The 55,872-nt window shown below is 67.7% G+C and carries 60 protein-coding genes and 1 riboswitch (2 of these 61 only partly in view); of the genes, 21 read left to right on the forward strand and 39 right to left on the reverse strand.

The window, feature by feature from the left end; genetic code table 11:
- Both NI1_RS15180 and NI1_RS15185 read right to left on the reverse strand, forming a co-directional pair.
- Positions 1-99 carry the 5' portion of an acyl-CoA dehydrogenase family protein gene (locus tag NI1_RS15180; RefSeq protein ID WP_067820576.1) on the reverse strand. 969 nt of this gene lie to the left of the window's left edge, so only the first 99 of its 1,068 coding nucleotides appear in the window; the start codon lies at positions 97-99; its stop codon lies beyond the left edge, outside the window.
- Between the two features lie 26 nt (positions 100-125).
- Positions 126-2,279, reverse strand: coding sequence for an acyl-CoA dehydrogenase family protein (locus NI1_RS15185; protein ID WP_067820271.1), 2,154 nt, complete (start codon positions 2,277-2,279; stop codon positions 126-128).
- A 171-nt stretch (positions 2,280-2,450) separates the two neighbouring features.
- Here NI1_RS15185 and kstR point away from each other — a divergent pair, with 171 nt between their 5' ends.
- The 5 genes from kstR to NI1_RS15210 all read left to right on the forward strand — a co-directional run bounded on the left by kstR (position 2,451) and on the right by NI1_RS15210 (position 9,167).
- The gene (gene kstR / locus NI1_RS15190; protein WP_067820274.1) at positions 2,451-3,101 is read left to right on the forward strand and encodes a cholesterol catabolism transcriptional regulator KstR; all 651 of its coding nucleotides are present in this window, start codon (positions 2,451-2,453) and stop codon (positions 3,099-3,101) included.
- 282 nt (positions 3,102-3,383) lie between these two features.
- Positions 3,384-5,957 (forward strand): trehalose-phosphatase, encoded by a 2,574-nt coding sequence (gene otsB / locus NI1_RS15195; protein WP_067820277.1) that lies wholly within the window; start codon positions 3,384-3,386, stop codon positions 5,955-5,957.
- Positions 5,958-6,097: 140 nt separating this feature from the next.
- Positions 6,098-7,090 (forward strand): metal ABC transporter solute-binding protein, Zn/Mn family, encoded by a 993-nt coding sequence (locus NI1_RS15200; protein WP_084523228.1) that lies wholly within the window; start codon positions 6,098-6,100, stop codon positions 7,088-7,090.
- A 167-nt stretch (positions 7,091-7,257) separates the two neighbouring features.
- The gene (locus NI1_RS15205; RefSeq protein ID WP_245663229.1) at positions 7,258-8,292 is read left to right on the forward strand and encodes a metal ABC transporter ATP-binding protein; all 1,035 of its coding nucleotides are present in this window, start codon (positions 7,258-7,260) and stop codon (positions 8,290-8,292) included.
- On the forward strand, positions 8,289-9,167 hold the full coding sequence (locus NI1_RS15210) for a metal ABC transporter permease (RefSeq protein WP_067820282.1): 879 nt from the start codon (positions 8,289-8,291) through the stop codon (positions 9,165-9,167). The genes NI1_RS15205 and NI1_RS15210 overlap by 4 nt, the downstream gene beginning before the upstream one ends.
- A 111-nt stretch (positions 9,168-9,278) precedes the next feature.
- On the opposite strand, the gene NI1_RS15215 is transcribed toward NI1_RS15210, so the two are convergent.
- Positions 9,279-10,154, reverse strand: coding sequence for an HhH-GPD family protein (locus tag NI1_RS15215; protein WP_245663230.1), 876 nt, complete (start codon positions 10,152-10,154; stop codon positions 9,279-9,281).
- Between the two features lie 306 nt (positions 10,155-10,460).
- Here NI1_RS15215 and NI1_RS15220 point away from each other — a divergent pair, with 306 nt between their 5' ends.
- Positions 10,461-11,084 carry a carbonic anhydrase gene (locus NI1_RS15220; protein ID WP_067820284.1) on the forward strand — a complete coding sequence of 208 codons (624 nt, stop codon included), beginning with the start codon at positions 10,461-10,463 and terminating at the stop codon, positions 11,082-11,084.
- 259 nt (positions 11,085-11,343) lie between these two features.
- Positions 11,344-12,009, forward strand: coding sequence for a DUF4232 domain-containing protein (locus tag NI1_RS15225; RefSeq protein WP_067820287.1), 666 nt, complete (start codon positions 11,344-11,346; stop codon positions 12,007-12,009).
- A 101-nt stretch (positions 12,010-12,110) separates the two neighbouring features.
- On the opposite strand, the gene disA is transcribed toward NI1_RS15225, so the two are convergent.
- From disA to NI1_RS15240, 3 genes are all read right to left on the reverse strand, one after another.
- Positions 12,111-13,253 (reverse strand): DNA integrity scanning diadenylate cyclase DisA, encoded by a 1,143-nt coding sequence (gene disA / locus NI1_RS15230; protein ID WP_245663231.1) that lies wholly within the window; start codon positions 13,251-13,253, stop codon positions 12,111-12,113.
- Positions 13,254-13,310: 57 nt separating this feature from the next.
- A complete protein-coding gene (gene radA, locus NI1_RS15235; RefSeq protein ID WP_084523232.1) occupies positions 13,311-14,711 on the reverse strand; it encodes a DNA repair protein RadA in 1,401 nt (466 codons plus the stop codon).
- 337 nt (positions 14,712-15,048) lie between these two features.
- Positions 15,049-15,729, reverse strand: coding sequence for a copper chaperone PCu(A)C domain-containing protein (locus NI1_RS15240; protein ID WP_084523259.1), 681 nt, complete (start codon positions 15,727-15,729; stop codon positions 15,049-15,051).
- A gap of 404 nt (positions 15,730-16,133) precedes the next feature.
- Here NI1_RS15240 and carD point away from each other — a divergent pair, with 404 nt between their 5' ends.
- From carD to NI1_RS15270, 6 genes are all read left to right on the forward strand, one after another.
- Complete coding sequence (gene carD / locus NI1_RS15245; RefSeq protein WP_067820292.1) at positions 16,134-16,622, forward strand: RNA polymerase-binding transcription factor CarD; 489 nt, start codon at positions 16,134-16,136, stop codon at positions 16,620-16,622.
- A gap of 2 nt (positions 16,623-16,624) precedes the next feature.
- Positions 16,625-17,368, forward strand: a complete 744-nt coding sequence (gene ispD / locus NI1_RS15250) for a 2-C-methyl-D-erythritol 4-phosphate cytidylyltransferase (protein ID WP_084523233.1) — start codon at positions 16,625-16,627, stop codon at positions 17,366-17,368.
- 14 nt (positions 17,369-17,382) lie between these two features.
- Positions 17,383-17,850: a 2-C-methyl-D-erythritol 2,4-cyclodiphosphate synthase gene (gene ispF, locus NI1_RS15255; RefSeq protein ID WP_067820295.1), complete on the forward strand. Its 468-nt coding sequence runs from the start codon at positions 17,383-17,385 to the stop codon at positions 17,848-17,850.
- Between the two features lie 107 nt (positions 17,851-17,957).
- Positions 17,958-19,352, forward strand: a complete 1,395-nt coding sequence (gene cysS / locus NI1_RS15260) for a cysteine--tRNA ligase (protein WP_067820298.1) — start codon at positions 17,958-17,960, stop codon at positions 19,350-19,352.
- A 140-nt stretch (positions 19,353-19,492) separates the two neighbouring features.
- Positions 19,493-20,476: a 23S rRNA (guanosine(2251)-2'-O)-methyltransferase RlmB gene (gene rlmB, locus NI1_RS15265; RefSeq protein ID WP_067820301.1), complete on the forward strand. Its 984-nt coding sequence runs from the start codon at positions 19,493-19,495 to the stop codon at positions 20,474-20,476.
- Between the two features lie 98 nt (positions 20,477-20,574).
- On the forward strand, positions 20,575-20,853 hold the full coding sequence (locus tag NI1_RS15270; RefSeq protein WP_067820304.1) for a DUF4190 domain-containing protein: 279 nt from the start codon (positions 20,575-20,577) through the stop codon (positions 20,851-20,853).
- A 15-nt stretch (positions 20,854-20,868) separates the two neighbouring features.
- Here the strand turns inward: NI1_RS15270 and NI1_RS15275 are convergent, their stop codons facing one another.
- The 3 genes from NI1_RS15275 to NI1_RS15285 all read right to left on the reverse strand — a co-directional run bounded on the left by NI1_RS15275 (position 20,869) and on the right by NI1_RS15285 (position 23,834).
- Complete coding sequence (locus NI1_RS15275) at positions 20,869-21,678, reverse strand: enoyl-CoA hydratase/isomerase family protein (RefSeq protein ID WP_067820307.1); 810 nt, start codon at positions 21,676-21,678, stop codon at positions 20,869-20,871.
- 162 nt (positions 21,679-21,840) lie between these two features.
- A complete protein-coding gene (locus NI1_RS15280; RefSeq protein WP_067820311.1) occupies positions 21,841-23,013 on the reverse strand; it encodes an acyl-CoA dehydrogenase family protein in 1,173 nt (390 codons plus the stop codon).
- A 77-nt stretch (positions 23,014-23,090) separates the two neighbouring features.
- Positions 23,091-23,834, reverse strand: coding sequence for an alpha/beta fold hydrolase (locus NI1_RS15285; RefSeq protein WP_067820314.1), 744 nt, complete (start codon positions 23,832-23,834; stop codon positions 23,091-23,093).
- Between the two features lie 55 nt (positions 23,835-23,889).
- Here NI1_RS15285 and NI1_RS15290 point away from each other — a divergent pair, with 55 nt between their 5' ends.
- The 3 genes from NI1_RS15290 (at position 23,890) to NI1_RS15300 (ending at position 25,385) form a co-directional block, all read left to right on the forward strand.
- Positions 23,890-24,201, forward strand: coding sequence for an antibiotic biosynthesis monooxygenase family protein (locus tag NI1_RS15290; RefSeq protein ID WP_067820317.1), 312 nt, complete (start codon positions 23,890-23,892; stop codon positions 24,199-24,201).
- 18 nt (positions 24,202-24,219) lie between these two features.
- Positions 24,220-24,378, forward strand: a riboswitch (cobalamin riboswitch).
- A gap of 36 nt (positions 24,379-24,414) precedes the next feature.
- Positions 24,415-24,609: a CbtB domain-containing protein gene (locus NI1_RS15295; RefSeq protein ID WP_067820320.1), complete on the forward strand. Its 195-nt coding sequence runs from the start codon at positions 24,415-24,417 to the stop codon at positions 24,607-24,609.
- A complete protein-coding gene (locus tag NI1_RS15300; protein WP_067820323.1) occupies positions 24,600-25,385 on the forward strand; it encodes a CbtA family protein in 786 nt (261 codons plus the stop codon). Before NI1_RS15295 ends, NI1_RS15300 begins: the two co-directional genes overlap by 10 nt.
- 60 nt (positions 25,386-25,445) lie before the next feature.
- Here NI1_RS15300 and NI1_RS15305 read toward each other — a convergent pair whose 3' ends face one another.
- The 5 genes from NI1_RS15305 to NI1_RS15325 all read right to left on the reverse strand — a co-directional run bounded on the left by NI1_RS15305 (position 25,446) and on the right by NI1_RS15325 (position 28,051).
- Positions 25,446-25,889: an OsmC family peroxiredoxin gene (locus tag NI1_RS15305; protein ID WP_067820326.1), complete on the reverse strand. Its 444-nt coding sequence runs from the start codon at positions 25,887-25,889 to the stop codon at positions 25,446-25,448.
- Between the two features lie 76 nt (positions 25,890-25,965).
- Positions 25,966-26,463, reverse strand: coding sequence for a hypothetical protein (locus NI1_RS15310; RefSeq protein WP_157535126.1), 498 nt, complete (start codon positions 26,461-26,463; stop codon positions 25,966-25,968).
- 141 nt (positions 26,464-26,604) lie between these two features.
- Positions 26,605-27,051: an SRPBCC family protein gene (locus NI1_RS15315; RefSeq protein WP_067820332.1), complete on the reverse strand. Its 447-nt coding sequence runs from the start codon at positions 27,049-27,051 to the stop codon at positions 26,605-26,607.
- Between the two features lie 30 nt (positions 27,052-27,081).
- Positions 27,082-27,402 carry a DMT family transporter gene (locus NI1_RS15320; protein WP_067820334.1) on the reverse strand — a complete coding sequence of 107 codons (321 nt, stop codon included), beginning with the start codon at positions 27,400-27,402 and terminating at the stop codon, positions 27,082-27,084.
- Position 27,403: 1 nt separating this feature from the next.
- Positions 27,404-28,051 (reverse strand): FMN-dependent NADH-azoreductase, encoded by a 648-nt coding sequence (locus NI1_RS15325; protein WP_067820594.1) that lies wholly within the window; start codon positions 28,049-28,051, stop codon positions 27,404-27,406.
- A 104-nt stretch (positions 28,052-28,155) separates the two neighbouring features.
- On the opposite strand from NI1_RS15325, the gene NI1_RS15330 reads away from it, so the two are divergent.
- Positions 28,156-28,815, forward strand: a complete 660-nt coding sequence (locus NI1_RS15330) for a TetR/AcrR family transcriptional regulator (RefSeq protein WP_067820336.1) — start codon at positions 28,156-28,158, stop codon at positions 28,813-28,815.
- Here NI1_RS15330 and NI1_RS15335 read toward each other — a convergent pair.
- Complete coding sequence (locus tag NI1_RS15335; RefSeq protein WP_067820340.1) at positions 28,755-29,603, reverse strand: ABC transporter permease; 849 nt, start codon at positions 29,601-29,603, stop codon at positions 28,755-28,757. The two genes, NI1_RS15330 and NI1_RS15335, sit on opposite strands and share 61 nt — an antisense overlap.
- The gene (locus NI1_RS15340; protein ID WP_067820343.1) at positions 29,600-30,496 is read right to left on the reverse strand and encodes an ABC transporter ATP-binding protein; all 897 of its coding nucleotides are present in this window, start codon (positions 30,494-30,496) and stop codon (positions 29,600-29,602) included. Before NI1_RS15340 ends, NI1_RS15335 begins: the two co-directional genes overlap by 4 nt.
- Before the next feature lie 126 nt (positions 30,497-30,622).
- Between NI1_RS15340 and NI1_RS15345 the strand changes: the two genes are divergently transcribed.
- Positions 30,623-31,861 carry a sensor histidine kinase gene (locus NI1_RS15345; protein ID WP_067820346.1) on the forward strand — a complete coding sequence of 413 codons (1,239 nt, stop codon included), beginning with the start codon at positions 30,623-30,625 and terminating at the stop codon, positions 31,859-31,861.
- 29 nt (positions 31,862-31,890) lie between these two features.
- Positions 31,891-32,553, forward strand: coding sequence for a response regulator transcription factor (locus NI1_RS15350; protein ID WP_067820597.1), 663 nt, complete (start codon positions 31,891-31,893; stop codon positions 32,551-32,553).
- On the opposite strand, the gene NI1_RS15355 is transcribed toward NI1_RS15350, so the two are convergent.
- Entirely contained in the window at positions 32,554-33,213 is a 660-nt protein-coding gene (locus tag NI1_RS15355; RefSeq protein ID WP_157535127.1) for a vWA domain-containing protein, read from the reverse strand.
- A 190-nt stretch (positions 33,214-33,403) separates the two neighbouring features.
- Between NI1_RS15355 and NI1_RS15360 the strand changes: the two genes are divergently transcribed.
- Positions 33,404-34,198 carry an LLM class flavin-dependent oxidoreductase gene (locus tag NI1_RS15360; protein WP_067820348.1) on the forward strand — a complete coding sequence of 265 codons (795 nt, stop codon included), beginning with the start codon at positions 33,404-33,406 and terminating at the stop codon, positions 34,196-34,198.
- 1 nt (position 34,199) lies between these two features.
- On the opposite strand, the gene NI1_RS15365 is transcribed toward NI1_RS15360, so the two are convergent.
- The 21 genes from NI1_RS15365 to ftsH form a co-directional block, all read right to left on the reverse strand.
- Entirely contained in the window at positions 34,200-34,997 is a 798-nt protein-coding gene (locus tag NI1_RS15365; protein WP_067820352.1) for a phytanoyl-CoA dioxygenase family protein, read from the reverse strand.
- Between the two features lie 142 nt (positions 34,998-35,139).
- Positions 35,140-37,695, reverse strand: coding sequence for an ATP-dependent Clp protease ATP-binding subunit (locus NI1_RS15370; RefSeq protein WP_067820354.1), 2,556 nt, complete (start codon positions 37,693-37,695; stop codon positions 35,140-35,142).
- Positions 37,696-37,945: 250 nt separating this feature from the next.
- Complete coding sequence (locus NI1_RS15375) at positions 37,946-38,896, reverse strand: esterase/lipase family protein (protein WP_067820357.1); 951 nt, start codon at positions 38,894-38,896, stop codon at positions 37,946-37,948.
- A gap of 153 nt (positions 38,897-39,049) precedes the next feature.
- Complete coding sequence (locus NI1_RS15380) at positions 39,050-39,673, reverse strand: anthrone oxygenase family protein (protein ID WP_084523235.1); 624 nt, start codon at positions 39,671-39,673, stop codon at positions 39,050-39,052.
- A 122-nt stretch (positions 39,674-39,795) separates the two neighbouring features.
- Positions 39,796-40,419 carry an FHA domain-containing protein gene (locus tag NI1_RS15385; protein ID WP_067718746.1) on the reverse strand — a complete coding sequence of 208 codons (624 nt, stop codon included), beginning with the start codon at positions 40,417-40,419 and terminating at the stop codon, positions 39,796-39,798.
- A 198-nt stretch (positions 40,420-40,617) separates the two neighbouring features.
- The gene (locus NI1_RS15390; RefSeq protein WP_067718743.1) at positions 40,618-40,983 is read right to left on the reverse strand and encodes a histone-like nucleoid-structuring protein Lsr2; all 366 of its coding nucleotides are present in this window, start codon (positions 40,981-40,983) and stop codon (positions 40,618-40,620) included.
- Positions 40,984-41,100: 117 nt separating this feature from the next.
- Entirely contained in the window at positions 41,101-42,567 is a 1,467-nt protein-coding gene (gene lysS / locus NI1_RS15395) for a lysine--tRNA ligase (RefSeq protein WP_067820360.1), read from the reverse strand.
- Between the two features lie 202 nt (positions 42,568-42,769).
- The gene (locus tag NI1_RS15400) at positions 42,770-43,201 is read right to left on the reverse strand and encodes a rhodanese-like domain-containing protein (protein ID WP_174564494.1); all 432 of its coding nucleotides are present in this window, start codon (positions 43,199-43,201) and stop codon (positions 42,770-42,772) included.
- Positions 43,198-43,818, reverse strand: coding sequence for a cysteine dioxygenase (locus tag NI1_RS15405; RefSeq protein WP_067820363.1), 621 nt, complete (start codon positions 43,816-43,818; stop codon positions 43,198-43,200). Before NI1_RS15405 ends, NI1_RS15400 begins: the two co-directional genes overlap by 4 nt.
- 252 nt (positions 43,819-44,070) lie before the next feature.
- Entirely contained in the window at positions 44,071-44,865 is a 795-nt protein-coding gene (locus NI1_RS15410) for a type III pantothenate kinase (protein WP_067820366.1), read from the reverse strand.
- Between the two features lie 13 nt (positions 44,866-44,878).
- Complete coding sequence (panD, locus tag NI1_RS15415; RefSeq protein ID WP_067820369.1) at positions 44,879-45,298, reverse strand: aspartate 1-decarboxylase; 420 nt, start codon at positions 45,296-45,298, stop codon at positions 44,879-44,881.
- A 13-nt stretch (positions 45,299-45,311) separates the two neighbouring features.
- On the reverse strand, positions 45,312-46,238 hold the full coding sequence (panC, locus tag NI1_RS15420; protein ID WP_067820372.1) for a pantoate--beta-alanine ligase: 927 nt from the start codon (positions 46,236-46,238) through the stop codon (positions 45,312-45,314).
- On the reverse strand, positions 46,238-47,167 hold the full coding sequence (locus NI1_RS15425; protein WP_067820375.1) for a Rossmann-like and DUF2520 domain-containing protein: 930 nt from the start codon (positions 47,165-47,167) through the stop codon (positions 46,238-46,240). The genes panC and NI1_RS15425 overlap by 1 nt, the downstream gene beginning before the upstream one ends.
- A 236-nt stretch (positions 47,168-47,403) precedes the next feature.
- Complete coding sequence (locus tag NI1_RS15430) at positions 47,404-47,949, reverse strand: hypothetical protein (RefSeq protein ID WP_067820378.1); 546 nt, start codon at positions 47,947-47,949, stop codon at positions 47,404-47,406.
- Complete coding sequence (locus tag NI1_RS37935; protein ID WP_157535128.1) at positions 47,946-48,599, reverse strand: DUF6779 domain-containing protein; 654 nt, start codon at positions 48,597-48,599, stop codon at positions 47,946-47,948. The genes NI1_RS15430 and NI1_RS37935 overlap by 4 nt, the downstream gene beginning before the upstream one ends.
- A 69-nt stretch (positions 48,600-48,668) precedes the next feature.
- Positions 48,669-49,139 carry a DUF3180 domain-containing protein gene (locus tag NI1_RS15440; protein ID WP_245663232.1) on the reverse strand — a complete coding sequence of 157 codons (471 nt, stop codon included), beginning with the start codon at positions 49,137-49,139 and terminating at the stop codon, positions 48,669-48,671.
- 4 nt (positions 49,140-49,143) lie between these two features.
- Positions 49,144-49,677, reverse strand: a complete 534-nt coding sequence (gene folK, locus NI1_RS15445) for a 2-amino-4-hydroxy-6-hydroxymethyldihydropteridine diphosphokinase (RefSeq protein ID WP_067820383.1) — start codon at positions 49,675-49,677, stop codon at positions 49,144-49,146.
- Positions 49,674-50,048: a dihydroneopterin aldolase gene (gene folB / locus NI1_RS15450; protein WP_067820386.1), complete on the reverse strand. Its 375-nt coding sequence runs from the start codon at positions 50,046-50,048 to the stop codon at positions 49,674-49,676. Before folB ends, folK begins: the two co-directional genes overlap by 4 nt.
- On the reverse strand, positions 50,045-50,968 hold the full coding sequence (gene folP, locus NI1_RS15455; RefSeq protein ID WP_084523237.1) for a dihydropteroate synthase: 924 nt from the start codon (positions 50,966-50,968) through the stop codon (positions 50,045-50,047). Before folP ends, folB begins: the two co-directional genes overlap by 4 nt.
- A gap of 11 nt (positions 50,969-50,979) precedes the next feature.
- Positions 50,980-51,603: a GTP cyclohydrolase I FolE gene (folE, locus tag NI1_RS15460; RefSeq protein WP_067820392.1), complete on the reverse strand. Its 624-nt coding sequence runs from the start codon at positions 51,601-51,603 to the stop codon at positions 50,980-50,982.
- Between the two features lie 150 nt (positions 51,604-51,753).
- On the reverse strand, positions 51,754-54,099 hold the full coding sequence (gene ftsH / locus NI1_RS15465; RefSeq protein ID WP_067820395.1) for an ATP-dependent zinc metalloprotease FtsH: 2,346 nt from the start codon (positions 54,097-54,099) through the stop codon (positions 51,754-51,756).
- Positions 54,100-54,439: 340 nt separating this feature from the next.
- Here ftsH and NI1_RS15470 point away from each other — a divergent pair, with 340 nt between their 5' ends.
- A complete protein-coding gene (locus NI1_RS15470) occupies positions 54,440-55,333 on the forward strand; it encodes a hypothetical protein (RefSeq protein ID WP_245663233.1) in 894 nt (297 codons plus the stop codon).
- A 72-nt stretch (positions 55,334-55,405) separates the two neighbouring features.
- Here NI1_RS15470 and NI1_RS15475 read toward each other — a convergent pair whose 3' ends face one another.
- Positions 55,406-55,872, reverse strand: the 3' portion of a protein-coding gene (locus NI1_RS15475) for a DUF1266 domain-containing protein (protein ID WP_067820401.1). Its footprint extends 370 nt past the window's final position; only the last 467 of its 837 coding nucleotides appear in the window; the start codon falls outside the window, past its right edge — the gene reads right to left on this strand; it ends in the stop codon at positions 55,406-55,408.

A 55,872-nucleotide genomic window follows, 5' to 3' on the forward strand; every position in this document is an offset into this window, starting at 1 on the left:
GACCGGCCAGAGCTTGATATCGCGCGCGCTATCATGCTCCAGCAAACTTACGACAACCTCGGCGACAGCATCCTGGCTCTCGTCCCGCGTGAAGTCCAATTCCATACTCCCGGTTGAAGGGTGGGCTAGCCGTGCGACTCGCGAGGCAGCCCGAGGATCCGTTCACCGGCGACGGTCAACAGAATCTGCTCGGTCCCGCCAGCAATCGACAAACAGCGTGTGAGCAGGAATTCTTTCACCACATCGGTCTCTAGAGCACCCGCCGCACCGGACAATTCGACCGCAAATTCGGCGACCGCCTGGCGGTGTCTGACACCGACCAGTTTGCGGACACTGGACTGCGGTCCAGGATCTCCACCGGACAGCAGTTTCTGCGCGGCACGAGCTTCCAGCAAAGTTCCAGCAACCGATTCGGAGATGAGCCCTCCGAGTCGATCCGCCACCCGTTCGGCGCCGGGACCGGACTTCGGAGCGGCGGCGATCATCGCCTCCAGCTCGTCGCCGATTCCCTTGCCGCCCATGGCGACCCGCTCGGCCGAGAGCGTGGAACGGGCGATCTTCCACCCATTGCCCAGCTGACCGACCAAGCATTCGTCCGGGACGAAGACACCGTCCAGGAAGACCTCGTTGAAACGCGCCTCACCGGTGATCTCGACCAGCGGGCGGATATCGATCCCGGCGGACTTCATATCCACCAGGAAGTAGCTGATGCCCTTGTGCTTCGGGGCATCGCCGTCGGTGCGCGCCAGACAGATGCCCCAGGTCGCCTTGTCGGCGAGGGAGGTCCACACCTTCTGGCCCTGTAGCTTCCAGCCGCCCTCGACCCGCGTGGCGGTGGTGCGCAGCGCGGCCAGGTCCGAACCTGCACCCGGCTCGGAGAAGAGCTGACACCAGATGACCTCACCGGTCAGGGTGGGCAACGCGTAGCGCTCGATCTGCTCGGGCGAACCCCATTGCAGCAGGGTCGGAATCGCCCAGTTGGCGATGGCCAGCTCGGGCAGTTCGATGCCGGCCTTACGGACCTGATCGTCGAGGAAGGTGCGCAGGATCGGGCCCGCGCCCCGGCCGTACGGCTTGGGCCAGTGCGAGGCGAGCAGGCCGGATTCGGCCAGCGCGACCCGCTGCTGCTCCGGCGGCAGAGCGGCGATGGCGGCGAGGTCGGCGGCCAGCACCGCGGCTTCCCCGGCGTCCAAACCGACGGTGTCCCAATCGGCTTCGCCCTCGCCGTCGCCCAGATCCAGGCCCACGGTCCGGCGCTGGCCCGCGAGGGTCAGTTCCGCGACCCGGGCCCGCCAGCGCGCGCTACCGCCCAGCAGCTGCCGCATGGCGGTGGCCTTGCGCAGGTACAGGTGAGCGTCGTGCTCCCAGGTGAAACCGATTCCACCCAGGACCTGAATGCAGTCCTTGGCGGTCTCCACCGCGGCGTCCAGCGCGACCACCAGGGAAATGGCGGCGGCCAACGGAAGTTCGGCGCTGTCGGTGTCGACGGCGTGCGCGGCATCGGCGGCGACCGCGCGAATCTGTTCGGCCCGGCACAGCATCCATGCGCAAATGTGTTTCACCGCTTGGAATTCGCCGATCTTCTTGCCGAATTGCTCACGCACCTTGGCGTATTCGACGGCGGTCTCCAAGCACCAGCCGGCAATGCCGGCGGCCTCGGCGGCCACCAGCACGGCGGCCAGATCGAGCACGCGCTGCCGCGGCTGGAAGATCTTCTCCGGTGCGACAGCAACTTCCGAGCAGCTGACCTTGGCCAGCGGCGTGCTGCGATCGATGGCATCGAGCGGCTCGATGGTCAGACCGGTGGCGCCGGCATCGACCAGGCACCAGAGCGACCGGTCGCCATCGACGATGGGGACCAGCACCGCGGTTCCCGGCGCGGCGCCCAGCACCGAGTCCCACTCACCGGACAAGATCACACCGGATTCGCCGGTGGATATTGCGATTTCGCCCCCGAGCGCCACGCCGCACGGCGTATCCTCGTCGAGCATCTCCCCGGCAACGAGACCAGCCAATGCCGTCGAGAGCACGGGACCGCCGACCAGATCATGCGCCGCCTGCTCCACCAGGACAGCGAGATCCCCGACGGAACCACCAGCTCCGCCGTTCTCCTCCGGGACCGCGACCCGGAAAATTCCGAGTTCGGCCAGGCGCGACCAATATTCGCGCCAATATTCCGGTGCTCCGGTTCGCATTGTTGCAATTGGACGCACCGCCGCGGCCCATCCGCGCATCGACTCCTGAACGGCTTTATGCTCGTCAGTGGTGGCTATGGTCACACGCCATACCGCCTTTCCGGGGTGACTTCCGCTCCTAGAACATGTTCTAATGTTCAGGCCGGGCGGAAGTCAAGCGCCGTCAGGTCGCGGTACGAACTCGTAGCCAGCCGCCGCCACCGGACGACTGGGTGAGATGACCGAACGATTCGTGCAGGAAAGGACTTTCAACCGATGGCCAGTCCCTCCCGATCGCAAGCAGCAGCCGATCAGGTGGCCGCCGCGCGCACGGCGCCCGTGACCACGCTCAGCGAGGAGGACCTCAGCTCGGCCGCACAGCGCGACCGGCGCAAGCGCATCCTCGACGCCACCCTCGCGCTCGCCTCCAAGGGCGGCTACGACGCGGTGCAGATGCGGGCCGTCGCCGAACGCGCCGACGTGGCAGTCGGCACGCTCTACCGCTACTTCCCGTCCAAGGTGCACCTGCTGGTGTCGGCCCTGGCGCGCGAATTCGAGCAGTTCGAAGGTCGCCGCAAGCCCTTGGCCGGGGCCACCGCCCAGGAGCGCATGCACCTGCTGCTCACCCAGGTCACCCGGGCCATGCAGCGCGATCCCCTGCTCACCGAGGCCATGACGCGGGCCTTCATGTTCGCCGATGCCTCGGCCGCGGCGGAGGTAGACCGCGTCGGCAAGGTCATGGACCGCTTCTTCGCCCGCGCCCTCGCGGATGAGAACCCCACCGACCGCGAACTGGCCATCGCCCGAGTCATCTCCGACGTCTGGCTGTCGAATCTGGTTGCCTGGCTGACCCGCCGCGCCTCCGCCACCGACGTGACCGAGCGCCTGGAGCTCACGGTCGACCTCCTCATCGGAGGAAAGAAGTAAGAATCCCGGGGGCCACGCCCCCGGTCCCCCATAGCGTTCGCCCGGCGGGCGTTCGCCGGGTGTGACGAAGGTCCGCCCACTCCCGGAGAGTGGGCGGGCCTTTTCGTTGTTGCTACAACGTGACTGGTCAAGGGGGGTTCTCACCGGAGAACCGGACATACGGTGAACGGTGCGAAAGTGTCTTGTAAACGCTATGTATCACCACGCATACGACGGGGAAACCGGTACCCAGTAGCATCACTCGCGCCCTGAAAAATCTCCTCCGATCATTAGGTTGGATGCGTGAGCGCACAGGATTTGCCACTCGAACTTCGCCGTGCGTTGGCGGCCATCGCCCGCGTGCCACGGCTGCTGGTCGCTTCGGACTACGACGGGACGATCGCGCCCATCGTCTCCGACCCCGCGAAGGCCTATCCCCATAGGGAATCGGTGAGCGCCTTGCGCGCACTGGCTTCCCTCACCGGCACAACCGCCGCCGTCATCTCAGGGCGCGCCCTGCGAGATCTCGCGGCCCTGTCCCGGCTGCCCGTCGAGGTACAACTCATCGGCAGCCACGGTTCCGAGTTCGATGTGGGCTTCGTGCACGCCATCGACAACGACGCCAAACAGCTACTGCAAGAGGTCACCTCGACCCTGACCCAGATCGCTCAGGACAATCCGGGCGCCACGGTCGAGATCAAACCCGCCAGCGTGGCTCTCCATGTCCGTAACGCGAGCCCCGAAATCGGCCGCCGCGCACTGGTTCAGGTCCGGCAGGGCCCGGCCAGCTGGGTGGGCGTGCAGATCACCGAGGGCAAAGAGGTCATCGAACTCGCGGTGGTCGAGACCGACAAGGGCGCGGCCCTCGACATCGTCCGGCATCAGCAGGGCGCGTCCGCGGCGGTGTTCATCGGCGACGACGTGACCGACGAGAAGGCGTTCAAACGCCTGTCCGGCCCCGATGTGGGCATCAAGGTGGGTGACGGCGAGAGCCTCGCCAAGTACCACGTCGCCAGCACCGAGGAGGTGTCGAAGGCGCTGGCGTTCCTGCTCGAGGAACGCCGGACATGGTTGGCAGGTGCCAGCGCCCCCCGAATCGAGCGGCTGACCATGCTGGCCAGCCCCCGCTCCAAAGCCCTTGTCACACCGGACGGCACCATCACCTGGCTGTGCCATCCCGAACCGGATTCGGCGGCGGTCTTCGCGCACCTGCTCGGCGGATCGGGCGCGGGCCACTTCACGATTCAGCCCGAGCGTTCCGGCCTGCCGCTGTCGCAGCGGTACGTGGACGGCACCATGACCGTCGAAACCCGTTGGTCCAGTTTGCAGGTGGTGGACTACCTGCCGCACGATGTCGCGCTGGAGCGCACCGACCTGACCCGCGTCATCACCGGTGACGCCAAGGCGGTCATCACCTTCGCGCCGCGACCGGAATTCGGGCAGGTGCCGGTGCGGATCGTGCACGCGGCCGGCGGATTGAAGGTCCAGGGCACCAACGATCCGATCGTGCTGCGCTCCCCCGGCGTGGATTGGGAGATCCTCGACGACGGGAACCATCACACCGCGCGGGCCGTGGTCGATCCCTCGCAGGGACCGATCATCCTGGAAATGCGCTGCGGCACCTCCGATCTCGCCCCCGCCATGACGCCCGAGGCGGACCGGCGGCGGGAAGCCGAACGGTACTGGTCGGAGTGGGTCGGCACGCTGGAGCTGCCGCCGCTGAAGCCGGACCTCATGAAGCGGTCCGCGCTGACGCTGCGCGGTCTGGTGCACGCGCCCTCCGGTTCGATCCTGGCGGCGGCCACCACCTCGCTGCCCGAGGACATCGGCGGCGTGCGCAACTGGGACTACCGCTACTGCTGGCTGCGCGACGCCTCGCTGACCGCCTCCGCGCTGGTCTCGCTGGGCTCGGTGGGCGAGGCCGAGGAGCTGCTGGCCTGGGTGCACCGGGTGCTCGAGACGCTGCCCGGACCCGAACGGCTGCACCCGCTCTACACCCTCTACGGCGAAACCCTGCCGCCCGAGGCCGTCATCGACCAGCTGCCCGGCTATGCCGGATCGCGGCCGGTGCGCGTCGGCAACGCGGCGAACATGCAGGTGCAGCTGGACGTGTTCGGTCCCATCGTGGATCTCATCTCCCAGCTCGCGCACGCCCGTGAGCGCAAGGGCATCACCGATCCGGCCAAGGCGCTGCCCGACGCCGATTGGGAATTGGTGCACGCCATGGTCTCCGCGGTGCAGCGCCGCTGGCGCGAACCCGACCACGGCATCTGGGAGATCCGCGGCAATCCGCGGCATCACGTGTACTCCAAGGTGATGGGCTGGCTGACCATCGACCGCGCCCTCACCCTGGCCCGCCAGTTCGGCCGCCCCGCCGATCTGGATTGGGAAGCCTTGCGCGACACCATCGCCGACGAGGTGAAGGTGGAGGGCTGGAACGACGAGGTGCAGTCCTACACCGCGGCCTACGACGGCACCGACCTCGACGCAGCCACCCTGCACATCGGCCTGAGCGGTCTGATCGACCCCTCCGATCCCCGGTTCGCGGCCACCGTCGTCGCGACCGAAGCCGAATTGCGCAGCGGTTCCACCGTTTACCGGTACCACCACGACGACGGCCTGCCCGGCGGTGAAGGTGGATTCCACCTCTGCGCGGCCTGGTTGGTCGAGGCGTACCTGCTGATCGGCAAGCGTGAGGACGCGGAAGCGTTGTTCGCTCAGCTGGTCGATGTGGCGGGGCCGACCGGTCTGCTCTCCGAGGAGTACGACCCGGTCGCCGAACGGTCACTCGGCAACCACCCGCAGGCCTACAGCCATCTCGGCCTGCTGCGCTGCGCCCAGCTGCTGAGCCAGCCGGTCGCCGCGCTGACCACGTAGGTCCTATCGGACCAAAAGAAGGCCCCCGCGAACCGACGTTCGCGGGGGCCTTTCGTGTGCGTGGGGGGTTGCCCCACGTGTCCCCCACCACAACCGAGCGGTCGGATTACTGCCCTGCTGGACACTTGCGCTACATTTTAATGGCAATCGTTTTCGTTTTAGTTAAGCCGGTTTCAGGAGTTACCCGCGTGACCAAGAGATTTGCCCGAGGATTCGCGTTCTTCGCCGCAGGGCTCGCCACAGTGGCAACCCTGACCGCTTGCGGAGGCTCGAAGAACGATTCCGATCAGCCCACCATCGTCGCCTCCACCAATGTCTGGGGCGATATCGCCAAGACCGTCGCCGGACCGGACATGAAGGTCGAGTCGCTGATCTCGGACCCGAGCGTCGACCCGCACTCCTTCGAGGTCAGCCCCGCCCAGGCCGCCAAGGTCCAGGACGCGGCGCTGGTCGTCTACAACGGCGGCGGCTACGACGAGTTCATCGACAAGGCCATCAGCGGCAAGAACAAGAAGACGGTCAACGCCTTCGAGATCGCCGGTGAAGGCAGCCACGACGCACCCACCGCCGCCGCCAAGTCCGGCGAGACCGGCCACGCACACGACCACGGCGGCACCAACGAGCACGTCTGGTACGACGTGCACATCGCCGGGCATGTCGCCGAGCACATCGCCGACGCGCTCGGCGAGATCGACCCGGCGCACAAGCAGGGCTACGCCGAGCGCGCCACCGCCTTCGCCGGGCAGCTGGAAGGCATCGAGGCCATTACCGCCAAGATCGCCGCCGAGCATCCGAACCAGCCGGTCCTACAGACCGAGCCGCTGGCCTACTATCTGCTGCTCGACGCCAAGGCCGACGACCGCACCCCGCATTCCTACCAGGAAGCCATCGAACAGGGCACCGACCCCTCCCCCGCGGATATCGCCGCCGTGCGAGACCTGTTGACCGGCAAGCAGGTACGCGCTCTGGTCTACAACATCCAGACCGAGGACAAAGCCACCGAGGACCTGCGCGCCACCGCCGAGAAGGCCGGCGTCACAGTCGTCGAGGTCACCGAAACCCTGCCCGCCGGAACGAATTACGTGCAGTGGATGACCGGCAACGCCCAGTCGCTGGCCAAGGCTCTGGCCTAGCCGTCGTGTCCGCCGCCATATCCTCCCGCGAGGAAGCCGCCCCGGCCGCACCCCGGCCACAGCGGCAGGCCCCGGACGCGGCTGCCGCGTCCGGGGAATTCTCCACATCCGGGACCGGTTCGACAGCCACGAACACCCGGACCGCGACCACCACCCGGAGCACCGCCATGAACGCGAAGAACGCCGTACCGGCTCCGATCGCCCAGCACGCGCCCACCGCGCACCGGTCGGCCGAAACCACCGCCCGCACAGCCGAATCCCCGCAGCCTGTGCACGAACCCGGGTCCGCCGTCGTATCCGAGACACCCTCCGGCGCGGCCCACGCCACCGGCCTCGACCGCGCCGGGGTGACACCGCCGGCGGTTCGGCTCTCGGATGCGCGACTGGCGTTCGGCGCGCGCACCCTGTGGGACGGACTGGATCTCGAGGTGCAGCCGGGTGAGTTCATCGCGGTGCTCGGACCGAACGGGTCGGGCAAGACGTCGATGCTGAAAATGCTGCTGGGACAGCTGAAGTTGTCGAGCGGCACAGTGGAGATCGCGGGCGGCCCCGCGCGCACCGGCAATCCGGATATCGGATACATCCCGCAGCAGAAGACCATCGACGGCGGAGCGCAATTGCGCGGCGTGGATCTGGTCGGGCTGGGCGTGGACGGGCACCGCTGGGGGCTCGGACTGCGCGGGCGCAAAGAACGCAAGCTCAAAGTGGCGCAGGCTATCTCGGCGGTGGGCGCGGATCATTTCGCGGACGCGCCGCTGGATGTGCTCTCGGGCGGTGAACAGCAACGGCTGCGCGTCGCCCAGGCGCTGGTCGGCGATCCGCGCGTGCTGCTCTGCGACGAGCCGCTGCTCTCGCTCGACCTGGCGAACCAGCGGCTGGTCTCCGAGCTCATCGACAAGCGTCGCCGCACCCACGACACCGCCGTGCTGTTCGTGACCCACGAGCTGAATCCGATTCTGCCGCTGGTGGATCGGGTGCTCTACCTGGTGGACGGCAAGTTCCGGATCGGCACGCCCGACGAAGTGATGACCTCCGAGGTGCTCTCCGAGCTGTACCGCACCCAGGTCGACGTGCTGCGGGTGCGCGGGCGGCTGGTGGTGGTCGGCACCGGGGACAGTTTGGATGCACTCGGTTCAGCCGGTCACTGCCACGGCGAGGATCCGAACTGCCACGACGACAAGGCGAACGAGGCGCGGGCATGATCGACAAACTCTCCGGCGTCTTCACCCAGATGTTCGACTTCGCCACCACCGCCGACCTGCTGTCGCGGGACTTCGTGCAGCAGGCCGTGATCGCGGCGGCGCTGCTCGGGCTGCTCTCCGGGGCCATCGGGCCGCTCATCATCAGCCGGCAGATGTCCTTCGCGGTGCACGGCACCAGCGAACTGTCGCTGACCGGTGCGGCGGCCGCCCTGCTCGCGGGCATCGGCGTCGGAACGGGCGCCATCATCGGCTCGGTGATCGCGGCGGTGCTCTTCGGCGTACTGGGTTCCCGTGCCCGCGAACGCGATTCGGTGATCGCGGTGGTGCTCTCGTTCGGCCTCGGCCTGTCCGTGCTGTTCCTGTGGCTCAGCACCGAACGCTCGGGATCCAAGTTCTCGCTGCTCACCGGCCAGGTCGTCAGCGTCGGTTACAGCGGGCTCACCACGCTGGCCACCTGCACCGCGGCCGTGCTCATCGTGCTCGCCGCCATCTACCGGCCGCTGCTGTTCGCCAGCACCGACCCGGAAGTGGCCGTCGCGCGCGGGGTTCCGGTGCGGGCGCTCTCCATCGTGTTCGCGGTGCTGCTCGGCATCACGGCGGCCTTCGGCGTGCAGATCGTCGGTGCGCTGCTGGTGCTCTCGCTGCTGATCACCCCCGCGGCCGCGGCGGCGCAGCTGACCGCCAGCCCGGCCAAGGCCGCGGTGCTCGCCATCGTGTTCGCCGAAACCGCTGCCGTCGGCGGCATTCTGCTGTCGCTGGCGCCCGGCGTCCCGGTGTCGACCTTCGTCACCACGATCTCGTTCACCATCTACATCGTGTGCCGGATCATCGGGTCCCGCACCCGGTCGCGCCGACGCGCCCTCGTACCCGCCTGATCTCGGGCATCGATCTGCCGCATGAGGGGCGGCAGATGATGTCCCGGCCACGCCCCTGCCCTGACGCACCTCGTCTCGCCAGGGCAGGGGTGTGCGTATTTGCGGGGCGAGCTAGGCGCGCGATGCGCCCTCGCCGGCGAGGGCGAAGAGGCCGTCCGGGGTTTGTTCGATGAGGCCGTCGACGAGGAGCGAGTCCAGGGCGCGGTCACGCTGGCCCGGATCCCGAGTCCAGGCCAGATCCAGGCGGACTCGCTCGACGGGGCCGGTTGCGTCACGCAGGACATCCAGCAGCCGACCGCGAGCCTGCCGGTCGGTGCCCTCGTATTTCTGGACGCGGCGCACCACCTCGGAGACCGGGCGGCCCGCGGAAACCCAAGCGCACGACGGCAACGGGCAGCGCGAGCAGTCCGGGGTGCGAGCCGTGCAGACCGTCGCGCCCAATTCCATGAGGGCGGCGGAGAAGACGGCGGCACGATCCACCTTGGCGGGCAGCAGCGCCTCGGTTTCGGCGAGGTCGCGGGTGGCTGGATTGCCCGCTTCGGCACGGCCGTGCACGGCGCGCGCGACGACGCGGCGAACATTGGTATCCACCACCGGAACTCGCTGACCATAGGCGAAACAGGCGACGGCGCGGGCAGTGTACGCGCCGATCCCGGGCAGGCTCAGCAGCACATCCACGTCGGCAGGCACCTCGTCGCCGTGGTCGCGAGCCAGGACCTGTGCGCACTCGTGCAGGCGCAGCGCGCGGCGCGGATAGCCCAGTTTGCCCCAGGCCCGCAGCACCTCACCCTGCGATTCGGCGGCCATGGCCGAAGGCACCGGCCAGCGCGCCACCCATTCGCGCCAAATCGGTTCCACCCGGACCACGGGGGTCTGCTGGAGCATGATCTCGCTCATCAGGATCTGCCACGCGGTCACCTCGGGCCGCCGCCAGGGCAGGTCACGCGCGGTATCGCGATACCAGTCGATGAGCACGTCGCTGTCCACGAAAGACCTTCCTGCCGACACTCGGAACCCGGGATTTCCCCACGTCCCCACGCCAGCGATGGTATCCATGACTCCCCCGCCTCTCCGCAACTTCAGCGCCCACCTCGGGTGCCGTCGCACGTTAGCAACGCGTGCCGACGGTCGGGTGCGGACTGCTACTTCGGCCGTCCCCGGCGAGTTACCCTCGACTCACGAAATCAGTGGTCACCTTCTCACCGCAGGTCGAGCAACCCGGACAGCCCAACTTTGCCGGGCCGTAACTTCGCGGACTCGCCGGTAACCGACGACATATGGAAAATGGGACACATGCCGCATTCCAACCCGATCAGCGCCTGGAAATCCCTGCGTGAAGGGAACGAGCGCTTCGTCAACGGCGCGTTGCAGCACCCTAGCCAGGGGGCCGCCGACCGCGCCAAGCTCGTTTCCGGACAGCAACCGCAGGCCATTCTGTTCGGCTGCGGCGACTCGCGCGTGGCCGCCGAGATCATCTTCGATCAGGGCCTCGGCGACATGTTCGTGGTGCGCACCGCCGGGCACGTGGTGGACAGCTCCGTGCTGGGGTCCATCGAGTACGGCGTGCAGGTGCTGAACGTGCCGCTCATCGTGGTACTCGGCCACGACAGCTGCGGGGCCGTGCGCGCCACCATCGACGCGCTCGATCACGGCAATGTGCCCGGCGGGTTCATCCGCAGCGTGGTCGAACGCGTGATGCCGTCCATCCTGATCGGCCGCCGCGAGGGCCTGACCTCGGTCGACGAGCTCGAAGCCCGCCATGTGGAGGAGACCGCCCGGCTGCTCATGCAGCGGTCGATGATCATCTCGCAGCGGGTGGCGACCGGCGAATGCGCCATCGCCTGTGTCACCTACAACCTGGGCGAAGGCCAGATCAAGCTGCACCGCGTGATCGGCAATATCGGCGAAGTGGTCTGACACCCGCCGAAACGGATGTTCCATGCCGGGGGCGGGCGGATTCGCCCGCCCCTCGCATCATCACCGGGCAATCCGCGTACCCGCGGGCGAGAGCGCCCGAGACGGCCGATTTCCGCCCCGCCACAAGGTCTTTCGCACCGCCCGACCCACCACAGTGCCCGGTGGGCGCGGAAATGTACCTGTCGCGTAGGGCCTTTCACCTCCGACACGCCGAGACCCTGCCGGGGATGCGTCCGACGGTGCCCTTACCGTTGTCAGCGTGCTGGAACCGAATGGACCGCTGCCGCCGGAAATCTACTGGCGTCGTCGCGCACTCGCGATCGGCGCGTTGGTGGTCGCCCTCGCGATAGTGATCTGGGTGGCCTTCGCACTGCTGCGCGGCGGCGGTGGCGACGAGAAGAAGGCCGACGGCAAGGCCACCACCTCCGCGAGCGCGACCGGCAAGCCCACCGGAACCTCCTCCGGCGCATCGGAGTCGAGCGCGCCCAAGCCCAGCGCCGGCGGCGCCGCCGGCGCCGCGCCCGCGGCCTCCGGACAGTGCCCGGACCAGTCCCTGGCCGTGAAGGTGAACGTCGGGCAGCCCACCTACAAGACCGGTGAGCAGCCGGTGTTCGGCATCGTCATCACCAATATCTCCAGCTCCGCCTGCGAACGCGATATGGGTTCGGGGTTGCAGCTGGTCTCGGTGCAGTCGCTCGACGGGCAGCGCAAGCTGTGGTCTTCCACCGACTGCTACCCGGACGGCACCCCCGACATCCGCACGCTCAACCCCGGCCAGCAGGCCGCCTTCACCGTCACCTGGTCCGGCGCCACCTCGGCGCCCGGCTGCGCGGGCGAGCGGGTCGCCGTCGCACCGGGCCCGTACACCGTTGTGGCCCAACTGGGTTCGGTGCGCAGCTCGCCGGAACCGTTCAATATCGCCTGATCCCACTTGATTCGGCACATCCGGGCCGGGCATCCACGATGGGTGCCCGGCCCGCTCCGTCGCACGAGCCGGCTTTCGTCATGCCCGGGACTCGCGCCGGATCACGGGTAGCGGTGCTCACCCAGGCGGACCAGGCCTTCGCGAATGCGGCGCGCCAGTGCGGAGTTCATGCCCTCCACCGCCTCCAGGTCGGCCGGAGTGGCCTCCAGGAGCGCGCGTAACGTGCCGAAGACGCTCACCAAGGGTTCGACCCTGCGGAAGGGCACCCGCGGGATCTGGGCGAGCAGGCGGTAGCCGCGCGGACCGACCGCGGTCGCCACGGCCTCCGGGGTGGCCGGATAGCCAAGCGGCGGAGCCAGATTCGCCAACTCGACCAGATCGCTGTCGGTGAGCCGGTCCAGCCGCGCCAGCGCTCGATCCACCTGCGCCTCCCCCGCCGCCTCGGCGACCAGATAGTCGCGCACCAGCAGCCGGCGCAGGTTCTCGGTATCGGCGACCAGTTCGGTGAGTTGCAGCGCCGGCTGGCGGCCGTCCACGCCCAGCTCCAGCACGTCCTGTTCGATCTCGCCCGCGGTCCGGCGCATGAGCTCCAGGCAGTGCACCACGGTCAGCACATCGCGCAGGGTGGCGAAGTCCTCCAGCTCCAGCGCGGAGAGGCGGCGGGTCAGTTCGTCGAGGCGGAAGCGGTAGCGCTGCAATGTCGCCATGGCCTGATTGGCGCGCGACAGGATGGTCGCCGAATCCTGCACCAGATGCCGGCCGCCCTGCATGTACACGGTCACCAGGCCGGTGGAGCCGCTCACCGACACCACCGGATATCCGGTTTGCAGCGCGGTGCGTTCGGCGGCTTTGTGCCGGGTCCCGGATTCCACCGTCGGCAATGCCGGATCCGGCACCAAATGCACATTCGCGCGCACGATCCGCATACCGTCGGTGGAAAGCACCACCGCACCATCCATTTTCGATAATTCGCGCAAGCGGGTGGGCGCGAATTCGGCATCCAATTCGAATCCGCCGTCGCAGATTCGCTCCACCCGATCGTCGTATCCGAGCACCACCAAACCACCGGTGCCGGCCCGCAGAATTCGATCGATTCCATCGCGCAATTGCGTGCCCGGCACCAGGCGGGCGATCACATCCCGGACCGCCTCGGCCGAATTGTCCTGCGCTTCAGCCGAATCACTCGCGCCCGCGAGCAAGGGCACGGAACGACCGAGCAGCCCGTTCATCCAGCGCCCCGCCATCACCCGATCTCCATCCGGCAATCCCCCGCCTCGGTCCTCATCGGGGCAGTGCCCCGCTCATTCGGCCAGCTCCTCGCGTGGCCGCTCCCGCCGCCGTCCCCGCAGCCCGGTGATGGCCAGCGCCGCACCGAGATCCGCGACCTCCCGCAGCGTCATGCTACGACCGGTACGTTCCACGCCCGGCGGCACCAGCGCCTCGGTGAAGCCCAGCCGTTCGGCCTCGGCCAGCCGCCGCGACAGGCCGGTCACCTGCCGCACCTCGCCCGCCAGCCCGACCTCACCCAGCACCACCATCCCGCTGGGCAGCGCGCGATCCATCCCGGCGCTCGCGATGGCAAGCGCGACAGCCAGATCCGCCGCCGGTTCCACCAGCCGCATACCGCCGACGGTGGCCGCGTACACGTCCTGCTTGCCCACGTAGACCCCGCCGCGGCTCTGGAGTACGGCCAGCACCATCGAAACCCGGTTGTAGTCCAGGCCGCTCACCGCACGGCGCGGGGCGGGCGCCTGGGTGTCCACGGTCAGCCCCTGCACCTCGCCGAGCATGGGGCGTTTGCCGTCCATGGCGACGGTGACCGCGGTGCCCGGCACGGCCGCGCCCCGATGGTGCAGGAACAGGCCCGACGGATCGTCCACGCAGTGGATGCCGGCCTCGCGCATCTCGAAACAGCCGACCTCGTCGGTGCTTCCGAAACGGTTCTTGATGCCGCGCACCATGCGCAGCGAGGAGTGCTTGTCGCCCTCGAACTGCAACACCACGTCCACCAGATGCTCCAGCGTGCGCGGGCCGGCCACCGCGCCGTCCTTGGTGACGTGCCCGACCAGCAGCACCGCGATCCCGCTCGCCTTGGCCAGCGAGGTGAGCGCCGCCGTCACCGAGCGCACCTGGGTGACACCGCCGATCACTCCGTCCGCGTCGGCGGCCAGCATGGTCTGCACCGAGTCCACCACCAGCAGTGTGGGTTTCACCTGCTCCACGTGGCCCAGAATGGTCCCCAGATCGGATTCCGCGGCCAGGTACACCTTTTCGTGCACCGCGCCCGTCCGGTCGGCCCGCAGCCGCACCTGCCCCGCCGATTCCTCCGCGGTCACGTACAGCGCGATCTCGTCGCGCACCCGCGCCCACCGATGCGCCACCTCGAGCAGCAGCGTCGACTTGCCCACCCCCGGCTCGCCCGAGAGCAGCACCACCGACCCGGGAATGATCCCCCCGCCCAGCACCCGGTCCAGCTCCGAAACCCCGGTCGAGCGCGCGAACGTCTTGTTCGCGTCGATCCCGGTGATCGGCACCGCGGCCGTGCTCGGCAACATGGCGCGCCGCCCCACGGCCACCGCCGCCGACGACGAAGCCACCTCCTCGATGGTCCCCCAGCCCCCGCAATCCGGGCACCGCCCCACCCATTTGGCAACCTCGTGCTGGCAGCCCGAACAGCGATACAGCGATTTCACCTTGGCCACGCGCGCAGCCTAGTCAGCTCCCCCGACAGGTCCCGGCACCCCGGCCGCGAATCCCGCCGCGCCACCCCCGCTCCGGTCGGCCCCTACGCGAATCCCCCTGCGCCACAGCCCGGCTACCGACGACATCACCCGCCATGCCGCAGGTCGGCGCGCCGCGAACGCGCCGGGTCCGTGCTCCCTGTGCGAGAGACCGGTAAATACGCACGGCCGGTCCGCCGGATACGCGAAGCGCCACCGGATACGCGAAGCGCCACCGGATACGCGAAGCGCCACCGGATACGACCGCGCCCCGCTTCGTTTCGAAGCGGGGCGCGGTCGAAGCTGATCAGCGGGTGGCTCAGTGGCCGCCCTTCTTCTCGCCTTCGGCGGAGGCGGGCTCGGGGCGCGGGTGGTCCGGGCCGGCGTCGACCGGGACGTTGACGACGACGGTGCCGGCGTCCTTGAAGTTGAAGGTGACCGGGTAGGTCAGGCCGGGGGTGACGTCCTTGGTCAGGCCGGTGACCTCGATCAGAACGGGCTTGGCCTCCGGGTCGGCGGTCTTCTCCGCGGCCGGGGCGGCCGGCGCGGTGGTGGTGGCGCCGTGCGAATCGTGGCCGGCCTCGGCGCCGTGCTCGTCCTTCTTGGCGGCGGTGGCCTCGGACTTGTCGGCGACGACGGTGGCCTGCGGCTTGATCTCGACCTTGCTGCCGATCTTGGCCGGGCCCAGGTCGGTCGTGATGCTGACCAGTTCGTCGGTCTTGTACTCGCTCATGTTGATGGCACTGAAGGCGAGCACCGCCTTGCCACCCTTGGCGTTGTTGTACTCCTCGGTCTTCGGCAGCAGGAAGCGCACGTCGCGCAGCGACACATTGCCGACGTTCGCGGCGTTGCCGTTGACCGCCGCGACCTGGCTCGCGGTCTGCGAGATCTGACCGGCACCGCAACCCGACAGCGCGAGCACCGCACCCGCGGCGAGTGCGGCAACGGTCACGGCACGCCGCCGCTTCTTCGACGCAGTGGTGGCTTTCAGGGCAGTCACGGGGTCCTCCATGTCGACCGGGCTCACTCCACTATGGAGAGTAGTAGTCAAAGAGAGTAATCCGTGTCTCGCCGCGCCACGCAGCCGGGCGGTGTTGTGGGAGGGCGCACGGGGCGCGCCCGGGCGACATGATCGCGCGCACGCTTCCGGATCATCGAATCCGACTTTGCTTCGTTGCGTTCGCACTCGATGCAATGTCGTTTATGGGAGGTGCGCACTCGCGTATGCATGAACTGAACGCGCATATGCGTCCGTTTGTAACTCCTTGTGGCACTTAAGGATGCATACGAATCGCGTTCTGTCAACCCCCGGCGCCGCCTCGTTGTGGCCCTGACCTGCGCCGTTGATCGCGCCGTTACCGAGTCGCATGTTAAACTGTGAACATCGAAAGGGGCACGGGACACATGATTTTTAAGGTCGGAGACACCGTCGTTTACCCCCACCACGGAGCGGCGCTGATCGAAGCTATCGAAACCCGCACCATCAAGGGTGTACAAAAGGAGTATCTGGTCCTGAAGGTCGCGCAAGGCGACCTGACCGTTCGGGTTCCCGCTGAGAACGCGGAATATGTCGGCGTCCGCGACGTCGTCGGCCAGGAAGGCTTGGATCGAGTCTTCCAGGTGCTGCGAGCTCCGCACACCGAAGAGCCCACCAACTGGTCTCGCCGCTACAAGGCCAACCTCGAGAAGCTCGCCTCCGGCGATGTGAACAAGGTGGCCGAGGTCGTTCGTGACCTGTGGCGCCGGGAACAAGACCGCGGACTGTCCGCCGGTGAGAAGCGCATGCTGGCCAAGGCTCGGCAGATCCTCGTCGGTGAGCTCGCGCTCGCCGAAGGTACCGACGATGTGCGGGCCGAGACACTGCTGGACGAGGTTCTCGCCGCGGCGTCCTGACCGTGAACAGATCAGACGACGACGGCCGCGTCGTCGCGCTGGTTCCTGCCGCCGGCATGGGTGTTCGCCTCGGTGAAAACAAACCGAAGGCGTTCGTCCACGTCGGCGGCAGTCCCATGCTCACCCTGGCCGTACAGGGCTTGATCGACTCCGGGTCCGTCGACGAGGTTGTGGTTATGGTGCCCGCCGAACTCGTCACCGAGACCCGGGCCCTGCTGCCCGGCGGCGAGACCCCCGTGCACGTGGTGCCGGGTGGCGCCGAGCGCACCGACTCGGTGCGGGCCGGCCTCGCCGCCGCGCCCGACGCCTCCTATGTTCTCGTTCACGACGCCGCCCGGGCCCTGACTCCCCCGGCGCTGATCGCGCGCGTGGTCGCGGAATTGCGCGCGGGTGCGCAGGCCGTGGTGCCGGGGCTGCCTGTTTCGGACACCATCAAATCCGTGGATGCCGCGGGTGCGGTGACCGGCACGCCCGATCGCGCCGCGCTGCGCGCCGTGCAGACTCCACAGGGCTTCGAGGCCGCGCTGCTGCGCGCCGCCTATGCCACCGACACCCGGGCGACCGATGACGCGGGCCTGGTCGAACTGCTGGGCGCTATCGTGCGCACCGTGCCCGGAGACCCCCTCGCTTTCAAGATCACGACGCCGCTCGATCTGGTCTTGGCCAATACGCTTGCCGCCCAGCGTGATACCGCCGACACCGTCAGTGCCCTGAACACGACACGCCAGGCGGTGACTGCACCGTGATCGATCCCGCCTCGATGCGCGTGGGCATCGGCAGCGATGTGCATCCCATCCAGCCCGGCCGCCCCTGCTGGATGGCCGGTCTGCTCTTCGACGGCGACAGCGGCTGCGAAGGCCACTCCGACGGCGATGTCGCCGCCCACGCGCTCTGCGACGCCCTGCTCTCCGCCGCCGGTCTCGGCGATGTCGGCGCGGTGTTCGGCACCGGAAAGCCGGAGTGGGAAGGCGTCTCCGGCGCGGCCATGCTGAAGGAAGTCCGGCGGCTGCTGGACGAGGCCGGCTTCGCGATTGTCAATGCGGCTGTACAAGTAATCGGCAATCGCCCCAAGATCGGCCCGCGCCGCGCCGAAGCGCAACAGGTGCTGGGCGAGATCCTGGGCGCACCCGTGTCGGTCTCCGGCACCACCACCGACGGCCTGGGACTCACCGGCCGCGGGGAGGGCATCGCCTCGGTGGCGACCGCCCTGCTCTGTTGTCGGTCCTGATACGCCCTCGGTTCCGAAACCGATTCGAGTAAAGACCTGGTCGCGGCCGACCTCGAAGCCGTATCCGCCCGTAATCCGCCATATCTCAACAGCTAGGATGCTCTGTCGTGACTCTGCGCCTTTTCGACACCGAGACAAGGACCATGCGTGACTTCACGCCCCTGGTCCCCGGTCATGCCTCGGTGTACCTGTGCGGCGCGACCGTCCAGGGGGAACCGCATATCGGCCATGTGCGCAGCGGCGTCGCATTCGACGTGCTGCGACGTTGGCTGGCCGCCAACGGATTCGATGTCGCCTTCATTCGCAATGTCACCGATATCGACGACAAGATTCTGAACAAGGCCGCCGAACACGGCCGCCCGTGGTGGGAATGGGCCGCCACCCACGAACGCGCCTTCGATCGCGCGTACCAGGCCCTGGGTGTGCTGCCGCCGTCCGCCGAACCGCGCGCCACCGGGCACATCACCCAGATGGTGGGGATGATGGAGCGGCTGATCGAGCGCGGCCACGCCTATCCCTCCGACGGGAATGTCTATTTCGATGTGCTGAGTTTCCCGGATTACGGGAAATTGTCCGGGCACAAACTCGACGATGTGCACCAGGGTGAGAGCGCCGGGACCGGTAAGAAGGATCCGCGCGATTTCACCCTGTGGAAGGCCGCCAAGCCCGGTGAGCCGAGCTGGCCGTCGCCGTGGGGTCCCGGGCGGCCGGGCTGGCATCTGGAGTGCTCGGCCATGGCCGAGTTCTATCTCGGGCCGGAGTTCGACATCCATTGCGGCGGTATGGATTTGATCTTCCCGCATCATGAGAACGAGATCGCGCAGTCGCAGGCGGCCGGGGACGGGTTCGCCCGGTACTGGCTGCACAACGGCTGGGTGACCATGAGCGGCGAGAAGATGTCCAAATCGCTGGGCAATGTGCTCTCCATTCCCAATGTGCTGCAACGGGTCCGGGCCGTGGAGCTGCGCTACTACCTGGGCAGCGCGCACTACCGGTCCATGCTGGAGTACTCGGACAAGGCGCTCGCCGAAGCCGCGACCGCGTATCAGCGGATCGAGGCGTTCATCGAGCGGGTGCGCGACCGGGCCGGTGAGATTCCGGTCGGGACCTGGACCGACGCGTTCGCCGAAGCCTTGGACGAGGACCTCGGGGTGCCGAAGGCGCTCGCCGAGATCCACCACGTGGTGCACGAGGGCAACAAGGCCATCGAAGCCGGGGATCTCGAGGCCGCGCGCGGTCTCGCGGGTCAGGTGCGCGCCATGCTCGGCATCCTCGGCGTCGACCCGCTCGACGCGCACTGGTTCGCCCCCGCCGACAACTCCTCGGCGATCGCCGCCCTGGATGTGCTCATCGGCGCCGAACTCGAGCGCCGCCAGCAGGCTCGCGCCGACAAGGACTGGGCCACGGCCGACCAGGTACGCGACCGGCTCAAGGCGGCCGGCGTGGAGGTCACCGACACTGCGCAAGGCGCGGAGTGGACGTTGACGAAAGACAACAAGTGAACTTCCGCTTCGGCGGAGTGACAGAGGGCGCAGCCGTTCGCTGCGCCGACCGGATGCAGGTTTCCCGCAGGATCGACCGAGCGCGGGTACTCCCGTGACCGGCGAGTGCGGGTTTCCCGCGTGATACGGAAGGCGAAGTGATGGCAGGGAATTCGGCACGGCGTGGCGCGGTGCGTAAGTCGGGCACCAAGAAGGGTCAGGTCGTCGGGTCCGGCGGCAAGCGCCGCCGCGGACTCGAGGGCAAGGGCGCGACGCCGGCGGCGGTCGATCGGCCGTACCACGCGGCCGCCAAGAAGGCCAAGGCCAAGGCGAAGGCCGAGAACGCCGCCGCGACCTCCCGTTCCCGCAATGCGAGCCGGCCGCTGGCGGGGCGCAAGGACAGTGACGGGCCGGAGCTGGTGCTCGGGCGCAATCCCGTCGTCGAATGCCTGCGCGCCGGGGTGCCCGCGACCGCGCTGTACGTCGCGGTGGGCACCGAGAACGACGACCGGCTCAGCGAAGCGGTGAAGATCGCGGCCGAGACCGGGATCTCGATCCTGGAGGTGCCGCGCACCGACCTGGACAAGATGAGCCACAACGGCCTGCACCAGGGGCTCGGGCTCCAGGTGCCGCCGTACCGGTACGCGCATCCGGACGATCTGGTGGATCGGGTCAAGCAGAGCGCGGAGCCGGCGCTGCTGGTCGCCATGGACAACATCACCGACCCGCGCAATCTGGGCGCGGTGATTCGTTCGGTGGCGGCGTTCGGCGGTCAGGGCGTGGTGATTCCGCAGCGGCGCAGTGCCAGCGTGACCGCGGTGGCGTGGCGGACCAGTGCGGGCGCGGCGGCGCGGCTGCCGGTGGCGCGGGCCACCAATCTGACTCGTACGCTGAAGGATTGGGCGAGCCAGGGGTACCAGATCGTGGGCCTGGACGCGGGCGGCGACACCACCCTCGACGAATTCGACGGCAGCGCACCGACGGTCATCGTGGTCGGATCCGAGGGCAAGGGGTTGTCGCGGCTGGTGCGCGAGAACTGCGACTCGATCCTGAGCATTCCGATGGCGGGGCCGGTGGAGTCGCTGAACGCGTCGGTGGCGGCGGGCGTGGTGCTCGCGGAAGTGGCTCGGCAGCGGCGCAACTGAGCGTCCGGCAGGTAGTCAGGCGTCCAGAAACGGTGTCGCGCAAGCGAACACCGCGCGTCCGGCTGCCCAGATCGGCTTCGCGACCGTAAAATCGGGCGGTGGTCATCCCCGAACAGCCCATCGGCGTCCCCGTCGAGCATGAGCATGCGACGACGGTATTGCTGCTCGGCGTGCTCAGCTTGTTCTGTTGCGGGATCCTCGGGCCGATGGCCTGGGTGCTCGGTCGGCGCGCCCTGAACGACATCGAGGCCTCCGGCGGGGCCTACGGCGGCCGGGTGCAGGTGATGGTGGGCTACATCCTCGGCATCATCGGCACCCTGTGGATGATCGCCCTCGCCATCCTGTTCATCCTGATGATCATCGGCGGGAACGCGTAGCTCTCAGGGCTGGTTTCAGTCCAATCCGGGGTATTTGCCGTCGGTGACGGCGTCCCAGGCGGGCCATTCGGTGCTGATGGTGCCGGTCCATTTGGGTTGGCGGCGGTCCTTGAGGGCGGCTACGCCTTCGCCGCCGTCGGTGGATTTGGCCACGTAGTCGTTGAGCTCGGTCTCCAGGCGGCCGACGGTTTCCGGGGTCATGGTGGGGGCTTCCCAGAGCAGGCGCTTCGACAGCGCCACCGGGAGCGGGGCCGAGCCGTGGGCGATGTCGTGGGCCACTTCGAGGGCGGTGGGGAGGACTTCGCTCGCGGGCAGGCAGGCGTTGGCGATGCCCAGGGCGCGGGCTTCGTCGCCGTCGAAGGTGCGGCCGGTGAGCAGCAGGTCGGCGGCGTTGGCGCTGCCGACCAGGCGGGGCAGGGTCCAGTGCGCGTAGCCGTCGGCGAGGGCGCCGCGGCGGACCTGGTTGAGGGCGTAGACGGCATCGCGGGCGACGTAGCGGAGATCGCATTGCAGGGCGATGGTCAGGCCGATGCCGACCGCGTGCCCGTTCACCGCGGCGATGACGGGTTTGCGGATGCGGAAGGGCGGCGGGTCGATCAACCCGTTGACCTCGCCGACCTTCAGCGACAGGTCCGCGCCCGCACAGAAGGCGGGCGGCGTCCCGGTGATCACCACCGCGCCGATGGCGTCGTCGTTGTCGCAGCGGCGCAGCGCCGCACCGACTTCCGAGGCCATCGCGGGTGTGAGCGCGTTCTGCTGGGCGGGCCGGTTGAGCGTGAGCACCGCGACTCCACCGGATACGTCGACATGCAGTTCCGAACCCATGGCCAGGAAGCCTACCCGCCTCTCCGCGTCTCCAGGCCAGACTGAGCAGCCCCGACAGTCCCGTCGGCGACTGGCAGATCCGGCCGTGGCCGGGTTCCGGACGTCCCCGGCGAGTCACCCGAACTCGCGAGATCAGTCGTCACCCGGCGATTCTCCGGTTGGTCAGTCGCGCAACAACTTGCGGCCGATGGCGTACTTGTGGACTTCGGTGGGGCCGTCGTAGAGGCGGAAGGCGCGCATATCGCGGAAGATCATTTCGACGACCGTCTCGTCGGAGATGCCGATGCCGCCGAGGACCTGGACGCAGCGGTCGGTGACCTTGAACAGTTCCTCGGAGACGTAGGACTTGGCGATCGAGGATTCGTGGCGGGCTTTCTCGCCCTGGTCCATCAGCCAGCAGGCGTGCCAGATGGTCAGGCGGCACTGGTGCAGTGCGATCTCGTTGTCCGCCAGCATGAACGACACGCCCTGATGCTCGCCGATGGTCTTGCCGAAGGCGGTGCGGGTCTTGGCGTAGTCGACGGCGATGGCCTGGGTCCGCTCGGCCGCGCCCAGCCAGCGCATGCAGTGCGTCAAACGTGCGGGGGCCAGCCGCAATTGGGCGTAACGCAGCGCCTGCCCGGTCTCGCCGAGCACGGATTCGCGTGGCAGCACCAGGTTCTCGAAGTTCACCACCGCGTGGCCGCCGACGTAATTGCGGTCCATGGTGTTCATGATCCGCTCGATGACGATGCCGTCCCGGTCGCCGTCGCAGAGGAACAGCGTCGGGCCTTCGGGCAGGTGCGGGTTGGCGGCCAAGCGCGCCATGATGATCCACGTCTTGGCGCCGTCGGCGCCGGTGATCAGCCATTTGCGGCCGTTGACGGTGAAGTTCTCGCCGTCGAACACGGCCTCGGTGGCCAGCTGGTTGGGGTCCGAGCCCGCGCCGCCCGGTTCGGTCATGGCGAATACCGAGCGCTGGTGGCCGTCGATGACCGGCTGGAGGTACTGCTTGGTCTGCTCCGGGTTGGCGATCTTGGAGAGCAGGAACATATTGCCTTCGTCGGGCGCGGCGCAGTTCATGGCGACCGGGCCGAGGGTGGACCAGCCGGCGGCCTCGTACAGCACGGCCTGCTCGACGTGGGTGAGCCCGCGGCCGCCCAGTTCCTTCGGGGCCTGGATGGTCAGCAGGTCCTCGGCGCGCGCCAGCTCGACCATTTCCTGACGCAGTTCGTCATTGGGCCCGTGCGCGGTCAGGCGCGGGTCGCGCTCGAAGGGAACGATCTTGTCGATGACGAATTGCCGGACCCGATCGCGTTCGGCGGCGAGTTCGGCGGGAATCGTGAAATCGATCATCGGTGGTCACCATTCACTCTGGGATGCGTCGAGCCGAGCATACGACGCGACCCCCCGAAGACTGAAGGCACCCGCCCTCAATCGAGCACGCGGCGTAGGAAGGCCGCGACTTCGCCCCGGTAGGCGGCCGGTTGGTCATCGTGCACCAGGTGCCCGGCGTCGGCGATGACGATGTGCCGGGCGTCCGGGTGCACCGCCGCCATCTCCCGCATCTGCCCCGGCGGGGTGATGGTGTGCTCGCCCTCGATGAGCAGCGCGGGCACGGTGATCGATCGCCACTGCGCCCAGAAGTCGCGTGACCCCCACTCCTCGGAGATATCCCGGAAGGTCGGTATGTCACCGTGCAGCCGGAAGCCGTCCGGGCCTTCGATGAAGGAGGCGAGGAAGTACCGCCCGGCCACCGGGCCGAAGAACTCCAGCACCGCCTCGCGCGACGGAAACGGTTGCGGCCAAGCCGAAATCACGGCGGCCCAATCGGCGGCGGTGCGGCCCCGGAAATCCGGCGCGATGTCCTCGACCACCAGCGCCCGCACCCGCTCCGGATACGCGGCGGTGAACATCCAGCCGTGCAGTCCGCCCATCGAATGTCCGATGACGACCATGGGCTCGGAGATCTCCGCCGTGGCCGCCGCCAAATCCGCCACGAACGCCTCGGTGGTCAGCTCGTCCGGCGCGGGCCGCCCGTGCCCCGCGGCATCGAAGGTGTACACGTGCCCGAACTCGCGGATCCAAGCCACGTGCGAATCCCAGGTCCGCGCACTGCCCATCAGCCCGTGCAACAGCAGGATCGGAACACCGCCGCCGCCTTCGTCATACAACACGCAATCAATCTATGGGCATCCGGGCGATGCGGGCGCGCGAGGTAGCCTCGCTCCCATGGCAGTAGTCAAGATCAACGCAATCGAGGTTCCCGAGGGCGCGGGCCCCGAACTGGAGAAGCGCTTCGCCGCCCGCGCGCACGCCGTCGAGAACTCCCCCGGTTTCCTCGGCTTCCAGCTGCTCCGCCCGGTCTCCGGTGACAACCGCTATTTCGTTGTCACACAGTGGGATTCCAACGAGTCCTTCGAAGCCTGGCGCGACGGCCCGGCCCGCGAAGCGCATGCTGGCGAGGCCCGCAAGCCGGTCTCCACCGGCGCCTCGCTGCTGGAGTTCGAGGTCGTCCTCGACGTGCAGGGCAAGAACGCCTGATCGGACCCCGTATTGACGCCAGGCCAGCGTGGATGTCACTCTTCGGAGTGAAGTAAGCGACGGTGACGGGTAACCCGGTGTGATTCCGGGGCGGTCGCGCCACTGTTATCCACGCACAAGTCCCGAGTCCGGGGTGGGTGCCGGAAGAGCCAGACACCCGGCATCGTCGCAACCCAACTCGAGGGGGACGCGAAATCCCCAAGGAGGACTCGCATGGCCATCGTCCACAGTCCCAGCCGGAGTTCCGACGCGCTCAACGCGCTGCTCATCTCCGCGGCTGTCGTTCTTCTCGCACTGCTCACCGTGTACCTGGTCGGTTTCGATCAGGGCGTCATCTCCCGTACCGGGATGTACATGCACGAGCTGATGCACGACGGACGGCACCTGCTGGGCGTCCCGTGTCACTGAGCGAAACCCAGCCCCTTTCGGGTTCGCTCAAGACGCTTTTGCTGCGCGGCCTGCTGGCCGGCCTGATCGCGGGCCTGCTGGCGGGCACCGTGGGTTTCCTCATCGGGGAATCCAAGGTGGATGCGGCGATCGCCATCGAAGAAGCGCAATCCCAGACGCATTCGCATGATGCCGCCGAGGCTTCCGGCGGGCATTCGCACGGCGACGCGGAAGAACCCCTCGTGAGCCGTACCGGTCAGAAGTTCGGTCAGTTCCTGGCGCTGGGCCTGTTCGGCATCGCCATGGGCGCGCTGCTGGCCACCGCCGCCAATGTGGCGCGGCGATACACCGAGTGGTCCGGGCCGAAACTGGCGCTCGGGCTGGCGGCGGCCGGCTGGCTCGCCATTGTCGCGGTGCCGTTCTTCAAGTACCCGGCCAATCCGCCCGCGGTGGGCGATCCGGACACCATCGATCAGCGCACCTGGCTGTGGCTGGCGGTCGTACTGCTCGGCTTCGCGGCCGTGGGCGCGGGCGTGTACGTGTTCAAACTGCTTCGTACACAGCTGAATACGGTGCGCATCATCGGCGGCACGGTGGCGTTCCTGGCGGTCACCGCCATCGGATACGTGGCGCTGCCCGGCATCAACGAAGTGAAGGACGATTTCCCGGCCACCCTGCTGTGGCAGTTCCGGGCGGCCTCGCTGGCCGAGACCGCCACGCTCTGGGCGGCACTCGGGCTGGCGTTCGCGGCCCTGACCGAATTCGCGAGTCGCGATCGGGTACCGGCGGGGATCTGACCCGGATACCGAAGGGCGGCGGTGATCATTCGATCGCCGCCGCCCTTCTCGTGCTCGGACTCAGGACTCGAAAGTCGCGTCCAGTTCGATGGTCTCGACGCCGGTGAGCGCCTTGGAGACCGGGCAGCCCGCCTTGGCGGCCTCGGCGGCGGCCTGGAAACCGGCGGCGTCGATACCCGAGGCGCGGCCGGCCACGGTCAGCTTGATATTGGAGATGCGGAAGCCCCCGGCCGGGTCCGGGCCCAGCGTGACGTCGGCGGTCACGTCCAGGCTCTCCGGAGTGCCACCCGCACGGCCGATCTCGGCCGAGAGGGCCATCGAGTAGCAGGAGGAGTGCGCGGCGGCGATCAGCTCTTCCGGGCTGGTGGTGCCGTCGGCATTGTCGGCCGAACGCTTCGGGAACGAGACGTCGTACTTGCCGACGCCGGAGCTGACCAGCTCGACCTGACCCGAGCCGTCCTGCAATCCACCGGTCCACGCGGTGCGTGCGGAACGTGTAGGCATCACTGTCCTTTCCAGAATTGAAGTCTTACGCGTCGAACCTACTCCGCCCGACCGCGCGCGGGCCGTCGCTGCGCGACTATCGGCAGCCGCCGCCCAGTTGCGCGGCCACCGCCGCGGGGACGTCATACGCGCTGGTGCAGTCGATCGCGGAGCCCTGGGCGACCAAATGCCAGAAGCCCTGCGCATTGGGGTGCAGCAGATAGCCGGTGGGCTGCGGGTATTTCTCGCTGTGCGCCGAGTGCAGCAGCGCCCAGCTGCCGGCACACTTCCAGCGGTCGATCTCGATACCCGGCAGGCCCAGCACCTGCTGCAAATCGGCCAGGCCGACGCGGGAGCACCAGTCGAACCCCGGCATCGAGGGATCCGCCACGGCTCCTCCGGCGGAGGTGGTGGGCGGCGCGGTCGTGCCATCCGGATTGCCCTGTCCGCCCGGACTACTCGATGTCATCGAGGTGGGGGCGGCGGAGGCCTGGACCGCACTGGAGGTGGCGGGTGGGGCGCTCTGCTCACTCGTGCAAGCACTCAGCCCGAGTACGGCCGCAGCCAGCATCAGGGTCGAAACGGCAACTCTCACTTGGCGTTACCCCACATCCTCGAAAGCGACTCGGTCACCTCCGGAGATCGCGCAGCCGCCCCCGGATCATTACATCGGGAAACGATCCGGCGGGCCATCACTTTTGGGGGCAGCAGAATTCCGGGGCAGCGGCGAACCGGCTCACACCGCGGCCGATGCGCGCTCGTCCCATTGCGCGAGCACCAGCGGCCAGGACTTCTCGTGGCGATCGCGAGAGGCGGCATTGGGGAAGCCGGCGTGGGTGAGGAGCAGGACGGTGCCCGCGCCGTGGTCGGTGAATTCAACGGTGAGAACGGTTTCCACGCCCTCGGTGCCGCCCGGCCCGGTCACCCAGGTCAATTCGACCAATCGGTCCGGAATGAGGCGCAGGAAGCGGCCGTAGTGCGGGTGCCCGCCGCCGGCGGTGAAGAAGAACGGTTCGTTGACGGCGGCGCGCATGAGCACCGATCCGGGATCGGCGAACCACAGGGAGAGTTGCTGGGTGCACATGCGATACAGCTCGGCGGGCGAGGCCGCCATGATGCGCTCGGTGGCCAGGAAGAACGGCCGCGCGGAGAGGTCGGGAGGCCGGATCGGCGCAACGTTCATGGGGCGGCACGATACCGCCCCGAGCGGGCGTCATTCGGGATTGGTCACCCTTGCCAGCACGATGCCGCCGATGATCATGGTCAGGGCGAGCACGCGGCCGGCGCTGAGCGGGTCCTTCTGGATGAGCACACCGAGGCCGATCGCGCCCACCGCGCCGATACCGGTGAAGACCGCGTAGGCGGTGCCGACCGGGAGCGATTGCATGGCGTAGGAGAGCAGGTAGACCGCGACCGCGGCGAGCACGAAGCAGATCAGCGTGGGCAGCGGCTTGGTGAAATTCTGGGTCGGTTTGATGGACTGCGACCAGGCGATCTCCACCACGCCGGCCAAACCCAGTATCAGCCAGTTCATTTCAGTACTCCTTGCCGAGCCGGCGCGCCGCCTCCAGGGCCGCCGCATAGGACTCGTCGTGCTTGTCGCGCAGGTGGGCCAGGGCGGGGTCCTGGCGGGAATTGACCAGTTCCGCGTTCACGAAAACGGTGTCGGTGACGGCGAAGTGGCCCGCGAAGAAGTCGCGCAGGTAGCGCTCCTGGTAGTCGTAGACGGCCTTGGGCGCACCGGGCGAATAGGCACCGCCGCGGGCCGTGGTGACCACGAATCGGCTGGGGGCCAGCGACATTCGCGGGAAGGTGATCTGATCCAGCCAAGCCTTCAGGCTGGCCGGGATCGAGTAGTTGTACATCGGGGTGCCGATGAGCACCACATCGGCGGCGCGCACCTCGCTCAGCAGCGGTTCGACGATCGCCCACGCCCGCTGTTGCGCAGGCGAATTCACCAGATCCGCCAGATGATCGAGGTCGGTGCTGCCGTGCGCGAGGACCCGGTCGCAGAGCTCCGCCCAGCCTTCGCCGATGAACGGAACGGGTTCGGCGGCCAGGTCGCGGTAGGTGTAACCACCGTCCGGGTGCTCGGCCTTCCAGGCGTCGGCGAATACGCCGCTGAGTTCACGGCTAATCGAGGTGCGGCGGGCGCTGGAATCGAGGTGCAGCAGGTTCGGCATGGCGTTCTCCAATCAAGTGGACATTGTGTCCGTTTGCTGATTCGAACAGTAGAGCACAACCGGACAGCTTGTCCACTTATTCCGCTGCGGCTACAGTGAGCTGCATGGAACCCGTCGGACTACCGCTGCTGAACGATCAGCAGACGCCTGCCGCACCGGTCGAACGCGCCGACGCGGCCCGCAACCGGGCCAAGATTCTGCAAGCGGCGGCGGGGCTGTTCGGGTCGCGTGATCCACGCACGGTGACCATGGACGACATCGCCAAGGCGGCCGGGGTGGGGCGCGGGACGCTGTACCGGCGGTATCCGGATGTCGGGTCGATCGCCATGGCCCTGCTCGACGAGCACGAAAGGGCTTTGCAGGAAAAGCTTTTGCGCGGGGAGCCACCGCTGGGGCCCGGTGCTCCGCCCGCCGAACGCCTGGCCGCGTTCTACGCCGCCATGGTCGAACTGCTCGATACGCATGCCAACCTGGTGCTGGGCGCGGAGGCGGGCAGTGCGCGGTTCAAGACCGGGGCCTACCAATTCTGGGCGGTGCATGTACGGTCCCTGCTGACCGAAGCCGGTGTGCCGCAGCCCGATTCGCTGGTGGATATCCTGCTGGCCCCGCTCGCCGCCGAGGTCTACCAGCAGCAACGCGAGCGCGGCCTGACCTCCGAAGAGATCACGACCGCGCTCGGCGGATTGGCAATCGGGGTATTCGGTCAGGCCATATCGCGGCGGCGGATCAGGAACACGGTTCCCGCCACGAACAGCGCCACGTAGACGGCGAGCGTGATCAGGGATTCGTTGCGGCTCAACGCATCCAGGACGCCCGGGGTGGCGGGTCCGCCCGTGGTGCGCAGGGAACCGGCCAGCGAACCCGCGGCGGTACCGGGCAGATGATCGGTGATCGCCGCGATCGGTGAGAAGATCCCCGCTACCCCTCGAAGCAGGTTCTCCACCACCAATACCCAGACCAGCCCCAGGCCGACGGCGAGCGCCGGTCCACGGGCGATCACACCGATCACCGCCCCCGCGAGGGTCCACATGCCCAGAATCGCGGTGCCGGAAGCGATTCCGAGCACGATCCGGCCGATCGACGGCAGCGCGAGCGACCGCCCCTCGGTACCGCCGATGAGCGCCGCCACCCCGGTATCGACGACGAAGGCGACCAGCACCAGCGCGATCACCGTCGCGGCCAGGCTCACCAGCACGCCGCCGGCCGCCGCGGCCCGCGAAGGTCCCTGGCTGAGCACGGTTTTCCAGGTTCCCCAGCCGTAGCCGCTACCGGTGGCCAGCGCACCCAGCACCAGCATGAGCGCGCCACCGAACATGGCCATGCCCTGGGTGAAGACCTCGGGCACCGCGGCCGGAAGCATCAACTGCAACAGCACTTCTCGCGGCTGGCCATTGGACATCCGGCTGCTGTCGCCGGTCGTGTAGGCCAGATAGTTGAACAGGTAGGCGAACGTGAGATTCAACAGGATCCACGTCCCGAGCACGATCCAGAACGCGGGCCATTTGCGCAGGCGCAGCAGTTCGGCCCGGGTCGCGGCCATCAGGTCAGTCATTTCACCGACTCCGTCATCTCGAAGAAGACTTCTTCCAGGGATTTCTCATCGCTGCGCAGCTCCAGCAGGTCCGCGCCCGCCTCGATCACCGCACGCGCTACCGCGGGCGCCTTTGCCACCCCGGCGTCGACTCTGATGCCGGTGGCGGTCAGCAGTGCGGATCGATCGCCGACCACCCGGCGCACCGCCGGGTACGCCAGCTCTAGCGGTTCGGCGCGGACGAAAAGCGATGCCGCGCCACGTAGTTCACGCACCGTGGACTCGGTGAGCAGTCGTCCGCCGGAGATGACGCCGACCCGATCACAGATCTCCTGCACTTCGCTGAGCAGGTGACTGGAGAGCACGACGGTGTGCCCGTCGGCGGCCAATCCGGTGATGAGCTCCCGCATCTCGGCCATGCCGGCCGGATCGAGACCATTGGTGGGTTCGTCGAGAATCAGCAGGTCGGGGTGGCCGAGCAGGGTCGCCGCCACGCCCAGGCGCTGCTTCATGCCGAGCGAATAGGTGCGGAATTCGTCATCGCCGCGATCGGTCAGCTTGACTCGATCGAGCACCTGCTCCACCTCGTCGCGGCCGACAACACGGTACTTCGCCAGTACGCGCAGATTGTCGCGGCCGGACAGGTAGGGGTAGAAACCCGGGCCCTCGATCAGAACGCCCATGCGGCGCAAGGTATCCGGGACACCCGGGCGCTGCCCGAGCACCGTCGCGGTGCCGCCGGAGGGCCGGATGAGGCCCACCAGCATGCGCAGGGTGGTGGTCTTGCCCGCCCCGTTCAGGCCGAGGAAACCGTAGATCTCACCGCGGTGGACGGTCATGCTCACGGCGTCCACGGCGGTGTGGGGGCCGTAGCGTTTCGTCAACCTGTCGGTGCTGACAATCGCTTCGTTCATGACTTCAAGAATCCGCTCCGACCTGCGACGGAACATCCGGCGCGGGGCGCGATCCGGCGTACGTATCCAGACGTATTTCGGGCCGAGCGGGTGCCGCGGGCGCGCGTACGGCATTACCGTGCAGCTATGGAGTCGAGTGGGGGACGAATCGGACGGTGGGATATCGCGCTCGCCGTGGTCGTCGCCGCCGTGCAATTGGGGGCGGGCACGCTGGCGAGCAGGCATCAGACCGGGATCCGGGCGCTGGACGCGTTCGGATACGCGCTGCTGGCGGCGGGACCGCTGCTATTGCTAATGCGCAATCGGTATCCGCTGCCGGTCTTCTACGCGGTGCTCACGGTTACCTGCGCGTTCCTGCTCATCGGGTACGGGTACGGGCCGATCTTCGTCTCACTGGTGATCGCCTTCCTGACCGCGGCGGTGCGCGGATCACGGTGGTACACCTACAGTTCGGTGCCCGTCGGATATCTGCTGATGGTCTGGCCGGTGCCGGGATGGCGCGGCTACGACACCGATGTGTGGCAGGAATTCGGGCTGCTGGCGTGGCTGGTCGTGCTGGTCGCCATCGCCGAGGGACTGCGGCAGCGGCGGGCGGCGGTGCGGGCGCGCCGGGAGCGCGAAGCGGAGGCGCGGCGCAACGAACAGGCCGAGCGGGAACGCGAGCACGCCGAGCAGGCGCGGGAACTCGCCGAGCGGGAGCAGCGGGCCAGCGAGGAACGGCTCGCCATCGCCCGGGAACTGCACGACGTGCTGGCGCACAGCCTCTCGCTCATCAATGTGCAGTCGTCGGTGGCGCTGGAACTCATCGACCGCAAGCCCGAGCAGGCGGCCACCGCGCTGGCGGCCATCAAGACCGCGAGCAAGGACGCGCTCGGTGAGGTGCACGCGCTGCTGCGGTCCATCCGGGCCGGGGCGGGGACCAGCAACGCCGGCACCGTCAGCGCGCCGACCGCGCCCACCGTCGGCATCACCGATCTCGACAATCTCACCGCACCCGCCCGCGCCGCCGGGCTGGTGGTGCATACCGCCGTGACCGGTGCGCGGCAGCGGCTGCCGGCCGTGGTGGATGTGGCGGCGGCGCGCATCGTGCAGGAGTCGCTCACCAATGTGGTGCGGCATGCTCCGGGCGCGAGTGTGCTTGTCACGCTGAACTATTCGGCCGATCGCCTGCAATTGACCATCGACAACACCCGGCCGACCCGCATTCCCGCGCCGACTTCCGTCGGCGGGCACGGCATTACCGGCATGACCGAACGGGTGCGCGCGCTGGGCGGGCAGATCTCCGCCGAACCCAAGGCGGACGGCGGCTTCCGGGTCACCGCCCGCTTGCCCACCCACCTGGCCCGGCCGGAACCGGCCGCATAGCTATGGAACTCGACAGGGAGGATGGGCAGATGGGTATCCGAGTGGTGATCGCCGACGATCAGGCCCTGGTGCGGGCGGGCTTCGTGGCGCTGCTCGATGCCCAGGACGATATCGAGGTGGTCGGCGAGGCCGACAACGGTGAGCAGGCGGTGCGGCTGGCCCGCGAGCACACCCCCGACGTGGTGCTCATGGATATCCGCATGCCCGTCCTCGACGGCCTCGCCGCCACCCGCGCCATCGCCGCCGATGCCGCGCTCGCCGAGGTGAAAGTGGTCGTGCTGACCACCTTCGAACTCGACGAATACGTCTTCGAGGCAATGCGTTCCGGGGCCACCGGGTTCCTGGTCAAGCACACCGAACCCGCCGACCTGATCAAAGCGATCCGGGTGGTGGCGGGCGGCGACGCGCTGCTCTCCCCCAGCGTCACCAGACGCCTGGTCGCCGAGTTCGCCACGCACGCCAAACCCGCACCGGTGGCCGAACTTTCGGAACTCACCGATCGCGAACGCGAAGTCATGGCGCTGGTCGCCGAGGGGCTCACCAATGCCGAGATCGCCGAACGGCTGTACATGAGCCCCGCCACGGCGCGCACCCATGTGAGCCGAATCCTGTTGAAGCTCAATGCCCGTGACCGCACCCAGCTGGTCGTGATGGCCTACGAGTCGGGACTGGTGCGGCCGGGCTGGCAGTGATCAGTTGCCCGGATTGGATTCGGAGCGTTCCTGGTCGGTGAAGCCCCGGCGCTGACGGGCTCGCATGTGGCGCTGGGACTTCAGGTCCGAGGTGTTGCGGGAGGCGGCGCGGAAGACGTTCGAGACGCCGGCGGCGCCGGGGGCGTAGGTGATGGATTGCTGCGGGGCGAAACCCATTGCGGTGCCGATGGATACGGCGTCCATGTTCGCGCCCAGGAACAGGAAGTCCCAGTTGTAGACGTCCTGCTGCTGGGTGATCAGCGCGCGGACGGCGTGATGCGACCATTCCTTGCTGGAGTTCTCGTGGCCGTCGGTGAGGACCACCACGACGACGGTGCCGGGGCGGGCGGGTTCGGGGCGGGCGGCGAGCTCCGCACCCACATCGGTGATCAGCCGGCCGACCGCGTCGTAGAGGGCGGTCATGCCGCGCGGTTGCAGCTCCAGGGGCGGGACGGCGGGCAGCGGGCGGTTGGCGTAGACCAGATCGTATTCGGTGTCGAACTGGGCGAGGGTCACCTCGACGGTCTCGCCGGGCTGTGCCGAGCGGCGCTGTTCCTCCATGTAGGCCGCGAAACCGCCCTCGGTATCGGACTTGATGGACTGCATCGAACCCGAGCGGTCCAGCAGGACCGCCAGCAGCGTGAGATGTGGATTCGTCATCGTTCTACCCCCGAACTCGGCCATCTGAATGCTGCGACGGTACGAGCGGCGGCTTGCAACCCACCGGGTCATTTCCTTGCAGCGCTGCTCGATTCGGGACCGGGCCGTCAACGCAGTACGTATTCGGACGTAGTCGAAGTACCGTCCGGAAACAGATTCCCCGACAATCGGCGCCGCGCATGCTCGAAGCATGACCATGAACTTCGGCCTCGTCACCGCCCCCCGATCCGGATCCGAATGGGTACGCGCCGCCCAGGGCGCGGAAGCGCAGGGCTATGCGATCCTGCTGCTCCCGGACACCCTCTACACGCCCTCCCCCCTGCCCGCACTGGCGGCGGCGGCCGCCGTCACCGAGCGCATCCGCCTGCGCCCGAACGTCCTCGCCGCCCCCATGCGCACCCCCACCGCCACCGCCCGCGAAGCCTCGGCGCTGCAATTGCTTTCGGACGGCCGCTTCGAACTCGGACTCGGCTCCGGCCGCCCCGACGCCGCCGGTGAGGCCGGAAAACTCGGTGTGGCTTGGGGTTCCGCCGGGCAGCGCCGGCAACAGCTGATCGAGGTCATCGAAACCGTGCGCGCCACCGTGCAACCCGCACCGCCCATCGTGCTGGCCGCCTCCGGGCCCCGCATGCTGGCCACCGCCGCCCAGCTCGCCGACCGCATCCACCTCGCCGTGCAGCCCGCCGCTACCGAGCAGGATCTCGCCGATATCGTCGCCATCGTCCGCGATCACACCGATCGCCCGATCAGCTTCAGCCTGCAACTGGTGGGAATCGGCGAACAGCTGCCCTATTTCGTGAGCCGGCGACTGGGCGTCACCATCGACCAACTCCGCGACGCCGGCGCCGCCGCCCTGCTCCCCGCCGATCCGGCCGCCGCCGCGGAAATCCTGGAGTACCGGCGCGAGAAGTACGGCATCGACGAACTACTGGTCCCCGCCGAACTCGCCCAGCCCGTCGCGCCGCTGGTGGCCCGGTTCCGCTGACTCAGGCGGGAACTTCGGCGAGGCCGCGGCGGATGGCCAGTTCCACGGGTGAGTAGTCGCCGTCGGGGCGGTCGAGTACGCAGGGTTCGCGGAGTAGGAGGGGCGGTTGGGCCAGGAACCTCGGATTCCGGCCGTGGTGGGGCTGGGCGGCGTGCACGAGGAAGGGGTGGCAGAGGTAGACGTCGCCGGCTCGGCCGGTGGCCAGGGTCTCGGGGAGATCGGCGGTCGAGGCGTAGCAGTCGGTGAGGGCGATCATTTCCGCGCCCGCGTCGCCCAGAGGTTCGAGGACCTTCGGCAGGCGGAGATGGGAACCTGCGCGGATGCGGGTGGGGGCGTCTTCGGGGGTGATGTCGGAGAAGAGGAAGAGCATGAGCAGGGCTCGGCCTCGGGAGTGCAGGTTGAGGCGCCAGCGCAGAAAATTTCCGGGGTCGTCGCCGGGGAAACTGGCGTCCACATGCCAGCCGTCGTCGCCGGGGGGCTCCGGGCTGGGGAAGCGAATGGGCCAGGTGCCGAGGCTTTTTCGAGGCAACCAGCGGCCGGGGCCGACCAGTTGGTCGAAGGCGGCACGGAGCAGGGGTGCGTTCACGGCCGCGGCGAACGGTGGTTCGGCGTGATCACCGAGGCGGATCACCGGGCTGGTCCAGGTGGCAGGGTCGTTCGGATCGCATCCGGTTGCCCGCCACAGGATTTCGCGGCCGGCCGCGGCGACTTCCGCCGGGAAGGCGGATTCCACCTTCACGAAGCCGTCGGTGATGAACGCTTCGATCTGGGTTTCGCTGAGCGCTGGCGGCACCGGCATCGAGTTCCCTTCGTCGTCGAACCTTCCGAGGATGGCGATTCCGGCGGACGGCCGCCAGTGAATTTCCGGGATCCGAATATGCGGAAGCCCCGCGCACCGGAGTGGTGTGCGGGGCTTCCGTTGGCCGGCTGTGCCTTTCGGACTACTCGCCCGAGGCGGCCGCCGGGGCGTCACCCGCGAGGGCGACGACCGGCTTGTCCTCGGCGGGCTCGTCCTTCTTGGTGAGCTTGGCCTTGGCGGTGAAGGTGAACTTGGCGTTCTCGCCCTGGCCTTCGCCGTCCCAGTTCTCGACGTCGACCACCACGATCTGACCGGCGCCCAGTTCGCCGAAGAGGATCTTCTCCGACAGCTGGTCCTCGATCTCGCGCTGAATGGTGCGACGCAGCGGACGGGCACCGAGCACCGGGTCGAAACCGCGCTTGGCCAGCAGCGACTTGGCCTGCGGGGTCAGCTCGATCTCCATGTCCTTGTTCCGCAGCTGGTTGGCGACGCGGCCGATCATCAGATCCACCATCTGGACGATCTGCTCGCTGGTCAGCTGGTGGAACACGATCACGTCGTCGATACGGTTCAGGAACTCCGGGCGGAAGTGCTTCTTCAGCTCGTCGTTGACCTTCTGCTTCATGCGCTCGTAGTTCGAGCCCTCGACATTGCTCTGGGTGAAGCCCAGGCCCACGGCCTTCGAGATGTCTTGGGTACCGAGGTTCGAGGTGAAGATCAGCACCGTGTTCTTGAAGTCGACCGTGCGACCCTGGCCGTCCGTCAGGCGACCGTCCTCGAGGACCTGCAACAGGGTGTTGTAGATCTCCTGGTGGGCCTTCTCGATCTCGTCGAAGAGCACGACCGAGAACGGCTTGCGACGCACCTTCTCGGTGAGCTGGCCGCCCTCTTCGTAGCCGACGTAGCCCGGAGGGGCACCGAAGAGCCGCGAAGCGGTGAAGCGGTCGTGGAACTCGCCCATATCGATCTGGATGAGCGCGTCGTCGTCGCCGAACAGGAAGTTCGCGAGCGCCTTGGAGAGCTCGGTCTTACCCACACCGGACGGACCGGCGAAGATGAACGAGCCCGAGGGACGCTTCGGGTCCTTCAGACCGGCACGCGTACGGCGGATGGCCTTGGAGACGGCCTTGACCGCATCCTCCTGGCCGATGATCCGGCGGTGCAGCTCGTCCTCCATGCGGAGCAGACGGGTGGTCTCCTCCTCGGTGAGCTTGAACACCGGAATACCGGTCCAGTTGGCCAGCACCTCCGCGATCTGCTCGTCGTCGACCTCGGCCACGACATCCAGATCGCCGGAGCGCCACTGCTTTTCGCGCTCGGCCCGCTTGGCGACGAGCTGCTTCTCCTTGTCACGCAGGCGCGCGGCCTTCTCGAAGTCCTGCGCGTCGATGGCGCTTTCCTTCTCGCGGCGGGCGTCGGCGATCTTGTCGTCGAATTCGCGCAGGTCCGGCGGTGCGGTCATGCGGCGGATGCGCATGCGCGCGCCCGCTTCGTCGATCAGGTCGATGGCCTTGTCCGGCAGGAACCGGTCGTTGATGTACCGGTCGGCCAGCGTCGCCGCCGCCACCAGCGCGGAGTCGGTGATCGAGACGCGGTGGTGCGCCTCGTACCGGTCGCGCAGGCCCTTGAGGATATTGATGGTGTGCTCGACCGTCGGCTCGCCGACCTGCACCGGCTGGAACCGGCGCTCCAGGGCGGCATCCTTCTCGATGTACTTGCGGTACTCGTCGAGGGTGGTGGCACCGATGGTCTGGAGCTCACCGCGGGCCAGCTTCGGCTTCAGGATGGAAGCCGCGTCGATCGCGCCCTCGGCGGCACCCGCACCCACGAGCGTGTGCAGCTCGTCGATGAACAGGATGATGTCGCCGCGGGTGTTGATCTCCTTGAGCACCTTCTTCAGGCGCTCTTCGAAGTCACCGCGGTAACGCGAACCGGCGACCAGGGAACCCAGGTCGAGGGTGTAGAGCTGCTTGTCCTTCAGCGTCTCCGGCACCTCGCCGTTGACGATGGCCTGCGCGAGGCCCTCGACCACGGCGGTCTTACCGACACCGGGCTCACCGATGAGGACGGGGTTGTTCTTGGTGCGGCGGCTCAGCACCTGCATCACGCGCTCGATTTCCTTCGAGCGGCCGATGACCGGGTCGAGCTTGCCTTCGAGAGCGGCCTGCGTCAGGTTGCGGCCGAACTGATCCAGCACCAGCGAGGTGGACGGCGTACCGGCCTCGCCCCGCGTGCCCGACTCCACGGCTTCCTTGCCGCCCTGGTACCCGGAGAGCAGCTGAATCACCTGCTGGCGCACGCGATTCAGATCCGCGCCCAGCTTGACCAGCACCTGCGCCGCGACGCCCTCACCCTCGCGGATCAGGCCGAGCAGGATGTGCTCGGTGCCGATGTAGTTGTGGCCCAGCTGCAACGCCTCACGCAGCGACAGCTCGAGCACCTTCTTGGCGCGCGGGGTGAAGGGGATGTGACCGGACGGCGCCTGCTGGCCCTGCCCGATGATCTCCTCGACCTGCGAACGCACGCCCTCGAGCGAAATGCCCAGCGACTCCAGCGACTTGGCCGCGACGCCTTCGCCCTCGTGAATCAGACCCAGCAGGATGTGCTCGGTACCGATGTAGTTGTGGTTGAGCATCCTGGCCTCTTCTTGTGCCAGAACGACGACCCGCCTAGCGCGGTCGGTGAACCTCTCGAACATCGCTCCCTCACTTCCTGCTCCGCTGTCAACGGCATCCGGCGCTTCAGTACCCGACTGTGCGCCAGCCTGCCATGAAGCCCTGGGGTTGCTTCCCCCGACTCCACTCTAGTTGTCGGGGTTCGCGCACGTCGCCCGTCCACCCTATTGCGAACCGGCGACAACACGAGTCATTAGGTCATAACGGGGCTGTAGCCGGGATCGTTTCCGTCCCGGCTACGCCCACAGCGAACAAACCCGTCTGCTCGATCGGTTACCCGGTGAAGGGGGCTACGAACCCGCAGGACACATCACGCTGATGTTCCGGATCGAGACCGTTCAGGGCAAAGGCGGCGGCTCGCGGGCTGCCGGCGATGGCGAGATGGTCGGAGAGGTCGGTCGGGCAACCCTCCTGCACCACGTGGTTGACCGCGTTCGGGGCTTCGACCACGCCGATCGAGTACGGCACCACCAATTCGTCGTAGATGCCGATGATGTTGGTGTAGGAGACGGTCGGGTCGTAGATGCCGTCGGAGTTGAGCTCGGTCATGAAATCCGCGCCGCCGGTCATCTGGGTGCAGGGGATGCAGACGCCGGCGGAGAGGACGGCGTCCACGTTCGAGACGCCCAGGGCCGAGGCATAGCCGCGGACCAGCTTCATCTGATCGCCGTAGGTGCCCAGCCAGGGGGCGGCCAGGGCGACGAAGTTCCCGACGTGGCCGGAACCGCCGAGGCGCTTGATGTAGTACTGGGCGACGATATTGCCCTGCGAGTGGGCGATGAAGTCGACCTTCGCCGCGCCGGTGGAGACGCGGACGCGAGCCACGAAGGAGGCGAGTTCCTGCCCGCTGCTCTCGATCGATTTCATGCCGCCCATGGCGTTCAGCGGCCACGGAACATCCAGTGCGCCATAGGTCAGCGAGTAGACGCAGTAGCCCTCGTTGGCCAGCAGCGGGACGTAGGCGCCCCAATTCGTCTGTGCCCCACCGGCGGTGCCGTGTACGAGCACCACGGGATCGGGATGCGCGGCGGTGGGCTTGCAGTTCCAGTCGTTCGAACCGGGAAGGGAGCCACCGGGATTGGACAGTTCGTAGGGGATGCCCGCGAAGAAGTTGTAGACCACCGGATATTCGGCGTGCGCGGAGCCCGCCACCGCCGTCCACAACCCAGCCAGAACCACCAGGATCAGCATCGATCCCGGCGTACGCCGCAGCATACGTCGCATGGGCCCCTCCAAAACTAGAACGCGTTCCGGACAAGCTAACCGGAGCGCCGGCCAGCTCGGGGGTGTACCGGCGAGTAACTATTACAACGTGTTACGCACACAGCGAAAATGCGCCCCACCCGAGTGGGCGGAGCGCATGTTTCCTGCTGCCGATCAGCGATTCCAGCCCTGCCCCGGCTGCACCGGGGCCTGCCCGAACTGCGTCGGAGCCGGACCGAACTGCGGCCCACCGGCCACCGCACCCGCCGGCGCCACACCGGAAGCCGAGTTCTGTGACTTGCCGTGCTGCACGCCCGCCACGAACAGCGCGCCCGTCAGTACCAGGAAGGCCAGCGTGTGCAGGATCGCGCGCAGCACGTTCCAGCGCACCCAGGAATCCTCGAACTGGGCGCGCACCGCCGCCAGATCGCCGATCTGGCCGACATCGCCAGCCGCGGCCAGCTGATCGTTGAGCGGCACGTTCAGGCCCGAGGTCACACCGAAGGCGATGATATTGAGCACCAGCGCCACCGCCAGCCAAACCAGCACGGTCCGAACGTCTTTGCCCAAATGCAGCGCCGCCGCCAGGATGCCGAACCCGACGGTGCCCATGAACCCGATCATGAACCACGGATTGATGATGACCACGTTGATCTTCTGCATCACGTCGATGAAAGTGCGGTCATCGGACTGGTGCAGCGCGCCCATCACCGAGGTGGCGTAGGCGTAGAACACTCCGGCGATCAGACCGGTCGAAAGCGTCGCCGCGACCAGCGAGGCCATGCGAAGAGCGAACATTAGTGGATCTCCTGACTGGGTCTGTTCCCCGCCGAAATCTTCGGGGGATCAATGACTTCCAGTCAACCGCCGGGAGCTCGCACGCTCCATCGCTCAGAAGCTCGCGCGCATGAGCTTCCGTCTCACAGGTCGCGTTCGGAGATCACACCGCTGCGCAGGGCCAGGTTCGCCAGCTGCACCCGCTTGGCGTTCTGCGGCAGGTCCTCCACGCCGAACTTCGCGAAGAGCGCCCGCAGATGGGTCTTGATGGCGTCCACACTCAGGAACAGCTCCGCCGCGATCTGCTGATTGGAGGCGGGCGAGGCGAAACCGTCATTGCCGCGCAGCGGGCGGCACAGCGCCACCAGCACCGAGCGCTGGGTCTCGGTCAGCGAGCGCAGCGTGGGCAGGCCGCCGGTGGAGGTCTGCGTGATATCGCCTGCGGCGCCGCTGAAGTCGTGATAGGTGATCCGCGAGGTGCCCATCCGGATGACATCGCCGGGTTGCAGCCGATGCCGGCCCACCAGGCGGTCGCCGTTGACGAAGGTGCCGTTGCGGGAGAGCCCGTCGTCGACGATGGTCCAGTGCGGGCCCAGGTATTCGGCGGTCGCGTGCAGCCGCGACACCTCGACATCCCAGAACAGCGAAAGATCGGCCTGCGGGGAGCGGCCGATGGTGATGCGAGGCTGATCAGGGGTCAGCATCAGCTCGTGCTGGCGCCCCTCATGATCCTTCACTCGCAGGAGTGAACCGTGAAATGCGGTCACTGCGCCGATACCTTCTCTCTACACCCAGCCAGTGACATCATGCACACAGTTTCAATGGTGCCTGCCCGCTTCGGCCCGAGCAAGATCGTGGGTCGCAGATGGGCACCGGTCACCCATCAGAGTTATGCGCAAAGCGTATGAATAAACCACTGCCGCCCGGGTTCGCACGAAACACCCGAGCGGCAGTCGAATCGGCGACTAGTTCTTGACAGCAGCCTTGTTGTAGGCCTCGGTGATGTCCGCGGAGATACGACCGCGCGCCGAAACCTTGTGTCCATTACGACGCGCCCATTCCCGAATGGCGGCGCTCTGTTCACGATCGATGGAGATCCGGCCCTTGGGCGCAGCGCCCGCGGCACCGGCGGCCACCTTGGTACGGCGGCGCCCGCTCACCCGGCGCGCGCTGGAAACCCAGACCTCGAGCCCGTCCCGCAGCTTGGCCGCATTCTCCGTCGACAGGTCGATCTCGTACGAGACGCCATCGATAGCGAACTCGATGGTCTCGTCCGCGATGGACTCACCGTCGACATCGTCGATCAAGCTAACGGTGACCTTCTTTGCCATGAGATGAACGTCCTCTCGAAATCGTGCGACCCGCATAGTTAGGCCGATTACCCGAACCCAGAATAGCGCTAATTGCAATACTCCCAGAACGGGCCTCGACAATGCAATCCAGCGAACTCAGCGAGTCGATGGACGCACAATTGGAAAGAGTATCGTTTCCCGGATTCCCAAGCCAGTCAGGGCCATCAGCAAACGATCGATACCCATACCGGTTCCGGTCGTCGGCGGCATACCGTGCTCCATCGCGGCGAGGAAGTCCTCGTCCAGCCGCATAGCTTCGTCATCACCGGCGGCGGCCAAACGCGCCTGATCAACGAATCGTTCACGCTGGATGACCGGATCCACGAGTTCGGAATATCCGGTGGCGAGTTCGAACCCGCGCACATAGAGATCCCACTTCTCGGTAACCCCAGGTTTGCTGCGATGCTGACGCGTCAACGGAGAGGTCTCCACCGGGAAGTCACGCACGAAAGTCGGGGCGTAGAGCTTGTCGCCGTAGACGTGCTCCCACAGTTCCTCGACGAGTTTGCCGTGACCGTAGCCCTTGTCCTGCGGAATTTCCAGACCCACCCGATCGGCGAGCGCCAGCAATTCCTGCACCGAAGTTTCCGGCGTGACCTCGACACCGATCTGCTCCGAGAGCGACGGGTACATCTCGACCGTCGTCCACTCGCCGGACAGGTCATATTCGGTGCCATCGGCAAGGGTCACCACGAGCGTGCCGTAGACCTCCTGCGCGACTTCCTGGATCAATTCGCGCATCATCTTCGCGGAATCGTCGTAGGTGCCGTACGCCTCGTAGGTTTCCAGCATTGCGAACTCCGGCGAATGCGTGGAGTCCGCGCCTTCGTTTCGGAAGTTCCGGTTGACCTCGAACACCTTCTCCAGGCCACCGACCACACAGCGCTTCAGGAACAGCTCCGGCGCGATACGCAGGAACAACTCCATATCGAGGGCATTGGAATGGGTGGCGAACGGACGCGCCGCGGCGCCACCGTGGATGGTCTGCAACATGGGGGTCTCGACCTCGAGGAAACCCCTGCGCTCCAAGGCATTTCGCAGCGCGCGCACGGCCTTGACGCGAGTGCGCGCCATTTCCCGGGCCTCCGGGCGCACGATCAGATCGACATAGCGCTGGCGGACGCGGGCCTCTTCCGACATCTCCTTGTGCGCCACCGGCATCGGGCGCAGCGCCTTGGCGGCCATCTGCCACTCGTCGGCCATCACGCTCAATTCGCCGGTGCGGGAAGCGATCACCTCACCGTGCACGTAGACGAAGTCGCCCAGGTCCACATCGGACTTCCATGCGGCCAGCGCATCCGCGCCGACGCCGTTCAGGCTGATCATGGCCTGGAGCTTGGTGCCGTCGCCCTCCTGGAGGGTGGCGAAACACAGCTTGCCGGTATTGCGGACGAAAATGACACGGCCCGCGATTCCGACCACCTGACCGGTTTGGGAATCCGCTTCGAGATCGGGATACGCCGCGCGAATTTCGGCGAGCGAGTGCGTCCGGGGAACCACGACCGGATAGGCGTCACGGCCCTGTTCGAGCAACCGTTCCCGCTTCTCCCGGCGAATCCGCATCTGCTCGGGGACATCGTGCTCGACAGCGTCCTTCGCACGGGTTTGCCCAGCAGGAGCCGTGTTGCTACCGGTGGAAGTGGGGTTGGGGGTGCTCACGGGTTTCAAGGGTATATGGCGCGGGAAAGCGATTTTCCCGCGCCATGGGTCAGCGGGTGCGCAAGCGGGCTCGCGGGCCGAAGCCCCCGCGAGTTACGCGAGTTGCCTACAACCAGGCGAGCGTCGCGACCTCGCGCTGGAAGTGCGGGGCGGCCGCTGCCACATTGAGCAGTCCGGCGGCCTTCGCGGCCTGGTATCCGCCCACCAGATCGGTGGCGCGGCGCAGGCCCAGCTGCTGTAGCGAGGCGGCGGCCAGGCTCGAGGTGTAGCCCTCCGAGCAGAGGATGATCCATTCCACGTCGTGGTCCTCGGCCAGCGCCAGGCGCGCGGAGCTGGTCGGATCCAGCCGCCATTCCAGGACATTGCGCTCGATGACGAGCGCGCCGGGGAAGGTGCCCTCCTTCAGGCGCTGCGCCTGCGGGCGAATATCCACCAGAATCGCACCGCGCGCGATGGCCTGCGGCAATTCGTAGGCGTAGATCCGTCGCAGCGTCTCGCGCGCCTGAGCGAGCATGCCGTCGATGGTCAAGTGCGTCATTCGAGTTCGCCTTCGGGCTGATCGGTCAGGACGGAACGGGTACGCCGCAGGGTGCCGTGGCCGGTGACCTCGTAATAGGACATGGCCGTCAGCGGCGGCGAATAGGCGTGCACGCTCAAAGTCGGATTCAACGGGCCGGTGATACCGGCCTCCTCGGCCGGCGCGCGGACCACGTCGTGCACCCAGCCGAGCGGGAAAGACGCCTGATCGCCCGCGGTGAGGGTGCGGCGGCGCAATTCCTGGCCATTCCAGCGATATTCGGAAAGGGCGCCGGAGAGGACGGTCAGCGCGCCCAGCGAACCGGCGTGATCGTGCAGTTCGGTGTACTTGCCCTCGGCCCAGCTGATCAGCCAGAGATCGACCTCGTCATCGGCGATCAGCCTTGCGGCCCAACGGTTTTCGGTCGGCCACAGGCCACTCTGCGGGAGCAGGTGATCGTAGCGGCCCTCCAGGACGTCCTGCGCCCCCTCATCTGTCAGGCGCAGCAGATCCGCCGGGCGGAGCCGGGTGGGGAGAGCCGAGGCGGTGGCCCGTTCGGTTACCTCGGGCAGCAGACGCGAAGTACCGGCGGCACGGGCCGAATCGTTCGTGGATAGCGAAACAAAAGAAGATCGCATGAGCGAAACTCCAGGAGGTGTGTAAATGGCCGGGGGCTATACGAAGCCTCGACGACCGTCGAGGCGAGTCAGCCTCGACAACACTCCTGGGTGCTCATGCGCGAATACACGTCGGCGAGTCTAACAGCGCATCTCCGGGATGCAACAGACCCTCCCGGAGACGACTGGATCACAAGTGGGGGCCGCCCCCCACAGCGGAAGGGGGTCCGGGGGCCTGACCCCCGGACCCCTGCTCTCGCTGCGCCGAAGCGCTCAGCGGGTGCGGCGTTGCTGGTTGCGCTCGTAGACAAGCCGCAGGCCATCGAGGGTGAGGGTGGGTTCGTGATGCTCGATGGTCTCGGACTCGGGGACGATGAGCGGCGCGCTGGCACCCGTCGCCACGATGGAGACATCGTCGCCGGAGAAGGCATCGAACTCGTCGCGAATGCGGTCGATGAGACCGTCGACCAGCCCGGCGAAACCGAAGATGGCGCCCGACTGCATGCACTCCATGGAATTCTTGCCGACCACCGAACGCGGCCGCGCCAACTCCGCCCGGCGCAGCGCACTGCGCTCCACCAACGCCTCGGTGGAAATCTCCACACCGGGCGCGATGATGCCGCCGAGAAATTCCCCCTTGGCCGAAACCAGATCCACACAGATGGCCGTACCGAAATCCACCACGATGGCCGGGGACTGGAAACGGTGATATGCCGCAAGACAATTCACGATACGGTCCGCACCCACTTCTTTGGGATTGTCGACCAGCAACGGAATACCGGTGCGCACACCGGGTTCCACCACCACATGCGGCACATGACCCCAATAACGGGTCAGCATCTCGCGCAGCTCGCGCAGCACGGGCGGCACCGTCGACAAGGCCGCGACACCGGTCACCTGCTCGGCGTCCGGGCCGATCAAACCGCGCACCTGCAAAGCGAATTCGTCCGCGGTCAGCAGCGGATTGGTGTGCATCCGCCAGTGCCGCGCCAGCTTCGCATGATCACCGCTGCCGGTGAAAAGCCCCAGCTCGATGCTGGTATTGCGGACATCGATGGTCAGTAGCATGCCCGCCCGCCGCTCAGGCGATGGAGAGGGAACGCGGGGAGATCAGATCCGAGCCCTCCGGGGCGTGCGCCGGATCGGTGCCCAGCTCGATCGGGCGATTGCGCTCGTCCACGAAAACCACGTGCGGCGCGTAGTTCTCGAGCTCCTGCGCGTCCATCATGCCGTAGGCGATGAGGATGACCAGATCACCCGGGTGCACGAGATGCGCTGCGGCGCCGTTGATTCCGATCACGCCGGAACCGCGCTCGCCCGCGATCACGTAGGTCTCCAGGCGAGCCCCGTTGGTGATATCGACGATCGAGACCTTCTCGCCCTCGAGCAGATCGGCGGCATCCAGGAGATCCTGGTCCACCGTGACCGAGCCGACGTAATGCAGATCGGCGTGAGTCACCGTGGCGCGGTGGATCTTCGACGTCATCATGGTGCGCAACATCGTCGTCGCCTTCCTAGTGAGAAGCCTGGGCGGGCTGGTCGGGAGTGGTGGGATGGCCGTCGATCGGGGCGCCGATCTTGACGGGCATATTGTCGATGAGGCGGGTGCTGCCGACCCGGGCCGCGACCAGCAGCCGGGCATTGCCGGTGGGCCACTCCTCGGAGAAGTCGGAACCGCGCAGGGCCAGGTAGTCGATATCGATGTCCGGGGCCAGGTCCAGCACCGACTGCGCCGCCTCCAGCACCGCTTCCGGGCCGAGACCACCGGAGTGACGGCCGGCCAGCAGGGCGGCGGAGAGGGTGGCGGCCAGCTCGCGCTGCTCCGCGCTGAGGAAGCGATTGCGCGAGGACATGGCCAGGCCGTCGCGTTCGCGGACGGTGGCGGCGGGAACGATCTTCACGTCCAGGTTCAGGTCCACCACCATCTGGCGGATCAAAGCCAGCTGCTGGTAATCCTTTTCGCCGAAGAACGCCTCGTGTGGCTGACAGATATTGAACAGCTTCGAGACCACGGTCAGCACACCCGAGAAATGGCCGGGCCGGGTCGCGCCTTCGAGAATGTCGCCGAACGGTCCGGCCTGCACCGTGGTGCGCGGGCCGAACGGGTACATGTCGTTGGCGCTGGGGGCGAACACCAGCTCCACGCCCTCACCGCGCAGCAATTCGACGTCCGCGTCCAAGGTGCGCGGGTATTTGTCGAGGTCCTCGTTGGCGCCGAACTGCAAGGGATTCACGAAGATCGAGACGATGACGGTGGTGTTGGAGAGCTTCGCCAGGCGCACCAGCTCCAGGTGCCCCTCGTGCAGCGCGCCCATGGTGGGGACCAGCGCGACCCGGCGGCCGACCGACTTCAGGGCCTTGACGACCTTGGTCATCACGGCGGGGTCGTGGTGCACGGTCAGCTCACCGCGCTTGTAACTGCCGATCAGTTTGGGGTCCATCAGTATCCTTCCAGCAGTTCGATCAAGGCGGGATTGGTGCGGGCGCGCTCGGCCGAACGCAGTGACATGGCGCGGTATCCGGCGGCCAGGCGAGGATTCACGGCGTCGAGAGCGGTCAGATGCGCGGCGACGGCATCGACGTCGCCGCGGGCCACCGGGCCCGTCAAGGCGGATTGCCCACGGCGCAGGGCATTGTCGAGGGCGGCCGAGGCGAGGGGTGCGAGCATGCGCTCGGCCAGGCCGTTCGGCTGCTCGTCGACCAGCTGCTGGCCCAGCAGACCGGGGCCGGCGAGGGCGGCTCGAAGTGCTTCCACCGCATCGACGATGAGCGTGACCAGGTGATTGCTGCCGTGCGCCAGCGCCGCGTGGTAGAGCGTGCGGTTCTCCTCCGCGACGCGTACCGGCTCGCCACCCATCTCGATGACCAGCGATTGCGCGATGGCGTAGCCGATGTCGTCCGCGGCCGTCACCCCGAAACAGGCGTTGGCCAAGCGGGATACATCCTCGTCATGCCCGGTGAAGGTCATGGCGGGATGGATCGCCAGCGGCAGCGCGCCCTGCTCGGTCAGCGGGGCCAGCACGGCCACGCCGTTCGCGCCCGAGGTATGCACCACGATCGTGCCGGGACGCACCACCATCGCGGTCGCCAAACCCGTGACCAGCCCGGCCAATTCACTGTCCGGCACCGCCAGAATCAATAATTCGCTGCGGGCCGCGACCTCTTCGGCGGGCAGGATTCGCGAATCCGGAAGACGGGTTTCGGCACGGCGGATCGACGCATCCGAAATAGCGGAAACGCCGAAAACCACGTGACCGGCACGCTCGAGTGCCGCACCCAGAGCGGACCCGACGCGTCCCGCCGAGACGATTCCCACCGTCAACCGTGCAGGCGCAAGATCGGTTCCGCAGACAGCCTTGTCCGAGGTCACCCTTGTCCTCTCGAAAGTCGTTCCAGTCCCGCATTGCGGGTACCGGACGTTACTCGGCGAGAATATCGGGCCCGATATCGGACGACCACCAACTGTGGGGCTTCCCACTCCCGGGGCCCTCAGGGGCAAGCCCCTGAAACCCCGATACGCCAGGCAGCGCGGGTCGACGCCCCCGCGCCCCTTTCACCGGGGAGATTCAGGGGCGGGCCCCCGAACCGGTACCCGCGCAGCCCGGGTCAGTTCTCGCTCTCGGAGCGGAGGTTGGCCATGATTTCGGCTACCGAGAGGCGGGGGCCGGAGTCGGCGGAGTCCTCGGAGCGGCGGCGCCGGCGGGAGCTGGCGGTGCCCATCGGGGTGGAGGCGCGCGGGGAGGAGGGGTGGGTGGGGGTCGGGCCGGCAGAGGGGTGGTCGTGGGCGGCCGGTGCCGAGGCGGTTGCGGCGGGGCTGTCGGCCGGTTTCGTGGTGACCGGGTCGGTGGGGGTGTTGCCGGCGGGGATTTCGGTTTCGAACCAGGCGACCTGGTTGAGTTGTTCGTGGTCCAGGCCGGTGACCGGTTCGGTGGGGGCGGGGGGTGCGTCGGGGGTGGTGCGGGCGCGGAAGTCGGTGGACTTGGGGGCGCCGTTGCGGGGCTGGGCGGATTCGGCGGGGGGCGTGGCCGGGGTGGGGGCGCCCAGGTTGGTCATGGGCTGCTCGGCGGGGGTCTCGTCGTCGTCGAAACCGCTCAGGCGCATGGCGGTGAAGCTGCCGGTGTCGAAGGTGACGATGGAGGTCTCGGCGGTCACCGGATCGTCGAAGGGGGTGGCGAAGATCGGGGGTTCGGGGTGGTCGGCGTCGAAGACGGGGGCGATGCGGGCGTGCAGGTCCTGCTCGTCTTCATCGGGGGTGGACCACGGATCCCAGTGTTCGGTTTCCGTCCAGTTATTGTTCGCGGAATTGCCGTTGGCGGCGGGGGGGGTCGGGCGGGCAGTTCCTGGACGCGGACGGCTTCGGCGCGGAGTGCGGGGCGATCTTCGAGGAGATCACCGTCGAAGAGGCGGTGCAGGTTCTCGCGGAGAATGGCGAGTTCGGCCCGGAGCGCGGCCATCTCCTCGGCATTGGCGCCCACCTCGCGGCGCACCCGGGTCTCGACCCCGAGCTCGTACTCCCGGCGGGCAGCAACCTCGCGCTCGAGCTGGAGTTGATAGACCTTTTGCAGGTCGTTCACTTTCGCCTTGTCGACCGCCGACTCCCTGCGGTAACGGGTCGCCGCGAGGGTCCCGATGGCGGCCGCCCAGAGCGCGGCGACCAGCCCGACCCGGATCATGTGCGGGTTGTCGCTGAAGACCAGGAAAATACTGGCAACCAGTCCGAGGAGAAGCAGTACGCCGGTGAAGAACTTTCCCGCGTCTTCTCGCCGTCGACGGGAAGTGCTGCTACGGGAGGGTGAAACCATGTCCGCCAGCGTAGCTTGAACTACCGACCAAGTCCGCCACCTTCGAAATGATCATCACCGACCTGTTAGCTACGAAGTAGCTGCCTCATCGGGCGGATCGATAGGCGCACGACAGCAATACTCCAGCCACAATGCGGCCACCACCAGCGCCAGGCCCGCGACCAGGCCCACCACCGCACCCGGCATATCCGACGCCGCCGACCGCATATCCGACCGGTTCGGCAGCAGCCAGATCACGAAACCCAGCCAGATCCCGCCGACCAGCGAACCCACCAGCACCGACGCCTTCGCCAGCGCCACCGCCCGCGCCGCCGTGATCGGATGCAACTGCCGCGGCCCGTCCCCGATGCCCTGGTTCTCCACCCGGGACCGGATCACGAACGCCAGCACCGCCTCCAGCACCGCCACCGGCAGCAGCGAAGCCCCCGAGAACACGGTGATGGGCGGAAAACTCGAGTACGCGATATTCGTCGCCACCCAGGCGATCACCGCCGCCAGCGCGACATTCGCGCACAGATCCAGCACCCGCGTCGGCTTCACGGCATCACGCCTTCCAGCCCAGCGCATGCCCGGTCCGGCGGACGCCATCGACCTCGGCGGAGTCCAAGGCGGACAACCACTCTCGCAGCGACCGCACCGCACCCTCCGCTTCCAGGGTCGCCTCCGGCTCCACCTCGAGCCACGGCACCAGCACGAACGCGCGATGGTGCGCCTGCGGATGCGGAAGCGTCAGCGTCGGATCCAGGCTGCGCACCACGACCTGGCCGTCCCGGCGGCGCTGCGCGGCCCAGACCACATCGACATCGAGAGTGCGCGCGCCCCAGCGGACTTCGCGCACCCGCTCGGCGGCCTGCTCGAGCTGCTGCCCCAACCGCAGCCAGTCGGAGGGCTCCAGCTCCGGATCCTCGGCCACCAGTACCGCATTCAGGTAGTCCTGCTGCGGCACCCCGCCCCACGGCGGGGTGGAGTACACCGACGACACGGCCAGCAGGCGCGGGCGCAGCGCATCCACCACGCTGCGCAGATGCGCGAGCCGATCGCCGAGATTGGATCCGATCGACAGGACTACGCGGGTCACCCCAGCTCCTCGCGACGGCGGGACGTGACTACTCGAACGTCTTCGAAGGTATGCGGGATCGGCGCGGAAGGCTTGTGCAGCACCACTTCCACGGCCGCGATCCGGGTATCGGACATGATCGCGTCGGCCACCTCCGACACCACCGTCTCGATCAGATCGCGGGGCGGGCCGGAGACGATCGCCACCACCTGATCGGCCAGCTCCCCGTAGTGGATGGTGTCGCCGATATCGTCGGATTTCGCGGCGGCCGAGAAATCGGTCCACAGCGTCACATCCACCACGAACTCCTGGCCGTCCCGCTTCTCGAAGTCGAAGACGCCGTGATGGCCGTACACCTTCAGGCCGCGCAATTCGATGCGGTCCGTGCTCAATTCGGTTCTCCTCGTCCCCGCCGGTACTTGCCCCGCAGCCGGGAGGCGGCACGGGTACAGGCATCGGCGACGGCAATGGCATCCAGCGAGGCGCGCACATCGTGCACGCGCACGCCCCAGGCCCCGTGCTCGGCGGCCAGCGCGGAAATGGTGGCGGTGGCGATCTCGCGGCCGTCGGGCGGGCGCGGACCGGCGGCATCGGCCAGCAGGGCGCCGAGGAAACGCTTGCGCGACGCGCCGATCAGGATCGGCAGGCCGGCGTCCATCATCTCGGTCAGCCCGAAGTACAAGGCGCCCAGCAGTTCCCAGTTGTGGTCGGCGTTCTTGGCGAATCCCAGTCCCGGGTCGATCACCAGCTGATCGAAGTCCACGCCGCCCGCGACGGCCATATCGACCTGGGCGTGCAACTCCTCCCACACCCGCGCGACCACATCGTCGTACTGCTCGGCGGGACCGGTGTGCCGGTAGTCGGCATCGGCCCGCCAATGCATGAGGATCCACGGAACCCGGGCCTCCGCAACGACTTTCACCATGTTCGCATCGGCCCGGCCGCCGGAGACGTCGTTGACCATGGCCACCCCCGCCTCGATGGCGGCCGCGGCGACACTCGCCCGCATGGTGTCCACACTGGTCGGCACCCCCGCCGCGGCCAGCCCGCGAATCACGGGCGCGACCCGGGCGGCCTCGGTCTCCGGATCGATGCGAACGGCGCCGGGCCGGGTGGATTCCCCGCCGACATCGATGATGTCCGCGCCCATCTCGTACAGCTCGATGCCGTGTGCGACAGCGAGTTCGGGGTCCAGATAACGCCCGCCGTCGGAGAACGAATCGGAGGTGACGTTGACGACGCCCATCACCACACACGAGCGGCCACCGCGCGGAACGATCAGTTTCGTCCCCCGCGTGCCGCTTTCGGTCATGGTCGGTGCGCTCACTTCCGCAGAATGAGGTCGAGGGCCTCGGCGCGCGAGGAGGCGTTGGTCTGCAACAGGCCGCGCACCGCGGAGGTGGTGGTCGAGGCGCCGGGCTTGCGGATGCCGCGCATGGCCATGCAGAGATGCTCGGCCTCGATCACCACGATGGCGCCCCGCGGATCCAGCTTCTCCATGACCGCGTCCGCGATCTGGCTGGTGAGGCGTTCCTGCACCTGCGGGCGCTTGGCGTACAGATCCACCACGCGGGCCAGCTTGGAGAGCCCGGTGACGCGGCCGTGCGGGCCGGGGATGTAGCCGACGTGCGCGACGCCGTGGAAGGCCACCAGGTGATGTTCACAGGTGGAGTACATGGGGATGTCGCGGACCAGGACCAGTTCCTGATGCCCCTCGTCGAAGGTGGTGTTGAGCACCTCGGACGGTTCGGTGTAGAGCCCGGCGAACATCTCCTTGTAGGCCCGCGCCACGCGCGCGGGAGTGTCGGCGAGGCCCGGGCGGTCCGGGTTCTCGCCGACCGCGATCAGCAATTCGCGCACGGCAGCTTCCGCGCGCTCCTGATCGAACGGCCGACCGGTGTCGAGCGCGATCGGGCCCGATACGACACGGTTGTTGGTGGCCGACAATCGACACCTCCTGTGTTGAATTGCCGCGTAGCGATGTGCGGCGTGTCCGCGGTCGCCGACGGCCCGGCCGCTGCGCCCGGCAGGCGTTTCACCTGCCGGGCGCAGCGGACCGAGCCGGGCCACGAACCTCTCGAGCGTATCGGGACGTGGTCAGCGACGACCGTTCGGTCCGTCCCAACCGTTGTCGCCGTCCTCGTCATTCCCGGCGGGGTGACCGGATTCCGGTTGCGCCGGTTGCGGATACCCGGACTGGCCGGGCTGATACCGCTGATTGCCGGCCGGGGCCCAGCCACCGTAGGCGGGGCGAGCGGGCGGCTGCTGCGGCTCGTCCTCCTGCGGCGGCCAGCCCGGAGCGGACCAACCGGCCGGTGCGCCGTAGTCGGGCCGCGAACCGTGCGTACCGCCCCCGTGCCGCGGATAGGCCGGAGCCTGCTGCTGCCCGGGGTAGCCCGGAGCCGGATAGCCGTACTGCGGCGGAGCCGGGGCGTACGGGTCCGGTGCGTAACCACCGTTGACCGGCTGTCCGGCGGGCACCGGGGTGCGCACCTCGTCCGGCCACGGCTCGCCACGCTCGGTGGCCAGCTCGCGCGGCGTCTTCACCGGCGGCCGATCCGACGGGGTACGCCCGCCGAAATCGTTGAAAGCCGTGATGCGCGGGCGCTTTTCGACGGTGCTGAGCACGGTCTCGAGATCCTTGCGATGCAGGGTCTCGCGTTCCAGCAGCGCGGTGGCCAGCGCGTCCAGCTCGTCCCGGTACTCGTTGAGCACCGCCCACGCCTCGGTGTGCGCGGCCTCGATGAGGTTGCGCACCTCCTCGTCGATCTCGCGGGCGACCTCGTGCGAGTAGTCCGAACCGGTGCCCATGGACCGGCCCAGGAACGGATCGCCCTGCTCCTGCCCGTAGCGGACGGCGCCCAGGCGAGCGCTCATGCCGTATTCGGTGACCATGGCGCGAGCGATCTTGGTGGCCTGGTCGATATCGGAGGAGGCGCCGGTGGTCGGCTCGTGGAAGACCAGTTCCTCGGCCGCGCGACCACCCATGGCGAAGACCAGGCGGGCGATCATCTCCGAGCGGGTCATCAGGCCCTTGTCGTCCTCGGGCACCGTCATGGCATGACCGCCGGTGCGGCCGCGGGCCAGGATGGTGACCTTGTAGACGGGCTCGATATCCGGCATCGCCCACGCGGCCAGGGTGTGCCCGGCCTCGTGGTACGCGGTGATCTTCTTCTCTTCCTCGCTGATCACGCGGGACTTGCGGCGAGGGCCGCCGATCACGCGATCGACCGATTCCTCGAGGGCCGCACCGGTGATCACGCTGCCGTGCTCACGCGCGGTGAGCAGCGCGGCCTCGTTGATCACGTTCGCCAGGTCGGCGCCGGACATGCCGACCGTCCGCTTGGCCAGACCGTCGAGGTCGGCATCGGGCGCGATGGGCTTGCCCTGCGAGTGCACGCGCAGGATCGCGCGGCGGCCCGCCAGGTCCGGATTGCCGACCGGGATCTGCCGGTCGAAACGACCCGGGCGCAGCAGCGCGGGATCGAGGATGTCGGGCCGGTTGGTGGCCGCGATGATGATGACGCCGGTGCGCTCACCGAAGCCGTCCATCTCGACCAGCAGCTGGTTCAGCGTCTGCTCACGCTCGTCGTGCCCACCGCCGAGGCCGGCGCCGCGCTGGCGGCCGACCGCGTCGATCTCGTCGACGAAGATGATGCAGGGGCTGTTCTGCTTGGCCTGATCGAACAGGTCGCGTACGCGGGAGGCACCGACACCGACGAACATTTCGACGAAGTCGGAACCGGAGATGGTGAAGAACGGGACACCAGCTTCACCGGCGACCGCCCGAGCGAGCAGCGTCTTACCGGTACCGGGCGGGCCGTAGAGCAGCACGCCCTTCGGGATCTTCGCCCCGAGCGCCTGGTAGCGAGCCGGAGCTTGGAGGAAGTCCTTGATCTCGTACAGCTCTTCGATGGCTTCGTCCGCGCCCGCCACATCCTGGAATGTGGTCTTGGGCATGTCCTTCGACAGCAGTTTGGCCTTCGATTTACCGAAGCCCATCATGCCGCCGCGGCCGCCGCCCTGCATGCGGGCCATCACGAAGATGAAAAGGCCCAGCAGAATGATCATGGGCAGCATGAAGAGAAGGATCTGACTCAGCCAGGAATCCTGCTTGACGCTGGTGTCGACCTTGGCGCCGGTGGCATTGGCCGCCTGGAAGATCTGCTGGGAAATCTCGCCGCCGCCAGGGTATTTGGCGAGGATCTTGGTCTTGCTGTCGGTAGCATCATTGCCGTTCTTCAGCGTGATGCGGATCTGCTGCTCTTTGTCGTCGATCTGAACGTTGTCGACATTGTCTTTGTTCTGCAGCTGAGAAAGCGCCACCGACGTGTCGACCTTCTGCCAGCCGCGCGTGTCATCACTGAAGAAGCTGACCAGATAGATCACGAGCAGAAAGCCCGCGACTATGGCCAGGTTGCGGAACACATTCTTGCGGGTCATAGAGCGTCGGCCGGCGGCCAGTCCTTTCCGGGGGGTGTATCCGGTTTGCCTGCGATGCTTGGTGGCGCGCCCGTTCCGGCGAACGGATGCGGACAAGCCACGTTACCCCGTAGGGTCGAAGTGATACATCGCGCAGTTCGGCAGCTAGTGCAGTTTCAACAGGTAACGGCTGGAGAACGCGGGTGGTTCCCCAACCACTTGCGGCAACACGTCGGGACGATCACCCCCTGGTGTCGGACCGAGTGGTCACAATGATGGCATGGTCGTCCTATCGTGAGTGACGACACAACAGAGCGCAGGGGGTATGGACATAGTCGAGCTACGGACACCCACAGCGATAGTGCGTCACGGCAACGGGCGGTTGACGGTGCTGCGGCCGGGTACGGACGGCGAGCGTGTGCTGGATGTGCCCGTAAGCGAACTTCTCAAGGTGCGTTTGAACCGGCGCGCGGACGATGCGGTCGTCATCGAGATCTACCTGCGCTACCCCACCCCGGTGCTGACCGGCGTACCCGCCGACCGCACTCCCCTACCGGTGCTGATCGCCGAACACGATGTGCCGGCGGCGACGGTGATCGTCGAACGCATCAACAATCAGATTCTGGCGACGCAGCGCCTCGACGTCGCCGCCCCCGATCTCACCCCGCCCACCCCGTCCTGGGGTCGCAGTGGTCCGGCGCGCGCCGATGTGGACCGCGCGGTCCGGCGGATGGCGCCCAAGCGTGATGCCAAACCGTCCGTCGCCGCACTGCATCGCTATGTGACGCCCGACGAGTACGTGCTGGAGACGGCCATCGTCACCGCCCAGCCGCCCGCTGCCAAGGGGACCGGTCTGCTCGCGGTCACCACCACGCGGTTGATCTTCGTATCCATCGGCGCCAGTAGGCGATTCGCGCACGAGCTGCCGATCGCGGCGCTGCTGTGGGCCCGCGCCACCGACGATTCCGAGACCGGTGGGGCCGCACCCGGCGAGTACGGGGTCGAAGTCAATGACGGTAATCAGACCTGGCATTTCACCGGCACCGACCGGGCCGATACCGACCGGGTCACCGGGGCCTTGAATTTCGCGATTCAGCGCGAGGTGGCCGACGGCGCCGCCGGGCCCGCGGATCCCGGTGTCTCCAAGCTCTATTCCGAGTGGGAGCTGCTGGTCGAGCGGCATTCGCTCGGCATGGTCGACGATGCGCAGTTCCAGCGCTACGGGCGCGGGATCCTGCGTTCGCTGCCGGACTGAGTGTTCCGGCAGCCGAGTTTTCAATGAGCCGAATCGCGGCCCGCCTCGGAAAGAGGCGGGCCGCGGTCGTTTTCACTGCTGAGGTTGTTCCTCGGGCTGGAGGGTGATGCGCCGCCACGGGCTGGACGGTCGCATCCAGAGCCGCAGCAGTTCCATCCGGCGATCCACGCCACCGGATTTCAATTCGGCCAGGTCCTCGCAGGCCTGCCAGTAGGTCCAGCCGGCCAGGTAGGCGTCGCCGAACTGCCGCCAATTGCGGTACTTGCGCTGGGCCAACGGGAGCGCGCGCATCAGGTAGTCCCAGGCGACATCCGCGTCGAGGTAGCCGGCGGTGTAGGCCATCCGCGCCACGGCCACCACCCGGGCCAGGTCCCAGGCTTGGATATCGGTCGGCAGCGGACGGACCAAATGGTCGGTGAGCCCGAGTTTGATGGCCTGCGACCAGATGTCGTAGTCGCGGACCAGCGCCTCCGGATTCTCCATGCCCCGGAACGACCCCACCTGCCGCAGGAAGGCGCGATGCCGGTCGGCGCGCTCGC

Source organism: Nocardia inohanensis NBRC 100128 (assembly GCF_001612945.1).
Classification (GTDB): domain Bacteria; phylum Actinomycetota; class Actinomycetes; order Mycobacteriales; family Mycobacteriaceae; genus Nocardia; species Nocardia inohanensis.

Excerpts from the sequence above, each read along its gene's own strand:
- NI1_RS15340 (WP_067820343.1), bottom strand. The coding sequence starts at position 30,496 with ATGAACGAAGCGATTGTCAGCACCGACAGGTTGACGAAACGCTACGGC.
- panC (WP_067820372.1), bottom strand. The coding sequence starts at position 46,238 with ATGGACCCCAAACTGATCGGCAGTTACAAGCGCGGTGAGCTGACCGTG.
- NI1_RS15350 (WP_067820597.1), top strand. The coding sequence starts at position 31,891 with ATGGGTATCCGAGTGGTGATCGCCGACGATCAGGCCCTGGTGCGGGCG.
- NI1_RS15410 (WP_067820366.1), bottom strand. The coding sequence starts at position 44,865 with ATGCTACTGACCATCGATGTCCGCAATACCAGCATCGAGCTGGGGCTT.
- NI1_RS15345 (WP_067820346.1), top strand. The coding sequence starts at position 30,623 with ATGGAGTCGAGTGGGGGACGAATCGGACGGTGGGATATCGCGCTCGCC.
- NI1_RS15365 (WP_067820352.1), bottom strand. The coding sequence starts at position 34,997 with ATGCCGGTGCCGCCAGCGCTCAGCGAAACCCAGATCGAAGCGTTCATC.
- folP (WP_084523237.1), bottom strand. The coding sequence starts at position 50,968 with ATGACCGAAAGCGGCACGCGGGGGACGAAACTGATCGTTCCGCGCGGT.
- NI1_RS15290 (WP_067820317.1), top strand. The coding sequence starts at position 23,890 with ATGGCAGTAGTCAAGATCAACGCAATCGAGGTTCCCGAGGGCGCGGGC.
- NI1_RS15390 (WP_067718743.1), bottom strand. The coding sequence starts at position 40,983 with ATGGCAAAGAAGGTCACCGTTAGCTTGATCGACGATGTCGACGGTGAG.
- NI1_RS15205 (WP_245663229.1), top strand. The coding sequence starts at position 7,258 with ATGAACGCGAAGAACGCCGTACCGGCTCCGATCGCCCAGCACGCGCCC.
- carD (WP_067820292.1), top strand. The coding sequence starts at position 16,134 with ATGATTTTTAAGGTCGGAGACACCGTCGTTTACCCCCACCACGGAGCG.
- NI1_RS15330 (WP_067820336.1), top strand. The coding sequence starts at position 28,156 with ATGGAACCCGTCGGACTACCGCTGCTGAACGATCAGCAGACGCCTGCC.
- NI1_RS15405 (WP_067820363.1), bottom strand. The coding sequence starts at position 43,818 with ATGCGATCTTCTTTTGTTTCGCTATCCACGAACGATTCGGCCCGTGCC.
- NI1_RS15375 (WP_067820357.1), bottom strand. The coding sequence starts at position 38,896 with ATGCGACGTATGCTGCGGCGTACGCCGGGATCGATGCTGATCCTGGTG.
- NI1_RS15295 (WP_067820320.1), top strand. The coding sequence starts at position 24,415 with ATGGCCATCGTCCACAGTCCCAGCCGGAGTTCCGACGCGCTCAACGCG.
- NI1_RS15380 (WP_084523235.1), bottom strand. The coding sequence starts at position 39,673 with ATGTTCGCTCTTCGCATGGCCTCGCTGGTCGCGGCGACGCTTTCGACC.
- NI1_RS15305 (WP_067820326.1), bottom strand. The coding sequence starts at position 25,889 with ATGCCTACACGTTCCGCACGCACCGCGTGGACCGGTGGATTGCAGGAC.
- NI1_RS15210 (WP_067820282.1), top strand. The coding sequence starts at position 8,289 with ATGATCGACAAACTCTCCGGCGTCTTCACCCAGATGTTCGACTTCGCC.
- NI1_RS15220 (WP_067820284.1), top strand. The coding sequence starts at position 10,461 with ATGCCGCATTCCAACCCGATCAGCGCCTGGAAATCCCTGCGTGAAGGG.
- NI1_RS15315 (WP_067820332.1), bottom strand. The coding sequence starts at position 27,051 with ATGAACGTTGCGCCGATCCGGCCTCCCGACCTCTCCGCGCGGCCGTTC.
- NI1_RS37935 (WP_157535128.1), bottom strand. The coding sequence starts at position 48,599 with ATGGTTTCACCCTCCCGTAGCAGCACTTCCCGTCGACGGCGAGAAGAC.
- NI1_RS15335 (WP_067820340.1), bottom strand. The coding sequence starts at position 29,603 with ATGACTGACCTGATGGCCGCGACCCGGGCCGAACTGCTGCGCCTGCGC.
- NI1_RS15325 (WP_067820594.1), bottom strand. The coding sequence starts at position 28,051 with ATGCCGAACCTGCTGCACCTCGATTCCAGCGCCCGCCGCACCTCGATT.
- NI1_RS15280 (WP_067820311.1), bottom strand. The coding sequence starts at position 23,013 with ATGATCGATTTCACGATTCCCGCCGAACTCGCCGCCGAACGCGATCGG.
- panD (WP_067820369.1), bottom strand. The coding sequence starts at position 45,298 with ATGTTGCGCACCATGATGACGTCGAAGATCCACCGCGCCACGGTGACT.
- NI1_RS15355 (WP_157535127.1), bottom strand. The coding sequence starts at position 33,213 with ATGACGAATCCACATCTCACGCTGCTGGCGGTCCTGCTGGACCGCTCG.
- ftsH (WP_067820395.1), bottom strand. The coding sequence starts at position 54,099 with ATGACCCGCAAGAATGTGTTCCGCAACCTGGCCATAGTCGCGGGCTTT.
- kstR (WP_067820274.1), top strand. The coding sequence starts at position 2,451 with ATGGCCAGTCCCTCCCGATCGCAAGCAGCAGCCGATCAGGTGGCCGCC.
- NI1_RS15200 (WP_084523228.1), top strand. The coding sequence starts at position 6,098 with ATGGCAATCGTTTTCGTTTTAGTTAAGCCGGTTTCAGGAGTTACCCGC.
- NI1_RS15320 (WP_067820334.1), bottom strand. The coding sequence starts at position 27,402 with ATGAACTGGCTGATACTGGGTTTGGCCGGCGTGGTGGAGATCGCCTGG.
- NI1_RS15400 (WP_174564494.1), bottom strand. The coding sequence starts at position 43,201 with ATGACGCACTTGACCATCGACGGCATGCTCGCTCAGGCGCGCGAGACG.
- ispF (WP_067820295.1), top strand. The coding sequence starts at position 17,383 with ATGCGCGTGGGCATCGGCAGCGATGTGCATCCCATCCAGCCCGGCCGC.
- lysS (WP_067820360.1), bottom strand. The coding sequence starts at position 42,567 with ATGCGGATTCGCCGGGAGAAGCGGGAACGGTTGCTCGAACAGGGCCGT.
- NI1_RS15360 (WP_067820348.1), top strand. The coding sequence starts at position 33,404 with ATGACCATGAACTTCGGCCTCGTCACCGCCCCCCGATCCGGATCCGAA.
- NI1_RS15370 (WP_067820354.1), bottom strand. The coding sequence starts at position 37,695 with ATGTTCGAGAGGTTCACCGACCGCGCTAGGCGGGTCGTCGTTCTGGCA.
- rlmB (WP_067820301.1), top strand. The coding sequence starts at position 19,493 with ATGGCAGGGAATTCGGCACGGCGTGGCGCGGTGCGTAAGTCGGGCACC.
- NI1_RS15275 (WP_067820307.1), bottom strand. The coding sequence starts at position 21,678 with ATGGGTTCGGAACTGCATGTCGACGTATCCGGTGGAGTCGCGGTGCTC.
- disA (WP_245663231.1), bottom strand. The coding sequence starts at position 13,253 with ATGGCGGGGCGCTGGATGAACGGGCTGCTCGGTCGTTCCGTGCCCTTG.